Below are 56,531 nucleotides of genomic sequence, written 5' to 3' on the forward strand. Positions count from 1 at the left end.
GCTCATGATTTGCGCTCCACGCTTCCTTCCCACACTCGGTCGCCCTCATGCGGTTGCGCTTCGCTTCGCTCGTCTTGGTCAACTTGCGGCGGGACTTGCACCCGCAGGAGTGCGCCCATGCTGGGCGCACAAAAAAAACCCACTGCGTTTCCACAGTGGGTTTTGCTCTTGAACCTTCAACTGGCTTGCGCCAGCGTCAGATCAGAAGTTGTGCTGCAGGCCGATTTCGAAACCGGTCTTGTCCACAGTAGCTTTGCTGTTGCGTGCGTAGCTGGTGTACACATCGGTGCGCTTGCTCAGTGCGTAGCGAGCACCCAGACCCAACTGGGACACGGTCTTGACGTTGCCCACTTCCAACGTGGCATATGAAGCCTTCAGGGTGACTGCACCCATTGGAACAACCAGACCCAAGGTCATACCGTCAATGTCAGCACCGGCAACGTTCTCGCCTTTGCTGATCAGCAAGTTGGCTTTGGCCATGCCGAAATCGTACGCAGCACCGAAAGCCGAGTAGTCGGTGTTGTTGTGGTTTTTGCTGGCAGCAACGCTGGCGCTCAGAGGACCTGCGGCATAAGCCAGGCGCACAGACGTAGCGTTCTTCACACCGGCTGCTGCGGTTTCTTTGAAGGCATAAGAACCTTGTGCCATGAAACCGCCCATGGTGGGGCTAGAGTAGGAAATCACATTGGCAAGACGCGTGGGGTTCGTGCCGGCATTGGTGGACGCAGCGTTGTTGGCAACACCGTCGTAGCCGAACACGTCAGCGCCCAGCGCGGTCCAGAAGGCGGCCGAGTAGTCACGGCCAAAGTCCACTTTACCGAAACCACCGCTCAGGCCAACGATCGAACGGCCTTGCCAGAAGACAGCTGCGTTGGTTTGCGCGCCGGAATCAGGCTGAAAGCGGTGCTCCAGAATGAAGTTGGCTTTCAGACCACCACCCAGGTCTTCGGTACCACGGAAGCCCAGACGGCTGCCAGCAGCTTCATTCAAACCGGTTTCGGCTTTGGTTGCACCGCCGATGGCGTTGGAAATACCGATGTCAACCTTGCCGTACACGGTCACGGAAGATTGTGCGAAAGCAGCGCTGGTGGCAGCGACGGCGGCCAGGGCAATCAGGGTCTTTTTCATTGAGAGTTTCTCCAAGGTTGTAAAAAGAGAGGCCGTGGGTCTGCTGCCCTCGAACCAACCTCCGTTTCGGAAGCTGATGTGATTGCAACAGAATGCGACCAGCCGTACCACGCAAAGCCGTGCCGGCAAGGTTCCGTCCGGGGTAAACCCTAGCTTTTTTGTTGCAATAGAGCTACAAACCAGGCACACCACCGAGCAAACCGCACGGCGAAGGGGCTCGGCAGTGAAAGGGCGCCCCCCAGGCGGGTTGTCCACCCTCCGACTCGCCAGACGCGGCTCGCGTGGCACCATCGGTCACATGGCTTGTCGTGGGTGACGGGCCCCTGCGGTGCCTGCCTGGACAAGTCTTCTTACCAACACGATCAACGGAGCCCCCCATGCGTCTAGACCCCCTGCTGACCGCGGCCGATGCCGCACTGAGAACGCTGTTCGTGCCGGCACGCGCTTCGCGCGACTGCCCCACCCTGCCCGAACAGCCCAACGAACCGCTGAGCGATGCCGATCGCCAGTTGTCTGGCGCGCTGATGCGGGTCAACCATGTGGGTGAGGTGTGCGCGCAGGCGCTTTACACCGCACAAGCGTTGGCAGCACGCAGCCCGAGGGGAGGCAGGGCGCCCAACCCAGCGCTGGCCGCGCAGCTGGATGCAGCGGGCCGGGAAGAAACCGATCATCTGGCTTGGACCAAAGCCCGGCTGGACGAACTGGGTGCGCGGCCTTCGCTGCTGAACCCCCTGTGGTACGCCGGGGCTTTTGGGCTGGGCCTGCTGGCCGGGCGCATGGGGCCAGGGGTGAGCCTGGGCTTTGTGGTGGAAACCGAACGGCAGGTGGAAGCACACCTGGCCAGCCACATGGACCGCCTGCCGCCTGGCGATCAGGCTTCGCGCGCCATCGTGGCTCAGATGAAGGATGACGAAGCACGCCACGCGCGGGAGGCCCAGCATGCAGGTGCGGCGGAGCTGCCGATGCCGGTGCGAGGTCTGATGCGGGCCGCCGCCAAGGTCATGACGACGGTGGCGCACCGGGTGTGAACCGCGACGGCCAACCTACCGGGGCTTCAAGCCTTCGGAGGGCTCAGGCCGAGAGGACGCGGGGCAAAGCCCTGGTGTCAGGCTTCGATCAACTCAAAGCCCGTGGTGATGTCAGCGGTTTTGCCCAGCATGATGCTGGCCGAGCAGTATTTGTCGTGGCTCATGGCGATGGCGCGCTCCACCGCCGTGGCGGGAATGCCCTTGCCGGTGACGGTGAAGTGCATGTGGATTTTGGTGAACACTTTGGGGTCTACCTCGGCGCGTTCGGTGGTGAGTTTGACGCTGCAGCCACGCACGTCGTGCCGGCCGCGCTTCAAGATCAGCACCACGTCGTAGGCGGTGCAGCCGCCGGTGCCGGCGAGCACGGTTTCCATGGGACGGGGGGCCATGTTGGCACCGCCATTTTCAGGTTTGGCAGCGTCGGGCGCGCCGTCCATGGTGAGCACATGGCCGCTGCCGGTTTCGGCCACAAAGCCCATATGTGAACGGGTGCCGGCGGCGCCGGTCCAGGTGACGGTGCATTCCATGAGGAGGTCCAAGTGTGAAATAAATGGCGAACCAGGTGGCAAACTTTGGGGCAGCTCTCTAAAAGATAGCAAAAATCCCGTTGAAACACACTTGCATGTTGCATTGCAGCATGCAAGCGGTATACTGGCGCCATTGTATTTAAGGTTGTCTCCTCTACCCTCCACGGGTGGATTTAAGCCCGGACCGGTTCTGCCAGTCCGGGTTTTTTTTGTCTTTTTGGCCTCGATATGATCAGGGCTGAGGAAACACCATGCCCGCTCGACCCAAAAAACTTGCCCCTGACGCCCTTTTGGCGCCCTTGTCACCCGTCACGGCGCTGAGCCCGGCCGACTATCTGAAGAAAATTTTGACCGCCCGGGTGTACGACGTGGCGGTGGAATCGACGCTGGAGCCGGCCAAGAACCTGAGTCGGCGGCTGAACAACACGGTGCTGCTCAAGCGCGAAGACCAGCAGCCCGTGTTCAGCTTCAAGCTGCGCGGGGCTTACAACAAGATGGCGCACCTGACGCCGCAGCAGCTGAAAAAAGGCGTCATTTGTGCCTCGGCTGGCAACCACGCGCAAGGCGTGGCACTGGGCGCCAGCAAACTGGGCACGCGGGCGGTGATTGTGATGCCGACCACCACGCCGCAGGTGAAGGTGGACGCGGTGCTGGCGTTGGGCGGTGATGTGGTGCTGCACGGTGACAGCTATTCGGACGCCTACACCCACGCGGTGGCGCTGCAGAAAAAGCAGGGCCTGACCTTTGTGCACCCGTTTGACGACCCGGACGTGATTGCGGGCCAGGGCACGATTGCCATGGAAATCTTGCGCCAACTGCAAAGCCTGGGCTCGGACCACCTGGACGCGGTGTTTGTGGCCATTGGCGGGGGCGGGCTGATTTCGGGCGTGGCCAACTACATCAAGGCGGTGCGCCCGGAGATCAAGGTGATTGGGGTGCAAACCACGGATTCGGATGCAATGCTGCAGTCGGTGCGCGCGGGCGAGCGGGTGACACTGCCCGACGTGGGCCTGTTTGCCGACGGCACGGCGGTGAAGCTGGTGGGCGAAGAAACCTTTCGCATTGCCAGCGGCCTGGTGGACGACTACGTGGTGGTGGACACCGATGCGGTGTGCGCGGCCATCAAAGACATTTTTGTGGATACGCGCAGCATTGTGGAGCCCTCGGGGGCGCTGGCGGTGGCCGCCATCAAACAGTATGTGGCCGAGCACAAAACCACGGGACAAACCTATGCCGCCATTTTGTGTGGTGCCAACATGAATTTTGACCGGCTGCGCTTTGTGGCCGAGCGCGCCGAAGTGGGCGAAGAGCGCGAGGCGCTGTTGGCGGTGACGATTCCCGAAGAGCGCGGCAGTTTTCGGCGCTTTTGTGAATTGATTGGCACCCTGCCGGGCACACCCCGCAACGTGACCGAGTTCAATTACCGGGTGCACGACGCGGCCAAAGCCCACGTGTTTGTGGGCCTGACGACGCAAGGCAAGGGCGAATCGAGTGAGATTGCCAGCCACCTCGGGCAGCACGGGTTTGATGCGCTGGACCTGACGCACGATGATCTGGCGCAAGAGCATATTCGCCACATGGTGGGCGGGCATTCGCCACTGGCACACGACGAACGCCTGCTGCGTTTTGTGTTTCCGGAGCGCCCCGGTGCGCTGCTGAAGTTTTTGAGCCTGATGCGCCCGGGCTGGAACATCAGCCTGTTTCACTACCGAAACCAGGGCGCTGACTACGGCCGCATTTTGGTGGGCCTGCAGGTGCCACCCAAAGACGACAAGGCTTTTGCCAAGTTTCTCGATACGCTGGGCTATCCCTATGTAGAAGAAACGCAGAACCCGGTGTACCGCCTGTTTCTGAAAAGCTGAATCAACTCGGCGCGCCTGTCGTCTGGGGCAAAGACAGTTCTACCGTGGTCGGCCCTTGCAGCGCAGGGCCCAGACGCGCACTGCTGCGGCTGACGGACTGCAACACCAAACCACCGTCCAGCACAGCCCCCACACGGTAAGGACGGGGGGGTTGGCCGTCCACGCCGATCAAGGCCGCCCCTTGCGCGGCACCCACCGCCGCCACGCCCAACAGGACGTAACGGCTCGGCGTGGCCACAGGTACATGGGCCTCGCTGGTGGGCACCACGGCAGGCAACACGCCCAGCGCACGGGCCACCAACGCAGCGTCCACCACCGGCAAGGCCATGGGCGCAGCGGCCACCGGGGTGACCGGCGTGCGCCCCACAGCCAGCAGCACCCAGTAACCCGCGCTCAGACCTGCGGCAAGCCACAGCACGCCGGCGGCCACAGAGGGCCATGCGCGGCGCAAAGCCGACGAGCCGACCGGACCGTCGCCAGGGTAGATGGAAGGGCTTGAAACTGCCTTGTTCATATGGGGGCATTATGATGGAGAGCGATGTCCAAGCCATGGCTGCCAGCGGGCTTGTTGAGCACACACAACGCCCGAAGGCTTGTCGGACTTGAAAATCGCTGACAGCCCATGGGCCGCACGCGCCAAGTCCAACAGATGTCCTGTTCCAGAGAAACTGTGATGAACCGACCCGATACCCACGCCCCCGGCCCTTTTCGCATTCCGTCCCATGTGGGGCAAGCACTGCAGCGGGGTTTCACCCTGATCGAGCTCATGGTGGTGTTGGTCATCATCGGCGTGCTGGCGGCTTTGATCGTGCCCAACGTGCTCGACCGCGCCGACGACGCCCGCGTGACCGCGGCCAAAACCGATGTCAACAACCTGATGCAGGCGCTCAAGCTCTACCGGCTGGACAACCAACGCTACCCCACCAGCGAGCAAGGCCTGAACGCGCTGGTGACCAAACCCTCGGCCAGCCCGGTGCCGCCCAACTGGCGCCCTTACCTGGAAAAACTGCCCGCCGATCCCTGGAGCCGCCCTTACCAGTATCTGAACCCGGGTGTGCACGGCGAAGTGGACGTGCTCTCGCTGGGTGCCGATGGTCAGCCTGGCGGTGAGGGACGCGACGCCGATGTGGGCAGCTGGCAATAAACCCCGCCGCTGCCCGTGACCGACCTTGTGGGCATGCCCAAGCGGGCGCGTGGCTTCACCCTGCTGGAACTGATGGTGGTGGTGGCCGTTGTGGCGCTGGCCACCGCCGGGGCCACGCTGGCACTGCGCGACAGCAGCGCCACCCGGCTGGAGCGCGAAGGCCTGCGCCTGTCGGCCTTGCTGGAGTCGGCCCGCGCCCAGTCGCGCACCAGTGGCGTGCCGGTGGTATGGCGCCAGCGGACGGACGGCTTTGAGTTTGTGGGTGTGAAACCCAAGCGCGATGCACACAGTTCGCTGGCCGAACCCCGCACCTGGCTCGACCCCGAAACCCGCGCCCAAGTGACCCAGCCCACCGGCGCCCAGGTGCTGGTGCTTGGCCCTGAGCCACTGATTGCGGCGCAACGGCTGGTGCTGCACCAGGGCGAGCGGCAGCTGACGCTGGCTACAGATGGCATCTCGCCTTTTGCCGTGGTGCCCACGCCATGAAGCCAACGGATCAGCGCGGCTTCACGCTGGTGGAGATTCTGGTGGCGTTGGCGGTGGTGGCCATCACGCTGTCGGCCGGCTTGCAGGCCACGGGCGCACTCACCCGCGCCGCCACCCGCCAGAGCGACCAGTGGCTGGCCCAGTTGTGCGCTGAAAACGAGCTGACCCGGTTGCGGCTTTCGCGCCAGTTGCCGGGTGTGGGCGACAGCACCGCCGACTGTGAACAGGCCGGGCAGACGCTGCAGGTGCGGCTGTCGGTGCTGCCCACGCCCAACCCGAATTTTCGGCGCATCGACGCGGTGGTGACGGCACCGGTGGATGGCGCTGCCGTGCAACTGCTCACACTGTCCACGGTACTGGGGCGGTATTGATGGAACACCCCCGCAGCCCCACGGCAACTTCGCTCGGCTTCACCCTGATTGAGCTGCTGGTGGCCATCACGATCATGTCGATGCTGGCGCTGCTGAGCTGGCGCTCGCTCGACGGCATGACGCGCACCCAGACCCTGACCCAGCAGCGCGCCGATGAGCTGCTGCGCCTGCAAGCGGCGCTGGGCCAGTGGGGCGCCGATCTGGACGCGGTGGTGGAAACCGGCGAGGTGACTGCGCTGGAATTCAACGGCCAGGTGCTGCGCATGACGCGCCGTGACAGCACCGAAGCGGGCCTGCAAAGCCCCGGCGTGCGGGTGGTGGCTTGGGCGCGGCACACCGGCGCGCAGCGGTCCGACCCGGCCGCGCTCAGCACAACCGGATCCACCAACGCAGGCTCCGCGCAATGGGTGCGCTGGCAATCGCCCCCGCTGGTGCGGCGCGACGAACTGGCGCGGGCCTGGCAGCGTGCAGCCGAATGGGGCAGCGGCGCCCGGCTGGCCACCACCGACAACCCTGGCGGTGGCAATGACAGCGCGGTTGCGCTGTTTGGCATTGACCAGTGGCAATTGTTCTACCACCGGGGTGAAACCTGGAGCAACCCGCAATCGTCGGTGGGCACGGAAGCCGCTGACGGTGAAGCGGCGAACACCACGGCGGCCACCGAGCTGCCCAATGGTGTGCGGCTGGTGTTGACGCTGTCCACCGGGCAAAGCCTGTCGGGCGCGCTGGTGCGCGACTGGGTGCGCCCCACGTTGCAGGCGGGCCGGTCGTGAGGGGCATGCCACGCCAACGCGGCGCGGCGCTGCTGCTGGCCATGTTGGTGGTCACCCTGGTGGCCACGCTGGCATCGGCCGCTTTGTGGCAACAGTGGCGGGCGACCGAAGTGGAAACCGCCGAGCGCCAGCGCTTGCAGGCGGGCTGGATTCTCACCGGCGCCCTGGACTGGGCGCGCCTGATCCTGCGCGAAGACGCGCGCGGCAACCAGAACAGCGGCAACGCCGACCACCTGGGCGAACCCTGGGCCATGCCGCTGGAAGAGGCGCGCCTGTCCAGCTTTTTGGCGGCCGACCGCGAGAACAGTGCCGACGACGTGCTGGAAGCTTTTCTGTCGGGCGAGGTGATCGACATGCAGTCGCGTCTCAACTTCATGAACCTGGTGAAGCTGAGCGGCACCGGCAGCACAGCGAAAGCCGAGATCTCCGAGACCGACATGGCCGCATTCACCCGGCTCTATGAGCAGTTGGACCTGCCCCTGGCCGAGCTGAACGCGGCGGTGAACGAGCTGCGCAGCACCACCGAACTGGCCGCCAACGATCCCATGCCTTCGCGCACCGCGCTCAAGCCACGCAAGCTGGCGCACCTGGGCTGGCTGGGCATTGGTCCGGGCAGCCTGGCCGCGCTGGAGCCCCACGTGGCGGTGTTGCCCGAGCGCACCACCCTCAACATCAACACCGCCAGCCCGCAGGCCATCGTGGCCAGCACGCCCCGGCTGGACTTGGCACAAGCGCAGCGGCTGGTGGCCGAGCGCGAGCGCAATCCGTTCAAGACCCTGGCCGATGCCAGCCGCCTGCTGCCCGCACTGGAAGGCCAGTTGACGGAAACCCAGCACGGCACCCGCAGCCGCTATTTCGAGGTGCGTGGCCGCTTGCGTCTGGACGACGCAGTGGTTGAAGAACGCTCGCTGGTGGTGCGCAACAACCTGGACGTGCGGGTGAGTTGGCGCGAGCGCATCGCCGGGCGCTGAACAACGCCGTCCGCTGCAGCACCTCAACCAACCGCCTTGCAGGCTCTCTAGAATGGCACCCACCCGTTTTCCCCTCCACCAACGCCCCACCCCGTGCTGATCCTCACCCCATCCGACTTCTCCGTCGCGCCCGCCAGCGGGCCCACGGCCCTGCTCGACTGGGCAACGTCCACCGACGGCCAGCAGGTGCTGGACCACGGGCTCTGCGCCGCGTCGCTGCTGCCGCGCGACGACGATGTGGTGCTGGTGCTGCCCCCACGGGCTGTTTCGTGGCACCGCCTGGCGCTGCCCAAGGTGGCCAGCGCCAAGCTGCGGGCGGTGCTCGACGGCTTGCTGGAAGACCGCGTGCTCAGCGACACCACCGAGCTGCACTACGCCCTGGAGCCCGGGGGCAAGTCTGGGCAAACGGTGTGGGTGGCCGCCTGCCACAAGGCCTGGTTGCAAAGCTGGCTGCAGGCCTTGGAAGCAGCAGGCCGCCCGGTCTCGCGCATCGCACCTGCGGTCTGGCCGTTGCCCGCATCGGCACACACCACACCCGACAACCCCACCGCACCCAGCCTGCATTGGGCGCACGACGAAGGCGGCCAGGCCTGGCTGGCCAGCGCCAACCCCTTGGGCGTGAGCTGCACGCCCTTGCGCGACAGTGGCCCCAACAGCCTGGGCGAATCGGTTTCGGGCACCCTGTTGCCACCCAGCACCAGCACCCCCACCGAGGCCACACGCTGGCTCGCCGACCCGGCCGTGGCCTCGTTGGCCGAACGCGCGCTCGACCAACGCTTTGAACTGGTGCCCCGCCCGCAGTGGCTGCTGCAGTGCGCCCAGTCCGACTGGAACCTGGCCCAATTCGACCTGAGCCTGTCTTCGGGTGCTCGCCGTGGTCAGCGTTTCAAACAACAGCTGCGCCGCTGGCGCAGCGCGCCCGCCTGGCGGCCGGCCCGCTGGGGCCTGGCCGCGCTGGTGGCGGTGCAACTGGTGGGCCTGAATGGGGCGGCCTGGTCCGAACGCAGCAGCCTCGACGCCAAACAACAAGCCCTGCGCCAAGCGCTGCAACAAGGCTTTCCGCAGGTGTCGCTGGTCTTGGACGCGCCGCTGCAAATGCGCCGCGAACTCACCCGCCTGCAGCAAGCCAGCGGCACCCTCTCCGCTGGCGACCTGGAAACCATGCTCGGCGCGCTCGCCCAGGCCGGCCCGGGCGACCTGCCCGTGCCCACCACCCTGGGCTACACCCCGGGTGAAGGCCGCTTCAGCGGCTGGCGCGCCAGCGAAGACCAGGTGCGCACCCTGCAGCAACGTCTGGAGCAAAACGGCTGGCGAGCCCGCTTCGACGGCAAGGAACTGACGCTGCAACCCACCGAGCGCTGAACCATGGCCAAGACCCTCAACACCGCCCCCGTTGCCCGTTGGATCGCACCGCTCCAAGCCACCTTTGCCCGCCTGGCACCGCGCGAACAGCGCGCCGTCACCCTGGCGGCCTGGGTGGTGGGCCTGGGCCTGCTGTGGTGGCTGGCCGTGGCGCCAGCGCTGCAAACCCTGCGCCAAGCGCCCGAACGCCACGCCCGCCTGGACGTGCAGCTCAGCCAGATGCGCAGCATGGCCGCCACCGCCGAGAGCCTGCGGGCGCAAAACGCCGCCAAGCCGTTGAGCCGAGACGGTGCACTGCGTGCGCTGGAGCAAGCCACCACGGGTTTGGCCGGCACGGCCCAGCTCTCGGTGCTGGGCGACCGCGCCACCCTGACGCTGAAAAACACCCCGCCCGATGCGCTGGCGCAATGGCTGTCGCAGGTGCGTGTGAACGCCCGGCTGATGCCGCTGGAAGCCCAACTCAGCCGCGCCACCGAGCCCGCCGCCTGGAGCGGCACGCTGGTACTCGGCGGCCCCGGTTTGAGTGGGAACTGACGGCATGGCCAGCAACGGGCCCCAACGCGCCAGCTGGCTCGGCGCACTGACCGGCCTGGCCCTGGCGCTGCTGCTGTTTGCGCCCGCGCGCTGGCTGGCGCAGGCGCTCAACAGCGCCACCGGTGGCCAGCTGCAACTGGTCAACGCCAGCGGCACCGTGTGGCAAGGCCAGGCCGACCTGCTGCTCACCGGCGGTGCAGGCAGCCGCAGCGCGTCGGCCCTGCCCCAGGGGGTGCGCTGGCGCCTGCGCCCTCAACTGGCCTCGGGCATGCCGGCGGTGGGTTTGCACATCAACGCCCCCTGCTGCACGCCGCAACCCATCGCCCTGGTGCTGCGCCCGCACTGGGGCGGCGCGGCGTTGCACGTGGCCGCCTCCAGGAGCCAGTGGCCCGCCGACCTGCTGGTGGGCCTGGGCACGCCCTGGAACACCTTGTACCTGGAAAGCCAGTTGGCGCTGCAAACCGAAGGCCTCACGCTGCGATGGGACCAGGGCCGCGCCACCCTGCAAGGCGGGCTGGTGGTCGATGCACAAGACATGGCTTCGCGCCTGTCTCGCCTGCGCCCGCTGGGCAGCTACCGTTTTGAATTGAAGGCCGCCGCCGACGGCCACACCGCCACGCTGAACCTGAGCACCCTGCGCGGCGACCTGCTGCTGCAAGGCAGTGGCCAGTGGGTGGGTGGGCGCCTGCGCTTCCAGGGCGAGGCCCAGGCCGCTGCTGGCCGCGAAGAAGCCCTGACCAACCTGCTCAACATCATGGGCCGGCGCCAGGGGCCTCGCTCGGTATTCAACATTGGCTGACTCACCCACCCACAAGACCCTGACAACATGACCGTGCGCGTCCTGCATCACCCACACGCCCTCCTGCACGGGCAAGTTCAGCCCCAGCACGGCCGGCACAACGGCGTTCCCGATAGGATCAAGACATGAAGAAAAAAGACATTTGTGGTGGCGCAACACGCCCAGCATCGGCCCAGAATGCCCCACACGGCGCCACCTGGACCGCCGTGGCCCTGAGTGCCTGTCTGGCGTTGAGCCTGGGCTTTGCCCCCCCCAGCGTGCAGGCGCAAAGCCGCGCCAGCGAGCCGGTGGTGCTCAATTTTGTGGGCGCTGAAATCGAGGCTGTGGCCCGCACCATGGCCACCATCACCGGGCGCAACGTGGTGGTGGACCCGCGGGTGAAAGGCACCATCAACCTGGCCACCGAACGCGCCGTCACACCGTCTGCTGCGCTCAACCAGTTTGCGGCCGTGCTGCGCCTGCAAGGTTTTTCGCTGGTGGACACGGGGGGGCTCTACAAGATCGTGCCCGAGTCCGACGCCAAGCTGCAGGGCACGGTGGTCAACGCCGGCGCGGTGGGTTCGCTGCCCACCTCCAACCAGGTCGTGACGCAAATCTTCCGACTCAACCACGAATCGGCCAACAATCTGGTGCCGGTGCTGCGCCCGCTGATCGGGCCCAACAACACCATCAACGTCAACCCGGGCAACAACTCGCTGGTCATCACCGATTACGCCGACAACCTGCAGCGCATGGGCCGCATCATTGCGGCGCTGGACGTGGCCGGTGCCACCGACGTGGAAATCATCCCGCTGCAACACGCCGTGGCGGTGGACATGGTGGCCCTGGTGAACCGCCTGATTGATCCCGGCGCGGCGGGCGGGGCTGCCGGGCAGGCCGACACCTCGTACAAAACCACGCTGGTGGCCGAGCCACGCAGCAACAGCCTGGTGCTGCGCGCGGCCAACCCGGCGCGGCTGGCGTTGGTGCGCTCGCTGGTGGCGCGGCTGGATCAGCCCACCTCGCAAAGCATGAGCGGCAACATCCACGTGGTCTACCTCAAGAACGCCAACGCCGTGTCGCTGGCCGCCACGCTGCGCGCCGCCATGGCCGGTGAATCCGGCGCTTCGGGCGGGGGATCGACAACCGCCGCCACCCGCCCGGCCGCAACCGCCAACACAGGCAACACCCCCGTGGCCGCCAGCGCAGCGCCCTCCACCGGTGGCCAGATCCAGGCCGACCCGGCCACCAACGCGCTCATCATCACCGCCCCCGAACCCCAATACCGCCAGCTGCGCGCCGTGATCGACCAGCTTGACACCCGCCGCGCCCAGGTTTACGTGGAGAGCCTGATCGCCGAAGTCAACGCCGACAAGGCGGCCGAATTCGGTATCCAGTGGCAAGGCCCGATCGGCAAGGCGGGCGACGGCCTGATTGGCCTGATCGGCACCAACTTCGGCACCGGCAGCAGCAATATTTTCAACCTGGCCCAAGGCACCACCACACCGTCAGCCGGCCTGAACCTGGGCGCCGTGACCCGGGCCAACGGGGTCTATGTGCTGGGCTTTCTGGCGCGCTTTCTGCAGCAAAACGGCGAGGGCAACATCCTGTCCACCCCCAACCTGCTGACGCTGGACAACGAAGAGGCCAAGATCGTGATCGGCCAAAACGTGCCGTTCGTGACCGGTCAGTTCACCAACACGGGGGGGACCGATGGTTCGGTCAACCCGTTCCAGACCATTGAGCGCAAAGACGTGGGCCTCACGCTGCGCGTGAAGCCGCAGATCAGCGAAAACGGCACCATCAAGATGACGCTGTTCCAAGAGGTCAGCAGCGTGCAAGCCTCGTCGATCAACTCGGCCACGGGTCTGATCACCAACAAGCGCACCATCGAATCGACCGTGCTGGTGGACGACGGCGCCATTGTGGTGCTGGGGGGCCTGTTGCAAGACGAATACGCAGGCAACGAAGACAAGGTGCCCGGCCTGGGCGATGTGCCGCTGTTTGGCAACCTGTTCAAGAGCGAAAAACGTTCGCGCAAGAAAACCAACCTGATGGTGTTTTTGCGCCCCGTGGTGCTGCGCGACGCCCGCGAAACCAGCAACCTCACCCTGGACCGCTACGAGCTGATGCGCTCGATCCAGAAAGACAGCCAGCCCACCGCCAGCCGTGTGCTGGGCGTGAACGAAGCACCGGTGATGCCGCCGGAGCGGGCGCCCGCCACGCTGCTGCCCGGCGCAGCCACGCAGCAGGTGCCAGCCACGGCGGCAACGCCCCAGCAGTAAAGCCCCGGCCGTGAAGTACCCCCTGCCCTACGCCTTTGCGCGCGAACACCACTGGCTGCTGGAAGACGACGGCCAAGCCCTGACCCTGTTGGGCAGCCACTCGCCAGCGGCCGACGCCGCCGCACAAACCCGCCGTCTCTCGGCGTTGTCTGAAATTTTGCGCCGCCACGACGTGCGCGACATCCAGTGGGAAAGCGGCGACACGCTCAAGCAACGCATCAGCGCGGCCTACGCGCAGGGCGAGTCCAGCGCGGCAGCGGTGGTCAGCGAAGTGCAGAGCGATGTGGACCTGAGCCGCATGATGCAAGACCTGCCCGCCATTGAGGACCTGCTGGAAGCCGCCGACGACGCGCCCATCATCCGCATGCTCAACGCGCTGCTGACGCAGGCCGCCCGCGACGGCGCCAGCGACATCCACATCGAACCCTATGAGCGCCATTCCAGCGTGCGCTTTCGGGTGGACGGCACGCTGCGCGAGGTGGTGCAGCCCAACCGCGCCCTGCACGCCGCGCTCATCAGCCGCCTGAAGATCATGGCCGAGCTGGACATTTCAGAAAAACGCCTGCCGCAAGATGGCCGCATTTCGCTGCGCATCGGCACCCGTGCGGTGGATGTGCGCGTGTCCACCCTGCCCAGCGCCCACGGCGAGCGCGCCGTGCTGCGCCTGCTGGACAAAAGCGAAAGCAAGCTCAGCCTGGAAGCGGTGGGCATGCAGGGCGATGTGCTGGCGCGCTTTGGCCACCTCATCACCCAGCCGCACGGCATTATTTTGGTCACCGGCCCCACCGGTTCGGGCAAAACCACCACGCTGTACGCCGCGCTGCAGCGCCTGGACGCCAGTGCGCAAAACATCATGACGGTGGAAGACCCGATTGAATACGAGCTGGGCGGCGTGGGCCAAACCCAGGTCAACGCCAAGATCGACCTGACCTTTGCCAAGGCCTGGCGCGCCAGCCTGCGGCAAGACCCCGACGTGATCATGATCGGCGAAATCCGCGATTTTGAAACCGCGCAAATCGCCATCCAGGCCTCGCTCACCGGCCACCTGGTGCTGGCCACGCTGCACACCAACGACGCCGCCAGCGCCGTGACCCGCCTGGCCGACATGGGCATTGAGCCGTTTTTGCTCTCCAGCTCGCTGCTGGGTGTGATGGCGCAGCGCCTGGTGCGCAAGCTGTGCACCCACTGCCGCCGCCAAGACGAACACGGCCGCTGGCACCCGGTGGGCTGCGCCCACTGCGGCCACACCGGCTACAAAGGCCGCACCGGTATTTATGAACTGCTGGTGGTGGACGACGCGATCCGCCCGCTGGTGCACAACCGCGCCGCCGAAAGTCAGATTTTTGCCGCAGCCCAGGCCGGCGGCCTGCGCTCGATGCGCGAAGACGGCCAGCACCTGATCGACGCGGGCATCACCTCGCTGGAAGAGGTCATGAGTGTGACAAGGGATTGACACCCCGCGCCGCCTGCGGCGTCCCCCCCCAGCATCACTTCACACCCCACGCTTGTCACATGCCCGCCTACACCTTCGAAGCCCTGGACGCCCAGGGTGCCACGCAAAAGGGTCTGATCGACGCCGACACCGCCAAGGCCGCGCGCGGTCTGTTGCGTGCACGCTCGCTGGTGCCCATTGCGGTAGAGCCCGCCACCTCGGCCGGTGATGAGCAAAAAGCCCAGGGGCTCAACATCACGCTCTGGGGCGGCGGCGTGTTCAACGCCACCACGCTGGCGGTGTGGACGCGCCAGCTCGCTGGCCTGGTGGCTGCGGGCCTGCCGCTGGAACGCGCCCTGGCCGCCCTCACCGAAGAGGCCGAAGACGACAAACAGCGCAACCTCATGGCCGACCTGCGCTCCGAGGTCAACGGCGGCGCCCCGTTTGCGCGGGCGCTGGCGCGGCACCCCAAAGAGTTTGCCAACATCTACACCGCCGTCATTGCCGCGGGCGAGCAGAGCGGCCAGCTCGGCACGGTGCTGGAGCGCCTGGCCGACGACCTCGAAACCCGTGAAGCGCTGAAAAACAAACTCATCGCCGCTTCGCTCTACCCGGCCATCGTCACCGTGGTGGCCATCGTCATCGTGGTGTTTCTGGTGGCCTATGTGGTGCCACAGGTGGCCGGTGTGTTTGCGGGCAGCAAGCGCGCCCTGCCGTTTTTAACGGTGGTCATGCTCAACCTGAGCGACTTTGTGCGCAGCCACGGCTGGCTGATGCTGGGTGCGCTGGCGCTGGGCAGCGGCGCGCTCACCATGGCGCGGCGCAACGAAGGCCTGCGCATGCGCATGGACGCCGCCTGGCTGCGCCTGCCGCTGGTGGGCAAACTCGCCCGGGGTTACAACGCCGCCCGCTTTGCGGGCACGCTGGCCATGCTGGCGGCGGCGGGTGTGCCCATCTTGCGCGCCCTGCAAACCGCCGCCGAAACCCTGAGCAACCAGGCCATGCGCGCCGACGCGCTGGACGCGCTGGTGCTGGTGCGCGAGGGCGCGCCGCTGGCCTCGGCGCTGGGCAGCAAAAAACGCTTCCCACCGCTGGTGGCCATGTTTGCCCGCCTGGGCGAACAAACCGGCCAACTGCCCGCCATGCTGGGCCGTGCCGCCGACCAACTCAGCGCCGAAGTGCAGCGCCGCGCCATGCACCTCACCACCCTGCTGGAGCCGCTGCTGATCGTGGGCATGGGCCTGGTGGTGATGCTGATCGTGTTGGCGGTGCTGATGCCCATCATCCAGCTCAACCAATTGGTGGGGTGACCCCCCGCACCGCGCCTAAGGGCGCGTCACCCCCCGGGGGGCGATGCGAGTGGACTGGCAAAGCCAGATCCACCGCATCCTGGAGGATGCATCTCGCGCCGGTGAGGTACTGGGTTGACTGGCTTACCAACGCCGGCTGAGCCAACGCCATTTGGGCTACGCTTCAGACTTTCTTTTACTAGCAAAGGCGCTTCCCCATGCCTGTCACATTGGAGGGTCAACTGGTCGTGGCGATTTCTTCGCGGGCCTTGTTCGACTTTGAAGAAGAAAACCGCCTGTTTGAAACCGGCGACGACCGGGCTTACATGAAGCTGCAGCTGGACCGGCTGGAGCAACCCGCCCTGCCGGGTGTGGCGTTTTCGCTGGTGAAGAAGCTGCTGGCCTTCAACGGCACCGACGCACAGCGGGTCGAGGTGGTGATCCTGTCGCGCAACGACCCGGTCTCGGGCATGCGGGTGTTCCGCTCGGCGCAGCATTACGGCCTGCCCATCCAGCGCGGCAGCTTCACGCGCGGGCAGCCGCCCTGGCGCTACCTGCGCCCGCTGCGGGCCAACCTGTTTTTAAGCACCCACCTGGCCGATGTGCGCGCCGCGCTCGACGCCGGGGTGCCCGCCGCGCAGGTGTACCCGCAGTCGGTGCATGCCAGCGACGCGCACCCGCACGAGGTGCGCATTGCCTTTGACGGCGACGCGGTGCTGTTTTCTGACGAAGCCGAGCGCGTCTACCAGGCCGAGGGCTTGTCGGCCTTTCAGGCCCACGAAGCCAGCCATGCCGGGCAACCGCTGGCCGGTGGACCGTTCAAGCCCCTGCTCGAAGCGCTGCACCGCCTGCAAACCGAAGGCACGCGCAGCATGCGCGTGCGCACCGCGCTGGTGACGGCGCGCAGCGCCCCGGCGCACGAACGCGCCATTCGCACGCTGATGAACTGGGGCATTGAGGTGGACGAGGCCATGTTTTTGGGCGGCCTGCCCAAAGGGCCGTTTTTGCGCGAATTCGAGCCCGACTTTTTCTTTGACGACCAGACCGGCCACATCGAATCGGCCTCGCTGCACGTGCCTTCGGGGCATGTGGCGGCGGGGATTTCGAATGTGTGAGCTTCCGTTTGAAGACACAGCGCTCCCTCTGTTGAGAAGCCTTCCATGACCCAACCCCTGTCCAAATTCCAACGCTTTCGCCACTTCGCAGGCCAAGTGCGCCGACTCGCCACGCCCTACTTCAACTCGGAAGAAAAGTGGCGCGCGCGCGGCCTGCTGGCGGCCATCGTGGCGTTGAACTTGGCGGCGGTGTACATGCTGGTGCTGCTCAACGAATGGAACCGGGTGTTTTACGACGCGCTGCAAAACAAGGACGCGCCGGTGTTCTGGCGCGAACTGGGCCGCTTCACCTACCTGGCGTTTGGCTTCATCGTCATTGCGGTGTACCGCTTTTATTTGACGCAGCTGCTGGAAATGCGCTGGCGTGCCTGGATGACGGTGCACTACGTCAACCGCTGGCTGGCCAACCAGGCCTTCTACCACCTGGAACTGGCCCGCTTCACCGGCCACAGCGACAAGACGCCCGACAACCCGGACCAGCGCATCGCCGAAGACATGAACCTCTTCACCAGCTACTCGGTGAGCCTGTCCATGGGCCTGCTCAACGCGGTGGTCACGCTGCTGAGCTTTGTGGGTATTTTGTGGTCGCTCTCGGGCAGTTTTGCCTTCAACTTCAACGGCGAAGAAGTGGTGATTCCCGGCTTCATGGTGTGGATGGCGGTGGTGTATTGCGTGGTGGGCAGCGTCATCACCCATTACATTGGCCGCCCGCTGATTGGCCTGAACTTTCGCCAGCAACGCGCCGAGGCCGACTACCGGCACCACCTGGTGCGGGTGCGCGAATACAGCGAATCCATTGCGCTGGACCGGGGTGAGGCGGTGGAGCGCGGCCAACTCAGCAGCCGTTTTGGTGTGGTGCTGAGCAACTACCTGCAACTCATCAAAGCGCAAAAGCGGCTCACCTGGTTCACCGTGGGCTTTGGGCAGGCGGCGGTGGTGTTTCCGTTCATCGTGGCCGCGCCACGCTTTTTCAGCGGTGCCATCCAGCTCGGGGAACTGATGCAAATTGCGTCTGCCTTTGGCCGTGTGCAAGACGCGCTCTCATGGTTTGTGGACAACTACGACCGCCTGGCCAGCTGGCGCGCCACCACCGACCGCATCACCAGCTTTGAAGCCAGCTTCCAGGCGCTGCAGGCCAGCACCCAGGCCCAGACTGTGACGACGACCCACACCGAAGACGCCCTGGCGCTGGACGACCTGCACCTGAGCCTGCCCGGCGGCACCGCGCTGCTCGCGGTCAACGGTTTGCAGCTCCACCCGGGCGACACGGTGCTGGTCAAAGGCCCGTCGGGCAGCGGCAAGTCCACCCTGTTTCGCGCGCTGGCAGGCATCTGGCCCTGGTCCGTGAGCCGGCTGCGCGCCCCGGCCGACTTTGACGCCCGGGTCATGTTTCTGCCGCAGCGCCCCTACTTCCCCAACGGCGCCCTGCGCCACGCCCTGGCCTACCCGGCCACGCCCGAGCGCTACTCCGACGCCGAACTGCAGCAAGCCCTGACCGACGCCCTGCTGCCCCACCTGGCCAACCAGCTCGACACCGAAGACACCTGGGGCCAAAAGCTATCAGGTGGTGAACAGCAGCGCCTGGCCATGGCCCGCGCCTTCCTGAAAAAACCGCGCTGGCTGTTTGTGGACGAAGCGACCAGCGCCCTGGACGAATCCACCGAAGCCACGCTGTACGACCGCCTGAAAGCCATGGTGCTGCGCGAAAATGGTGCCTTGGTATCGATTGCCCACCGGCCCACGGTGGCGGCGTTTCACCACCGGCAATGGACACTGGAGCCCAACGAGGCGGGCGGTACGAGCTACCGGTTGGTGGATGCGGTGTAGGCACTGCCCCACACAACGCACTTGCGCTCGGGCACAAGCCGCTGACCTCGCCTAGGCCGAGCGCCGCGCTCCGCGTTGTCAGGGTGTCGCCGGGCGCGGCGGGGTGGCGTCCGTGCCGACATGGACACGGTTGCGCCCCATGCGTTTGGCCTGGTACATGGCGGTGTCGGCCTGATGCTGCACCTCTTCGGGGTCGGACGTGCCGTCCAGCAGCGCCATACCGATGCTGGCCGTGCACACATGCACCACGGGCTCACCACCGTGGGCATCCAGCAGCCGATAGGGCTCCGCCAGCGACAGCAGCACTTTGCCGGCCACCACCTGGGCCTGCGCGAGAGACTGTTCGGCATCCGCGTCGATGGCATCCAGCAGCACCACAAACTCGTCGCCCCCCAGGCGGGCCACCGTGTCCACCTCTCGCACGCAACCGCGCAAACGCTCGGCGACGGTTTTGAGTAGCGAATCGCCCAGCGCATGGCCGTGGGTGTCGTTGAGGGTTTTGAAGTTGTCCAGGTCCAGAAACAGCAGTGCGCCGTGGCGCTCTTCGCGCTTGAGCCGTGCGATGGCCTGAACCAGCCGGTCTTGCAACATGCGCCGGTTGGGCAGATCGGTGAGCGCATCAAAAAATGCCAGGTGGCGAACGCGGTCTTCTGCCCGCAGCGTCTCGGCCAGCGCCCGCGCCAAACGGCGGTTGAGGTGCAGGATGTACAGCGCCACGGCGCTGACGACCAGCAACAAGGTCAGAGCCACATACAGCGGCTTGCGGTCAGGGGGAACGATGGATGCGTACAAAAAACCGTTCAGGGTCTGGTTGCGCGGCAACAGCCCCAGATCGGCGTAGGTGTCGGCAATGTGTTGCCAGCGCCCCCGGGTCATGTAGCCCACCTCGATCAAATCGGTGCGCAGCAGGGGCTCCATGCGGCGGGCCTCGAACAGGAAAAAATCCCGCCCATGCGACCTGGCGTACTGGGTGGCAATCAGGTCCGCCATTTCCTCCTGGTGAGCCATGGCGTATGCCCAGCCGCGCAGACTGGCCTCTCTGAAGTTCTGCACCCGCTGGGGGTTGGCTTTCAACTCGTTTTCGGTGGTGAACAGGTTGTCGCCGTAAAAGTCGATGCCCGCTGAGCGGGGGGTGTAGGTGTCGTAGCGGATACCGGCCTGGTCCAGCAGGTAGGGCTCGTTGGTGATGTAGGCGCTCATGGCATCCACAGTGCCGTCGATCAGGTCTTGCGGATTGAAGGTATGGGGAAGCCTCATCAGCTGGTCGGAGCGCACACCGGCCTGGTTCAGATAGGCCAGCAATTCGTCGGCATGGGGCTCCACCATCACCCGTTTGCCCAACAGGTCTTGAATGCCTTGCGTGCCTTGCACGCGGTCTGGCTGGCGTACCAGCAGCACCTGGGGCGAATGCTGGAACACCACCGCCAGCACCACCATCGGATACCCGGCTGCGCGGTCCAGCAGCAAGCTGCTGGTGCCCACGCCGTATTGCGCACGCCCCTGGCTCACCGATGCCAGCACGCTGGCACCCGGTGGGGCTTCCAGCAGGGTCACGTCGAGTCCCACATCGCGGTAAAACCCTTTTTCAACGGCGGCGTAGTACCCGGCAAACTGAAACGCGTGGCTCCATTTGAGTTGTAGGGTCACGGCGTCCAGGGCATGCACAGGCCCCACGGCCCACCAGCCGACCCAGGCCCACAGCACCGCACGCGGCCAGCGGCGCACCCTGCACATCCAGCAAGCCATCGGCAACACCACAGCTTCACCTCTGTTCATTCCGTTGCACACACATCCTGCGAGAGCCGCTGGCCCATTATGCGTTTCAGGATCGTGACCACGGGCGGCCTCGGCATGCTGTTGCGGTGGTTAACCCGCCACCTGGTACCCCGCCCACCCCCGCGCCCGCAGCTCACAAGCCGGGCAGTTGCCGCAGCCATAACCCCAGGCGTGCCGGTGCTCGCGGTCGCCCAGGTAGCAGGTGTGGGTGTGTTCCACGATCAGGTCCACCAGCGCAGGCCCGCCGCCAAGCACGCCAGAAGCTTCACCCAGTTCGTGGGCCATGCGCCAGGTGTCGGCTTTGTCGATCCACATCAGCGGGGTGTCGATGAGGAAGCGGTGGTCCATGCCAAGGGACAGGGCCACTTGCAGCGCTTTCATGGTGTCGTCGCGGCAGTCGGGGTAGCCTGAAAAGTCGGTTTCGCAAACGCCGGTGACGATGACCTGGATGCCCCGGCGGTAGGCGAGTGCGGCGGCCAGCGTCAAAAACAGCAGGTTGCGCCCAGGCACAAACGTGTTGGGCAGGCCACTCTCTTCCATGCGAAAGGCCATGTCGCGGGTGAGCGAGGTTTCGCTTACTTTGCCGAGCACGGCCAAGTCAAGCACATGGTCTTCGCCCAGGCGCTCGGCCCAGGCGGGAAATTGCTCACGCAGCTGGCGCAGCACCACCAGGCGGGCTTGCAGTTCGACGCTGTGGCGCTGGCCATAGTCGAAGCCGATGGTTTCGACGCGGGGGTAACGCGCCAGGGCGTGGGCCAGGCAGGTGGTGGAGTCTTGCCCGCCTGAGAACAGGACGAGGGCGCTGGTGTGGTGGGGCTTTGGGCTCATGGGCGCGATTCTGGCCCAAAAGAACCGCGCGCCACGGCACCGGGCTTTCAGCCCGCCGTGAACTCGCGCTCGTGCATCCAGGCCGCGTGCTTGGGTGCGCGCTTGGTCTGGCTCCACTCTTCAAGCATGTCCCACTTCACGTCGTCGAGCTTTTGCATCATCTCGGGCGTGCCGGTGTTGGCGGCGAGTTCCAGGCGGTGGCCGTTGGGATCGAAGAAGTAAATGGACTTGAAGATGGTGTGGTCGGTGATGCCGATCACCGGCACGCCCGCGGCTTCCAGGCGGACCTTGGTGGCTTCGAGTTCGGCCACGGTGTCCACCTCCAGCGCAATGTGCTGCACCCACTCGGGGGTGTTGGTGTCGCGGCCCATTTCGGGGGCGTTGGGCAGCTCAAAAAACGCCAAAATATTGCCGCCACCCGCGTCCATGAAGAGGTGCATATAGGGGTCGGGCGCGTGGGTGGACGGCACCTGGTCTTCGGCAATGGCGAGCACAAAGTTCATGCCCAGGTGCTTCTGGTACCACAGCACGGTTTCTTTGGCGTCTTTGCAGCGGTAGGCGACGTGGTGGATTTTGCGGATGTTCATGGGGTGCTCCTGGGGGTCAATGGGGTTGCTGGTGGGCGGTGCCAATCAAACGCCTTCGCGCGCCAGGCGCAGGGCATCTTTGAGCACCGCGATGTCGCCCACCTGGTTGGCCAGCAACAAGATGAGTTTGGCGTTGAGCAACTGGCTTTGCTCGTCGCTCAGGTCGCGGTGGGTGTCGATCAGGGCTTCGTAGAAGTCGTCACCCGGCGTGAAGTCGCGGAAGTAGCGCTGGCCGGGTTCGCTCAGGTTGGGTTGCAGCTGAAGGGGCATGGTGTGTTCCTCGGATTCAGGCGGTAGCGGTGGCGGGTTCGTTGACGGGCTGCGCCGTCGCGCGGTGCAAGGCGGCCTGCACCGCCGTGGCATCAAAACGGCGCCAGCGGGCGGCCACATGCTGGTCGGGGCGCACCAGGTAGCAGGTGCCGGGGCGGGCATCCAGGCGCTGGGCCAGCAGGCCGTCGCGGTCGTGCAAGGTGGCCAGCCCGGCGGGCGCGGTGCCGGCGTGGGCCGTCACCAGCAAGGTCTGCACCGGCAACGCCGCAGCCGCCAGCGCAGCGGCCTGCGCCCGCAGGCCGGGCAAGGCGGTGTCCATGGCGTCGGCGCTGTCGGCAAAGGCCAGCAGCACAAAGTGGTGGCCCAACTGGTCGAGCAGCCAGGCGTCGGCGCCGGCCCGGCGCACCGGGGCGTCGTCCAGCGGCGCACCAGGCACCATATCGCCGTCAAACTTGTCGGTATCGGGCGTGTTCAGGGCCGAATGCACCAGGAAAGCCGGCACGCTCAGGCGACCCGAATTCACCAGCTTGCGGGCAAACGGCTGGCTGCGGGCCAGCTCCAGCGCGGCGTTGCGAAACAGCTTGCTGACCGCGCTTTTGGGCGTGATGAAATCGGTGGAGCGGGTGGAGTTGCGGATGTTCTCGTCGGCGGCGTAGACCCGGTCTGTGTCGTAGGTGTCCAGCAGCGCCTCGGGCGCTTGGCCTTTGATCACCAGCGCCAGCTTCCACAGCAAATCGTCCGTGTCCTGAAAACCCGAGTTGGCACCGCGTGCGCCAAACGGCGACACCTGGTGCGCCGCGTCGCCCACAAACAGCAGATGCCCGTGGCGAAAGTTCGTCATGCGACGGCACTGGAAGGTGTAAATGCTGGCCCATTCCAGCGTGCACTCGCGGTCGTCGCCCAGCATGGCTTTCACGCGCGGCATGATGTTTTCGGGCTTCTTTTCCTCTTCCGGGTCGGCGTCCCAGCCGAGCTGGAAATCGATGCGCCAGACGTTGTCGCTCTGCTTGTGCAGCAGCACGCTCTGGTTGGGGTGAAACGGCGGGTCGAACCAGAACCAGCGCTCAGCCGGGTAGTCGGCTTTCATCACCACGTCGGCAATCAGGAAGCGGTCTTTGAACACATGGCCTTCAATGTCCAGCCCCAACTGGCGGCGCACGTTGGAGCGCGCACCGTCGGCCACGATCAGCCAGTCTGCCTCGATGTCAAAGTTGCCATCAGGGGTCTCGATGCTGACACGGGCGCCATCGGCCAGAGGCTCCACGCCCACCACCTTGTATTTCCAGCGCAGGTCGGCGCCCAGCTCGGCGGCGCGTTTCACCAGCGCTTCTTCCAGGTGGTACTGCTGCAGGTTGATCATGCCGGGGCGCTTGTGGCCGGCGTCGGGCACCAGGTTGAAGCGGTAGACCTCTTCTTCCTTCATGAAGGTGCGGCCCACGTTCCAGCTCACGCCTTTGTCCACCACCGCATCGCCCACGCCCAGGCGGTCCAGAATTTCCAGCGCGCGCTTGGCGTAACACACCGCCCGCGAGCCAAACGACACGCTGTCGTCTTCGTCGAACAGCAGCACGTCCAGCCCCTGCAGACGCGCGTCAATGGCTGCCGCCAGCCCCACCGGGCCCGCGCCGATGATCACCAGCGGTTTGCGCTGTGGCGCGCCTGACATCAGGTCGTGCGGCGCCTGGTAGGGAAAGGTGGGGTAGGTGTAGGTGGCCATGCCTGCGGTGCTCCTGTGGGTGTGGCCCGCCGAGAAAGGTCGTGCGGCGGTGCTGGGTCCGCACTATAGCCAATAATTCACCATTGGTAAATACGTTTCTCTAAACGTAATAACAAATCACCCCTGAACCCCTGCCCACGGGACGGGATGTCCGTCGCTTTCCGCCAGCAAAGCACGCACCGAACACCCAACGACAAAGCCCACGGGCCGGGGCCGGTGGGCTTTGTGCGGGGACGCGCCAGGCGCGGGTTGTGGGTTCAGGCGCCTTGCACGTCTGGCGCCTGAGCGTCCGGACCCTCGGCCTCTTCGGGTTCCACCTCGACGGTGTCCACGGCTTTGACCACCGTCACGGGCACAGGCGAGCTGTGCAACAGTTCGTGAGACACGGACCCCATCAGCGCCGAGCGCAGGCTGCCCATGCCGCGCGCGCTCAAGATGATGGCGTCGCAGCCGTGGCGCTCCACCATCTCCACCAGCATCTGGGCGGCGTCGCCGGTGGCCACGTCTTGCTCCACCGCCTGGCCGGCCGCCTCCAGCAAGGCCACGGCTGGGCGCATGAGATCAAGCCCGGCCTCTTCGTTCACCGATTGCAGCACGTCGGGGTCGTGCGCCACCACCAGCTCGTACAGGGTGGCGGTTTCCTGCACGTTGGCCACCACAAAGCGGGCTTGAAGCCCGTGGCCCACCAGCGCCAGCGCGTGGTGCACAGCCAGCAAAGAGGACTCGGAACCGTCGGTTGGGATCAAAATTTTCAGCATGGTTTTTCCTTGTTGTCGGCACCAGAACGGCCGCTCGTTGAACGCGCCAGGTGTTCGCCCACATCCGCACAGGCGTTCACACCCAGATCGTAGGCGATCGGGCGGCTGCGGTCCGACATCAAGGCCGCAGAAATTCTGCCGCCGAGGTGACCCACCTTGACGCAAATCAACGCGCCCTCGGGGCCGATGAACAGAGCGTGCTGGCTCCAGCGGGGGTGGCTCGGCTCACGGTGCGTTGGGTGGAATCGCCGTTGAGGTTCATGGGGCTGCTGTCACACCGGTCTGCAATGGACACGATTCGACCATCGGCGCCACAACCCCGTCAACACCCGCAGCATGGGTGCCATAGCGCACACACCCAGCGGGTAAAAACTGCGACACTGCCATGGTGAAACCGCAAAACCCGACCGCCGCAGCCCTTGCGGCACCCACCACCCCACCCCAGCCCACCCGCACACCGGTGGACCCGTTGTTTCTGGCCGCGCCCCGTGTGTCCACCTACCTCGGCACGCACGCGCTCACCAACGCCAGTGGCTTCTTTTTTGAGCGCGACAACCGCCTTTATTTGGTGACCAGCCGGCACGTGGTGATTGACGAAGCCAGCCAGCACCTGCCCGACCGGCTGGAAATTGAGCTGCATCTGGACGCCGCCAACCTGACCCGCTCCACCGGCTTTTCCATGCTGCTGTACGCGCAAGGCCAATCGGTCTGGCGCCAGGGCCGTGACGGTGGCAGCGAAATCGACGTGGCGGTGCTGGAGGTGGACCGCAGCCAGCTGCCGGCGGGTGCCATCATCCGGGCCTTCACACCGGCCCACCTGCACACCGCCTTTGACGCCATGCCGGTGGACGCCTCGCTGCTGGTGGTGGGTTTCCCGCTGGGTTTTCACGACGCGCTGCACCACCTGCCCGTGGTGCGCCACGCGGTCATGGCGTCGCCCTACGGCATCCGCTTTCAGGGCCAGGGCTATTTTCTGACCGACGCCCGCACCCACCGCGGCACCAGCGGCGCCGCCGTGGTGACGCGCGACACGGCTCCCACCGCCGCCACCGCCGCCCTGCCCTGGAAGCTGCTGGGCGTGCATTCATCGCGCATGGACATGGGCAACCGCGACCTGGTGCTCGACGAGTCGCTGGGCCTGAACTGCGCCTGGTACGCCGACATTCTGATGACGCTCACCGGCCGGGATGCCCTGACCTACCCAGCCTGAGGCCAGCAGACACCGGCCAAGTCGACGCGACACCGCCACAACGGTTTTGCACAAGTGCTGTCTGGTAACCACATGCAACAAATGGTTAAATAGAACCAACGGATGCTTTTGTACACACCCTCGGAGGGTTGCGGCACCAGCAATCCCCCGCACACCCGATGGAGATGGATTTATGGCTCGCCGCATCATGCTGATCGACGACTACGAGAGCGACTTGCTGTTCACGCGCCTGATGCTGGAGCGCTGCGACCAGCACTACGAGGTGGTGGAATACGACTCGGCCCCAGAGGCGCTGCAGTACCTGCAAAGCCATCCTGCACACGGCATTTCGGTGATCCTGCTGGACATCAACATGCCGGGGATGAACGGCTTTGAGTTTCTGGAAACCTATGAAACGTTGGCGGCCACCAAGCAAGCCGAGGCGGTGGTGGTCATGCTCACCTCGTCACCCGACCCACGCGACCGCGACCGCGCCGCGTCTTTTGCATCGGTGCGGGGTTACATCACCAAGCCGATCGACAAGGCCACCGCCAGCAGCTTGATGAACCTCATCGACCCGAACTGAGCAGACCAGCGGCCATGGCAGCGGCCTTCCCTCTGCGAAGCACAACGGTGCGAATCGCGCTCGGCTGGTGCCTGCTGAGCAGCAACGCCTGGACGGCCGATCCCGTCAGCGCCGTGCCCCAGGACGCACCCGCGCTGCGGCTGGCGGTGGAGCGCGACTACCCACCATTTGTCTTTGTGGGCCCCAACCTGCAGGCCCAGGGTCTGTCCATCGACATGCTTCGGCTGGTGCAAGAAGCCACAGGCTTGCGCGTGGTGGAGCAGCCCCCGGCCCCATTGCACACCCTGTTGTCCGACCTGCGCCAAGGCAAGGCCGACCTCATCACGTCGCTGCGCCCCACACCCGAACGCGCCGCGTTCCTGGAGTTCACGCGGCCGTACATCCAAGTGCCTGCCATTTTGGTGATGCGCACCGACCACGCACCGCTGGCCACCTCCGACGCATGGAACGCCTTGCAAGGACGCCCCGTGGCGGTGGGCCACGGTTACGCAGTGGAAGCCGCCATGCGCACGACCTACCCGCGCGTGGACTGGCACTCGGTGAGCAACGACTCGGAAGCCCTGCAAGGCGTGGCCGATGGACGCTTTGAAGCCGCTGTGGCAGACGCCGCGAGCGTGGCCTACAACGTCGAGGCCCACGGCTTGAAAGGGCTGCGCAGTGCGGGCCGGGTGGGTTTTGACTACGAGCTCAGCTTTGGCATTCGCCAAGGGCAACCGGGCTTGCGCGCGCGCATGGACGCCGCCATATTGACCATTCCACGCCATCAACGGCAGGCCGTGATCGACCGCTGGCTGCGCCCCCTGAACACCCAAGCGATGGGACGGGGCCGCATCTGGCCCGCCGTGCTGGGCGCAGGCTTGCTGGGCAGTGGCTTGCTGCTGCTGGGCTGGAAAGCGTGGCGTCCCACTGCGAAGCAGCCGCATGCCTGACCCAGTCAAACCGGTCCAGGGACCCCATGAAGCCCGCCCAAGGCACTCCGGTTGGCTCGGGGTACTGGCGCTGGGCGCGTGCTACACGCTGAGCTCCGTGGTCTCGCTGTACATGGCCCTCCAACCCGGCAGCATGGCCACCATTTGGTACGCCAACGCCGTGGCCATTGCCTGGGTCGCGTTCAGCCCTTGGCGCCTGGCTCCGCTGTTGGTGTTGTTCATGGCCGTGGGCAACGCCCTGGCCAATCTGGTCGTTGGAGCCGACCCGCTTGAAATCCTGCTGTTTGTCCCGGCCAATGCCGCCGAGGTGCTGCTGGGCGGCTGGCTGTTGCACCGGGCGGGACTGACCGCCACCGGCATCAGCACCCCCAAACGCCTGCTCGCCCTGCTGACCTACGGTGGTCTGGTGCCGTTGCTGGCGGGCGCCACCCTGGGCGCGGTGCTCCTGTCGTCTGCGGGCATGGGCACGCTGGGAGATGTCTGGCTGGTCTGGTTCGAGGGCTCGGTGATCGGCTCGGTGTCCATGCTGCCCCTGGCCTTCGTCTTGCTGGGCGCTTGGACCCAAGGGCGATCGATCCAGTTGTGGCAGGCACCGTTGTTCGCGCTGTTGATGGTCACCGTGGGCGTCACGGTGCTCAGCATGGCCTACCTCCCGTTCCCCTTTGTCTACGTCGTCATGCCTTTGCTGATGGCAGCGCTGCTGCTGCCGCTGGAGGGTGCGCTGCTGGTGACGCTGGCGGCCTCCATCACCATCGCCACCATGCAGGCGCTGGGCATTCTGGTGCCACCGCCCGTCACGTACACCTGGCAACAAGGGTTTTTCTACATGGCCTACGCAGCGGCCCTGGTGCCCGCCCAAGTGCTGGCCGCAGCGCTGGCCGAACTGCGCGACAGCCACGCCCAGCTGGAACAGAAAACCATCGAATTGAAGCAGGCCAACGAAGGGCTGGAGCAATTCGTGCGCATCGCCTCGCACGATCTGCGCGAGCCGCTCAACACCGTGGTGCAGTTTGCGGACCTGCTGGCGTCAGACCACGGCCCGGCGCTGCCCCCCAGCGGCCAACGCTACCTGAAACTGGTGCACCAGGCCGGCATGCGCATGCGCACCCTGCTCGACGACGTGCTGCGCTTTGCCCGGCTCAAAGTGGGCGAAACCGAGGCGCCGATGCCGGTTTCACTGGAGCAAACCATGGACGAACTGCGCGATGCAATGGCCGCACGCCTGCAAGCCACCCAGGCGGAACTGACCATCGGGCCCCTGCCGGTGGTGCTGGGCCACGCCAGCCTGCTGTCACTGCTGTTTCAGAACCTGATGGGCAACGCACTGAAGTTCGTGCCACCCGGTCGCGCGCCGCGCATCACCGTCACCGCTCAGACGGCCGATGGGTTTGTCTGGGTGACAGTGGCCGACAACGGTATCGGCATGGAGGCCCAGGAAATCGGCAAGCTGTTTCAACCGTTTCAGCGCCTGCACCTGCGGCGGGAATACGAAGGCAACGGACTCGGCCTCTCGCTCTGCCAGCACATTGCACAGACCCACGGCGGCAGCATCAGCGTCCGTTCGGTCTTGGGTGAAGGATCGCGGTTTGTGGTGAAACTGCCGCTGGCTTGAACGAGCGCGGCCGCCCATACAAAGGATGGCACACAGCTTGCATAAGCAGCCGCATGCAGATCCGTGTTGGACGGCTGCTGTGCCTGCGTTGTTGAACATGGCATGGGGTCGGTGAGGCCCGGCCAGCGGTCGCCCCGCTCGCCAACCGCCTCCCATGCCGTGCGCTGTAAACAGGTGCGACATCTTTTAAAAGTGCTCTTTTTTACTCTGAAGAAACCGGAACCTCACCATGAAAAAATCTGCTCTGACACGCCATCTCACCCTGGTCTCGGCCCTGTGCCTGACCGCGCTGAGCGCGCAGGCCCAGTCCACCGTCACCGCCTACGGCCTGCTGGACCTGAGCGTGGGGTCCACCAAAGCCCCCGGCGGCACCTCCACCACGGCGGTGGACAGCGGCAAGATGACCACCAGCTTCATCGGCTTTGGCGGCAGCGAAGATTTGGGTGGCGGCTTGTCGGCCGTGTTCAAGATGGAAGGTTTCCTGCGCGTCGACACGGGCGATCAAGGCCGCTTCACGGGTGACACCACCTGGGCACGCACCGCTTCGGTGGGCCTGTCACACAAGCAATACGGCACCCTGACCGCCGGCCGCAACACGACGGCACTGTTCGTGTCCACCCTGCTGTTCAACGCCTTTGGCGATTCGTTCGGCTACTCCCCCAGCATTCGCCATTACTTCACCAGCGGCACCGTGACCGGTGACACCGGCTGGAGCGATTCCCTGGCCTACTCCAGCCCAACCATCAGCGGCTTCCGCTTTGGCGCGGCCATGGCCACCAAAGAAACCAGCAACGGCGGTAACTGGAGCATGAACCTGGGCTACGGCAGCGGCCCCTTGTCCGCCTCGGTGGTGGTGCAAGACGTGAAGAAAGACGGCGCTGCAGCCGTGCCCGACACCCGCACCGTGCAACTGGGCGGGGCCTACGATTTCGGCGTGGCCAAGGGTTTCCTGCAATACGGTGAGGTGAAGAACAACACCACCGGCAACAGCTACGACATCACCGGCATCGGTGCACGCGTGCCCGTGGGCACAGGCGCTGTGCTGGTGCAGTGGGGACAAATAGCACCGAAAACGGGCGCGGATCGCCAAACCCTGTCGGTGGGTTACAGCCATGCGCTGTCCAAGCGCACCGACGCGTACGTGGCCACCATGTACGACAAGGTGGACAACCTCAGCAGCGGCGGCGGTTACTCGGTGGGCCTGCGCCACCGCTTCTGAAGTTGGCACAGCGGCAAGACCCGACCGCGTGGGTCTTGCCGCTGCAACAGGTCGCCTGCAACCCATTGGCTGGCGGCATGCGACCGGCAAACCGCAGCACCGTTACAGCGCCCGCTCGGTCAGCAGGCCCGGTCGGCTTGAATAGCGCACCCGGCTGTCTTGGGCTTCCACCTCCACGCGGGCGCTGCGCCGGCCGTACACCGCAGCCTTGAGCCATTCCAGCTCGGCCTCCAGCAACTCGGGCGTGGCCCGCGTACAGGCCCACACGCGGGCGTCGGCGTCCCAGCGGTAGCCGCGCTCTTTCAGCAGATCTTTGGACTCAAACGGCGAACCCGTGGCGCGCAGCTTGAAGCTGGGCGATGCCGCAGCCGCCCACAACAGCGCCAGTCCGGTGCGGGCGTCGCTGCCCACCGGGCGGGTCAACACCTGCAGCAGGGCGTGGCAGTCCACCTGCGCGCGGTGCGCGTCGTAAAACCAGCCCCGGTCCTGGGCCAGTAAACCGAGCTTGGACGAACCTGCACCGGCGGCTTTCCAATCGATATCGGCAAACGAGCAAGCCCATGCCTTGTCGGCAAAACCGGGAAACCGCGCTTCCACAAACGGCCGGTCAAAACCCGCGTTGTGCGCAATCACCAGGTCGGCACGGGCCACCAGGGCGGTCACCTGCGCATCGTCCAGACGCTGGCCTGTCACCATGGCATCGGTGATTCCGGTCACCTGCTGCGCCACCTCGGGAATGGGCATGCCCGGGTCTTCAAAGCCTTCAAACACCTCGACCGGGCCAAACGGCAAGCCAGTCGTGGTGTCCACCTGAACCAGCAGCATGGCCAGTTCGATGATCTTGTCGCTGTGGTGCTGCAAGCCGGTGGTTTCGGTGTCCAGCACCAACACCCGCTGCACGCCCGCGTCCCCTTCAGCCGCGGGGCGGGGGCCAAAATCCATGATCGGCACCAGGCGGCGCAACACCCGGAAATCGGGGTGCACCTCCAGGGTGCGCGCCAGGGCTTCAAAGTCCACCTCCGTGGCAGGTACGCTCACGGCAGGGGCTGCCGAGGCGGCATCGACGTCGTCCTCGAGCGGAGCGTCGAAATTAAAACTGGCCTGTGTCATTCGACGGTTGCTTTCTTGGCGAGATAGGGGAGCGGGTGAAACGGAGCGAACGGGCAGGGCGGGCAGGGGCATCGCCCAGGGATCGCGCACGGCGCTGAAACACCCACCCAGGGCCGGTGGGATTCTACGGAGATGCACAGGCTCACGACCCAGACCAAGGCACCAGGCCAACACCTCAATCAAAATCCGACCCTATGGGTCAACTACGGCCCACGACCTCACCCCCTCACCCCCTCATCCCCGCACCAGCCAGCCCCACAACCGCCACCGACAAGCACAAGGGATCCGCTCGCGGGTGCTGGCCGAGGCGCTGGGCATGCCGGTGGCCTTTTTTGACGTGGTGAGCCTGCACGCACCCGAACCGCCTGCCATGCAAGGGATGATCAGCGCCGTTCAGATCGCGCACATGAAACCCAGTCATCAACGCCTCGCGCGGCACCGTGACGCAACGGGTCGCGCTGGCCAGCCAAACTTTGACCTGGGGGAAGGCTGTGCGTGGCGTGGTTGCCGACGGCGCAACGAAGCCCAGCTCGGCGGGAACGGCCTTGTTAAACGGGACAGAACACCGGTGTGCTGTTTCGCGCCTGGAGCTCCCGTTGGCGCGAGACACCCCCGCAGGGGGTGCCAAAGCTTTCAAGCCGGGTTCGGTGCTTTTTGCGCGGGGCTGAACGCCTATGCAACGAGTTCAATACGGCCTGTTTCGAGGGCGTAGAGGCCACCGACGACCTTCACCTTGCCGGCCTGCACCGCCTTGCTCAAGATGGGTGTGGCTTCTTGCAAGCGCTGAACGTTCTGTCTGATGTTTTGAAGGGTCGCCGCCTGGAGCAAGGTGCCCTTGTGGGGTTCGGCAGCAGCGGCGCGCACGGCTGGCATCAGCGCCGAGACGATGTTTTGAATATGACCGGGAAAGTCGGCCTGCTTCTCAAGCGCGCTGACCGTCGCGCTCACGGCGCCACAACGGGTGTGTCCCAGCACCATGATGAGCGGAACGTTCAGAACCGCGACGCCATATTCCAGGCTGGCCAGAATATCGTTGGTGACGTAATTGCCCGCCACCCGCGTCACAAAAAGGTCGCCCCGTTCTTCGTCAAAACACAGTTCGGGACTGACGCGCGAGTCGGCGCAGCTCAATATCGACGCGTAGGGATTTTGCCCACCGACCAATGCTTCGCGCGTCTTGGCAAAACTCCGGTTCTGGGTCTGACCCGATGTGTAACGTTCGTTGCCGTCCATCAAGCGCTTGAGCGCCTGATCGGGTGAAAGCACGTTGTCCGGTTTGGGCGGCGTTTTTGCGTGAGCGATGCCAGCCACCGCAGACATTCCGAGCAATGAAAGCGCACCCATTGTGCCCAGCACCGAGCGTCGGGAGGGTGATGTCGACGTTTTGTTCTGCGGGTCACTGGTGGTACAAAATTTGCACATTCGTTCTCTCCGTGTTCAAAAATCTGGCCGCAGCTTACACCTCGATTCCCCATGCTGCAATGGATTCCTGTCACAGGACGGCTGTCCCGCAGGCCTTGCCGTCAGGGACCATTTCTTTCTGGCCGCACCGAACTTCCCGGCCTCTCCGGTCTTCAGTAGCCCAGCGCAGTTCGCGCCTGACGGGCAGTCTCGTAGAGCATCTCGCCTTCGCTCATGAGGTCGTCGGCATCGAGCAATGTCGCGAACACGACCACGGTCACGTCGCTCACCGTGTCGTGGCGCGCCGTGGTGAGGTAACCCGTGATCCCGCCGTTGTGCCCAGCGCCAAGCTCGATGGGATCGCATGCGAGGCCGAGGCCATAGGAGACATGGATCTCGTGGGTGGTCTCACACCCGCGCATGCGGGCAATCGTCTGCGCGTTCAACCCGGCCTCGCCCTTGAGCAGCCGACGGAACCACCGTGCCAGATCCGATGGGGTCGTGACCACGTTGCCCTCGCCAACGCCCCAGGAAACGTTGCGGTGGGTGGTGGGATAAAGCGTGCCGCCGACCCGCGTCGTTCCCTCAAGGAACGGCGCCGGGAGATGTTGGGTCTGGCCGTCGTCGGGAAAGCTCGTCTCGTTGAGACCGTTGGGCACGAGGAATTCGTCATGCACGAACTGCGCGAACGTTTTTCCAGAAACCTGCTCGACGATCTTCGCCAGCAGTGAGTAGCCGGTGTTCGAATAGCGAAAGGCCTCGCCGGGCAGCCCGCCCACGAGTTGGTTGCTGGCGACAACGCCGACCAGTTCGTCCAGCGTGAAGGTGTGCAGCTCACCCTGGGTGTCCTCGACCCAGTCGACGTACCTCAGGCCAGCGTAGGGCGCGTTGGCCGTCGCGGGAACGTTTTTGTTGCCAACGTCAAACACGCCACCGCGATGGCGCAGGAGCTGTTGGATCGTGATCTGGTCTTTGTAAGGAATCGCGAAGCCGGGCGTGGCAGGCAGGTAGGGACGCGCCGTCCCGGGCATGTTCGCGCTCAACACATGGTCGATGTCGAGCTGTCCGCGTTGCTGGAGCAGCATGATCGCCGCCGCCGTGAACGTCTTGGTGGTGCTGGCGCCGCGAAAGTGGGAGCTGGCCGTTGCGCCGTTGAGGGTGCTCGCGAAAAATTCGCCCTCCGGGGTGATGACCGTGATCGACAGGCCACCAGGAAGCTTGGGGGCAAACTGGTGCCACTGGCTCGAGACCACACGCGTGAGCGCTGCCTCGGGAGCCACCGGTGGATGGCTGCCGCCACAAGCCGCGAGCATGCTTGTGCACGCGATGGCTGCAACCAGGAGGAGAAATGAGCGTGGCTTTCTGACGTGCTTCATGCGTTGATGCCTTCCAAGGTGTTGGTGTATCAGGGCAGTTGGCCAACCGGTTGCTGCGTCAGCAGCTTTGACCCAGTGAGCTGAGCTGCTGGGCGTTGCACGCATGGACTACCCGGTTGCGGTCAAGTCTATCGGGTCTTCTTTTTTCAGCGACTTTCTGCGCCTTGCGGAATTGAGTCGATGGCACCCTGCCAGGGCCTTGCCCGCAGAGCGGGGCATTCATGGCGTCGTCAACAACCAGGCCAGGCAATGAGTTCCCCGCCCGGTCCGAGGACGATGGCGTCCGGAATGACCACCACCGTCAATTCCTACTATATTAGTCAACTATGAACGCTGCCACCACCATCCCCACCCAACCCGCCCAGACCGGACCCAGAACCTCGATCGACAAGCACAAGATCCGCTTCCTGCTGCTGGAGGGCATCCACCCCTCGGCCATCGAGGTGCTGCGTGCAGCGGGCTACAGCCAGATCGAGAGCCTGCCCGGCGCCCTGCCCGACGATCAGCTCAAGGCCAAGCTCGCCGAAGCGCATTTCGTCGGCATCCGCTCGCGCACCCAGCTCAGCGCCGAGGTGCTGAGCCACGCCACCCGCCTCGCCGCCGTGGGCTGCTTCTGCATTGGCACCAACCAAGTGGACCTGGCCGCGGCACGCGAGCGCGGCGTGGCGGTGTTCAACGCACCGTTTTCCAACACCCGCTCGGTGGCCGAGCTGGTGCTGGCCGAGGCCATCTTGCTGATGCGCGGCATCCCCGAAAAGAACGCCGTGGCGCACCGAGGTGGCTGGCTGAAATCGGCCAGCAATTCATTCGAAATCCGCGGCAAGACGCTGGGTATCGTGGGTTACGGCGCCATCGGCACGCAGCTCTCGGTCCTGGCCGAAGCCCTGGGCATGAAAGTGGTGTTTTTCGACACCGCCACCAAGCTGCCGCTGGGCAACGCGCGGCCGCTCACCAGCCTCGACGAGCTCATGGCCAGCGCCGACGTGGTGAGCCTGCACGTGCCCGAAACGCCCGCCACGCAGTGGATGATCGGCGCGGCGCAACTCGCGCGCATGAAACCCAGCGCCGTGCTCATCAACGCCTCGCGCGGCACCGTGGTGCAGGTGGACGCGCTGGCCAGCGCGCTGCAAAACCAGGCCCTGCTCGGCGCCGCGATCGACGTGTTCCCGGAAGAACCGCACAGCAACAAGGACATGTTCGAGTCGCCGCTGCGCGGCCTGGACAACGTGATCCTCACGCCGCACATCGGCGGCTCCACACTGGAGGCGCAGGAAAACATCGGCATCGAGGTGGCAGAAAAGCTGGTCAAGTACAGCGACAACGGCACCACCACCTCGGCCGTCAACTTCCCCGAAGTGGCCCTGCCCGCGCACCCCGGCAAACACCGCCTGCTGCACATCCACCGCAACGTGCCCGGTGTGCTCTCCAGCATCAACCGCATTTTTTCCGACCACCAGATCAACATCTCGGCGCAGTACCTGCAGACGCGCGAAGACGTGGGCTATGTGGTGATGGACCTCGACGCCGCGCACTCCGAGCGGGCGCTGGCCGAACTGGCGCGCGTGCCCGGCACCCTGCGCAGCCGCGTGCTGTTTTAAGCGCACCGATCTCAGAGTCTGAGCGTTTCTCGGGCGTGTCCGAGCAACGCCTCAAAACGTGCCTGCCAGCCATTCCCAACCCACCGAGGTTGACCGAGCGCCAAGCATTCTTGACCCAGCGATCAGCGTCATGCATTTACACGCTATATTCGCGAAAAAAGACGCACAGACGTCGTGCCGGGTCGCTCTGCCAGCAAGCGGCCAAACGGCACAGAAACGCTGGTAAACGCTCGACAGGGGGAAACTGTGCATGCATGCTTGAAACCGCTCTGGGCGGGGCGGCGTTGGTTTGCTGGGCTGCTGCTGTTCGTTGCTGCGACCGCGCATGCGGAGCCTGCCGTCCTGCGCGTCGTGACCGACAACAATTACCCACCTTATGTCATTACGCGATCGGACGGACTGGCTGAGGGTTATATCGTCGATCTCTGGAAACTCTGGGAACGCAAAACCGGGGTCTTGGTTGAGCTAAAGGCCATGCAGTGGTCAGAGGCCCAGAGCGCCTTGCGCGATCACCAGGCAGACGTGATCGACATGATCTTTCGAACGCCGGCTCGCGAGCAACTGTACGACTACTCCAAGCCCTACGCCACGCTGCCGGTCAGTATCTACGTCGACAGCTCCATCCATGGTGTTCAAGGCATACGCTCGCTCAGCGGATTTGCGATCGGCGTGCAGCGGGGTGACGCCTGCGTGGACATGCTGACCAACCAAGGCGTCTCCCGTCTGGTGGCCTATCCGAATTACGAAGAAATTCTGGCCGCAGGCAAAGCGGGCGAGATCAAGATGTTCTGCATGGACGACGATCCGGCCAACTACTACCTCTACCTGCACCGGGATCAGGTGCGCTTCGCTCGTGCCTTCAAGCTGTACGAAGGGCAGTTTCATTGGGCCGTTAACCGAGGCGATACGGCGACATTCGACCTCGTGAACCGGGGCATGAGCCTGATCACCGCCGAGGAGCGTGAAGCGCTTCGCGAAAAATGGTTCAACCATCCCTTCGCGTTCCGACCCTACCTGCGCATCGTTCTGATGATCTTGCTGGCCGCACTGAGCGTGGTCTCTGCGGCCGGTTTCTGGATCTGGATGCTGCGCCGCTCCGTCAGAAGCAGAACGGCAGAGATCCAACACAAGCACCAGCAACTTGAGGCCGCCGCCCGCGAGCTGGGTGTGGAGCAAGCATTGCTGCGCGCCATCGTCGAAAGCAGTCCCGATGCCATGTTCCTCAAGAGTCCAGAGGGGGTCTATCTGGATTGCAATGCCGGTGCGCTCGCCCTGCTGAATATGACGCGAGAGCAAATTCTGGGAAAAACCGACAACGAACTCTTTCCTGACGGAAATTTTGTACACGCCATTCGATGCAACGACCTTGAGGTTCTTCGCAGCGGAAAACCGTTGCGATACGAGAGCAGCGTGGCCGCGCCGAACGGCTCGGTGCGCGATCTCGATGTGATACAGGTGCTGGTCAACGCTGTTCACGGCGCACCCGCTGGCGTTCTGACGATCATCCGAGACATCACCGAACGCCAACTCGCCGAGCGCGAGCTGCGAATCGCCTCGGTGGCCTTCGAGAGCCACGACGGCATGATCATTGCCGATGCCCAAGGCATCATTGAGCGCGTCAACTCGGCCTTTACCCGCATCAGCGGCTACCTGCCGCAAGAAGCGGTTGGCAAGTCGCACAAGTTTCTTCAGTCCGGATTGCATTCACGGCAGTTCTACCAGGAGCAGTGGCAAGCCCTCAGCCGCGATGGCTATTGGCACGGTGAAATCGTGAATCAGCACCGCGATGGCCGCCTTTACACGGCGCGGCTGTCGATCACCAAGGTCACCGATGCCGAGGGCCAGACCATGCGTTACATCGGTCATATACAGGACATCACATCGGAGAAGGAGGCGCACGCCCTGGTCGAACACCTGCGGTTGTTCGACCCGCTGACGGACCTGCCCAACCGACAGTTGATCGCAGCCCGGATGACCCACGCACTGACCAAAAGCCGGGAATTGCATGCATTGGGTGCCGTGATGATGATCGACCTCGACTTTTTCCAGAAGGTCAACGACACCCTCGGTCATGGCATCGGAGACCGTTTGCTCATCGAAGTGGCGCAACGCATCCACTCGGTCACCCGCGAAGGTGACACGCTGGGGCGATTCAGTGGTGACAGCTTTGTCCTGATTGCCGAGAACATCGGCGCTGACCCCACCGAGGCGACCCGCCTGTCGCAGGAACTCGCCGAGGTCGTCCGGCAGACGATCAATACGCCGCTCGTACTGGAGGGCCACCGGCTCATCTGCAGCGCCTCGATCGGCGTCACACTGCTGAGCGGCCACCAGGTGAGTTCCGATGTGATCCTGCGGCAGGCAGAACTGGCGATGTACCGGTGCAAGGCGGAAGGGCGCAACACCGTGCGCTTCTTCGAGGATTCAATGCAGGCCGAGATCGACCTTCGCAGCCAGCTTGAGAGCGACTTGCGAGAAGCCATCGATCGCCAACAATTCGCGCTGCATTACCAGCTGCAGGTTGACGTGCACGGCCAGCCGATCGGGGCCGAGGCCTTGTTGCGCTGGAACCATCCCGGCCGGGGTACCGTGCCACCGGCGGATTTCATCCCGCTGGCCGAGGAAACCGGCCTGATCGAGCCGATTGGTCGCTGGGTGTTGGCCGCGGCCTGCCGCCAGTTGGCGCTGTGGGCATGCCAGCCCGAGACATGCCAGCTGACCATGGCAGTGAACATCAGTCCCAGGCAATTCAAGTCGGCGCACTTCGTTGAAGACATCGTCGCAGAAGTGCAACGTTCAGGCGCATCGCCCAACAAGCTGAAACTTGAGGTCACCGAAAGTCTGGCCATCGACGACTTCGCCGACTCGATCTTCAAGCTGCAGGCACTCAAGGCAAGCGGCTTCAAAATCTCGCTCGACGACTTCGGAACCGGCAACTCCTCGCTCAATTACCTGACGAAGCTGCCGCTGACGCAGCTGAAGATCGACAAATCCTTCGTCGACGATCTGCCCGCCAGCGATCGCGACGCGATGGTGGCCCAGACCATCATCGCCATGGGCCGGGGTTTGGTGCTCGATGTCATTGCAGAAGGCGTGGAAAGCGAAGCCCAGTACCGCTCTTTGGTGGACCTGGGATGCCAGGCCTTTCAAGGCTATTTCTTCGGGCGACCTCAACCCGTGGAGGCGTTTGAGGCCAGCCTCAAGGCGATACAAACGCATGAGGCTCCGCCGTGATGCAGATTGCCACGTGCCTGAGGCGCATCTTCATCGCGACAGCGTGCGCGATGTTGCCGCTCGCGGCATCGGCCGTCACGCGGGTTGTCGCGACGGTGCACAACGGGCGTGCTGCAAATGCAGTCGATGAGCCACGGGTTTGAGCGCACACACCCAGGCATCAAGGTCCGCGGGGTCACGCGGAGCGAGGCGCAGTTGCGCAGGTCGGTCAGCCGCACATCGTGACACAGGGTCGACATGGCGCGGTTCGAGGCTCACCTGCACGACCCACAGGACCAAGTCAACGGCATCTGTCTGCGCGGTAAAGACGGTCGCGGTGAGACCATGCCGCTGGTAACGGCCATGGTGAACACCTTTGGGGTGCCGCCGAAAAAAATCCGCTGGCCCATAGTCTGGCGAGACAGCCGCAGAAGTTGCGGTGCCCAGACACCACCCCATGGCCCGCACGGCCGATTCGGGCAACGCACCAGCACCCAAGGCCCCACCTCTATGATCAGAGGAACAGCCTCAAGAAGATTCCCATGCAAGTTTCAGAACAACCCGTCCTGCGCGACCTGGTGCTCGTCGGCGGTGGTCACAGCCATGTGGTGGTGCTGCGGATGCTGGCCATGCAACCCGAGCCCGGCCTGCGCACCACCCTCATTTGCACCGACGTGGACACGCCGTACTCCGGCATGCTGCCCGGCTACATCTCGGGACATTACAGCTTTGACGATGTGCACATCGACCTGGGCCGACTGGCCGCGTTTGCCAAGGCGCGCTTCATCCGCGCTGAAGTCACCGGGCTGGACCGCGCCAACCAGCGCGTGATGCTGCGGGGCCGACCCTCGGTGCCCTACGACCTGCTGTCCATCAACACCGGGTCCACGCCCAATGTGCGCCAGGTCGAGGGCGCCCAGGCCCACAGCGTGCCGGTGAAGCCCATTGCGCAATTCAACCAGCGCTGGCTGAACCTGCTCGCCCGGGTGCGCGAACTGCAGACACCGCTCACGGTGGCCGTGGTGGGCGGTGGCGCGGGCGGGGTGGAACTGGTGCTGTCCATGCAATACCGGCTGCGCCACGAGCTGCAGGCGCTGGGCCGTAGCCCCGACCTGCTGCGCTTTGTGTTGCTCACGGCCGGCGACACGATCTTGCCCACCCACAACCCCGGCGTGCGGGCGCGTTTTGCCCGCGTGTTGCATGACCGGGGCGTGGCGGTGCACACGCATGCCGAGGTGACGAAGGTCACCCCGGGCTGCCTGCACACGCAAGATGGCCGCCGCTTTGACACCGATGAAACGCTGTGGGTGACCCAGGCAGGCGGCCCCGCCTGGCTGCCAAGCACCGGCCTGGCACTGGACGCCCACGGGTTCATCCACATCAACGAACACCTGCAAACCCTCACCGACCCCAACATCTTTGCCGCCGGCGACGTGGCCTCGTTCACCGCACGCCCGCTGGAGAAAGCCGGAGTCTTCGCCGTGCGCATGGGCCCCCCGCTGGCGCGCAACCTGCGCCAGGCCCTGCGCGGCCAGCCGCTGGTGGCCTACACACCGCAGCGCCGCTGGCTGGCGCTCATCTCCACCGGCGACCGCTTCGCCGTCGCCTCGCGCGGGCGCCTGGGTTTCGCCGGCGCCTGGGTCTGGCGCTGGAAAGACCGTATCGACCGCCGCTTCATGCGCCAATTCACCGAGCTGCCCGCCATGGCCCCCGCTCGCCCCGGCGCAGCGCCCCCCAGCCGCCTGGCGCTCAGCGCCGACGAATCGCGCCAGGCCATATCCGCCATTGCCATGCGCTGCGGTGGCTGCGGCGCCAAGGTCGGCGCCAGCATCTTGACCCGGGCGCTGGGCAGCCTGCAGCCGGTGCAGCGCGACGACGTGCTGATTGGCCTGCACGCGCCCGACGACGCCGCTGTCGTGCGCGTGCCGCCGGGCCAGGCCATGGTGCACACGGTGGACTTCTTCCGCAGTTTCATCGACGACCCCTACCTCTTTGGCCAGGTCGCCGCCAACCACGCCCTGGGCGACATCTTCGCCATGGGCGCACAAGCCCAAAGCGCCACCGCCATCGCCACCGTGCCCCCGGGCCTGGAGGCCCAGGTGGAAGACCTGCTGCTGCAGATGATGACCGGCGCCGTCGAGGTGCTCAACGCCGCCGGCTGCGCCCTCGTCGGCGGCCACACCGGCGAGGGCCGCGAGCTGGCGCTGGGCTTCGCGGTGAACGGGCACATCGACGAGGACATGCACGGCGTGCAGCGCAACGGCGGCACGCGCCCCGGCGACGTGCTGCTGCTCACCAAGCCCATCGGCACCGGCACCCTCTTTGCCGCCCACGCACAGCACGCCGCCAAAGGCCGTTGGATCGACGCCGCCCTGCGCTCCATGGTGCTGTCCAATCAGGCCGGCGCCCGTGTCTTGCGCGAACACGGCGCCACCGCCTGCACCGACCTCACCGGCTTCGGCCTGCTCGGGCATCTGGTGGAAATGACCCGCCCCTCGGGCGTGGACGCCGTACTGCACTTGAGCGCCTTGCCGGTGCTCGACGGCGCGGTGGAATGCGTGCAGGCCGGCATTGTGAGCTCGCTGCAACCGGCGAATGTGCGCCTGCGTCGCGCGCTGCGCAACGCCGAAGCCTTTGTGCAAGACCCGCGCTACCCGCTGCTGTTCGACCCGCAAACGGCTGGCGGCCTGCTGGCCAGCGTGCCCGCCGACCAGGCCAACGCCTGCGTGCAGGCCCTGCACGCGGCGGGCTACCCGCACACCGCCATCATCGGGCGCATCAGCGGCGCCACAGACGCGCTGGAGCCGGTGGTGCTGAGCGGCTGACAAGGCGTGCACGCCCTCCAAACATCGCCCTCGCACCGACAAGCATGGACCGTGGTGCGCTACAAAACCAGGTCGTCCACCGTCAGTCCGTAACGGCGCATCACGGCGTTGATCTCATCGATGATTTCCTGCCGACGCTGTTCGGTGGATTTTTCGGCCGATGTGAAGAACGCACTGGCACTCTTGAGCAAGTCTTGGTAACGCTGATCGGACAGGGACTGCGCTGGTCTCCTGCCCGCATCTGGCGGATTGACGGCGTTGTGTTTTCGAAATGGCTTCATGGTTGATGGAACTCTAACAAAGTCTCGGCCCAACCTGCCCCACCGGGCCTTCTCCCCACCGCTTTGTGCCCCACAGCGGTGCGTAGCGGCTTGGTCTTTTCGGACACGAAGCAACGGCAGGACCAGACTCAACCCGGCACCCGCCGCCACACCATGCACCTTCGCGATGGCGGGCGCACCCATGCCGGCGAGCAACAGCGTTGCCTCGTTCATATGCTCGATCAATGCCGAAGCGCTTCCCACCGGATCGGCGCGCAGGGTGTGAAAGTCAACTCCTGCCATGAAGACGTGCATGGTTGACCACAAAACCGGGCAAGCCTTTCACCGTGACGGTCGAAATGGGCATCACACCCGCTCAACGATCGCGGCAATGCCTTGACCACCTCCGATGCACATCGTGGCCAGCGCATGCCGGCCGCCCGGGCGATGCAGTTCGTAGATCGCCTTGGTGGTGATGGCGCCGGTGGAGCCTACCGGGTGGCCCAGCGAAATGCCCGAGCCATTCGGGTTGACCTTGACCGGGTCCAGCCCCAGGAGTTGGGTGGCGGCACAGGCCTGCGCGGCAAAGGCTTCGTTGGACTCGATCACGTCTGGGGTCTTGGTGTCAGATCAGCGTGCGAGGCGCGCGGGATGTTCGTGCGATGCTCAGCGCCAGGTCATGAAGCCCAGACCGATGCCGGTGCCGGCGGGCGTGCGGTAGACCGGGATGTACTCGACGAAGTCCGTGCTCAGGTGCGAGACCATGCCCGCCACGGTGATCCAGTTGCGCACCTCGGAAGAGCCCGAGGTCATGGCCGCCTGTGGCACGGTCGTCAAGGTGTCGATGTGGTTCTTCACCAGCGCATCGACCAGTTCCCGGTCGAACGCTTCCTCGCACAGGAAATGGCTCAGGCCGCCAGAGGCGATCACGGCCACACGCGCGGGCGACGCAGACCCCGCCAGCGCCGCCTGGATCTTCTGGCCGATCTCGTAGCAGCGCGCTGCGGTTGGCACGTTGGGGGGGAAGTAGGTGTTGAGCAGGACCGGCAGCATCGGAATGCTCAGGTCCTTCATCAGGCGCTGGATCACGAAGCCGAAGGCGTGGCCGAAGCCGCGCACCGCCGGGTCGGCCACCCGGTCTGAAGACGACACGTCCACCCCTTGCCGGATCAGGCCATGCACCAGGTCCAGGCCCAGCTCGGGCGCGGCCGGGTAACGGTGCGGCAGGTCCATGCGGTAGCCCGCCCAGAACGCCTGGTTGGCCCAGGGCGGCATGCCGCTCAGGTGCTCGAACGGCTTCATGACCAGTTCGGGCCCGTGGAACACGGAAATCGCGGGCTGGTTGTCGGGGCCGAACAGTTCGCCCTGGTCGTCACCCACGACCAGCACCACGTCGGGCCGGGCCTCTTTGAGCGCCACCGCCAGGCGGTCGAGCGCCGCCTCGGCACGCGCCGCCAGGGCAGGAAACCCGGCCGGGTCGGCTTCGCGCCCGTAAGGCTCACCGCGCTCGGCGACCAGCTCGTCGTAGGAAAGCTTGCGACCATCCAGGGTGTTGAGGGACTTGTTGCGCCGGTCGTCCTGCGAGCGGTATTCCCACTCGGAGCCACCGAGCACCAGCAAGGGGCTGTGGGAGGTGCCGATGCCCAATACGATTTTGGCCATGCCGCCGCCTCTTACATGCCTATGCCCTGGCGGGCGTTGGCGGCCGAGAGGTACTTGCCGGCATCGGCAACGGACGCTGGCGCACCACCCTTGGCCTTCAGGCCCGGGAACAGGCGGCGGGCGTTGTTCTCGTAGATGTTGGCGAGGTCCAGCTCGGTCAGACCCTCGACCTGTTCGAGCAGGAACTTGATGTCGTCGAACGAGCGGCCGGTCTCGGGGTTGAGCGCCGTGCCCGAGCCCGGGTTCTCGGTGCCGAACACCACGCGGTCGCTGCCCACGAGCTTGATCAGGAGGGCCAACGAGTCCTTGGAGTGAATGACGGTGTCGTAGTAGAGGCGGCGCAGGCTTTCGTCGAAGCTCTCGTTGAGCGCCACGTTCTTGGCGATCACCGGGTGCAGGCGCTCAGCGCGCCAGCGGCCCACCTGGTAGGGCACCGACCCGCCACCGTGCGAGACGATGATCTTGAGCTTGGGGAAGTCGAGGAACACGCGCGAGTTCACCAGCGACAGGATGGCCAGGCTTTCTTCGTCGATGAAGTGCGTGCTGTAGCTGCCCCGGCCGTGCTGGTTGCCGGTGGAATGCACGTGGGCGGGCACGTCCAGCTCGCACAGCTTCTCGTACAGCGGGTACCAGTACTCGTCGCCCAGCGCCGGGGTCTGGTTGTCGCCCTCGCCCGGGTCCGGGTCGAGCAGGCAGCCCACGAAGCCGTATTCCTTGATGCAGCGCTCCAGCTCGGGCAGCGAGGTGGCGATGGGTTCGCCCGCCGGTTGCGGCAGGCCGCAGATGCCGGCAAAGCGGTCGGGCAGCACGCGGCACAGCTGGGCGATGTAGGCGTTGACGCCTTCGTTCCAGCGGTGCGCCACGCGGCCGGGCTTCTCGGCGTGGAACATGGTGAAGGGCCGGGGCGAGATCAGCTGCACGTCGGTGCCGGCGGCGTCGATGGCCTCCAGGTTGCGGCGCGTCTCGGGCAGCGACAGCAATTCGTCGTCGGAGAACGGCGGGGGCGGCGTGCCGTAGGTGGCGCGGCTGGCCAGCAGCAAGGTGAACCAGGCGTACAGCTTGGGGGAAGCGCACAGGTGGCCGTGGACGTCGATGATCATGAAGATTCCTTTGAGAAAGTTGAATCGGGACGCAATGCGTTCAGAAGTTGTAGACCTCCAGGGTGCGTTCACCCTGGCGAAGCCGATCAAGAACCAATGCCTCCTTCTGCTCCCGCTGCACGGCGGCATCGACCACCTGGCGGGCGCGCGAAGAAGGGATGGCCACCACGCCGTCGGTGTCGCCGACGATGAGGTCGCCCGGGTTCACCACCAGGTCGTCGAACAGCGTGGGGAAGTTGATCCAGCCGCGTGCGCCGTAGTCCTTGCCGGTGCCACGGATGCACAGGCCGCGCGCAAACACTGGCAGGCCGAAGTCGGCCAGGATGGCGCCGTCGCGCACGCAGCCGTCGATCACCAGGCCGCCCAGGCCCTGCACTTTCGCGGCCAGCGACATGATCTCGCCCCAGTAGCCGAAGTCGTGGAAGCCCCTCACATGGACCACCAGCACGTCGCCCGGCTCCGCGACATACAGAGCGCGGTGCAGCCAGAGGTTGTCGCCCCCGGGCGAATCCACCGTCACGGCCGTGCCGCAGACTCTCATGCCCGGCGCCACCGGCTTGATGGCCGATGGCATGACGCCAATGCGGCCACCGGCCTCGTGCAGCGTGGCGGTGGGCAGGGCTCTGGCCGTCTCGACCACGGCGGCTTCGGGGCGGTTCACCACGGAGCCGATGGTGGGACCCACCGGCTTTTCGAGGGACGTGCCGCTCATGCGCGGCTCCTGCGGGTCTGCAGCTGGTGGTAGCGGTGCTTCTCGCGCGCCTCGCGCAACGACATGCCTTCGCGCACCGAGGCGCGGATCGCGTCTTCGGCCGCCTGGATCTCCTCGGCCGCGTCCAGCACCGCGTCTTCGTGCTCCTTCGGGATCACCACCACGCCGTCGGCGTCACCGCGCATGAGGTCGCCCGGGCAGACACGGGCATCGCCAATGTTCACCGGCACCTGGGTCGCCTCGACCTGCACGCGGTCCTTGCCGGTGCGCATCCAGTTCTCGCGGCTGTAGATGGGATAGCCCAGTTCCAGGCACAGCGACACGTCGCGGTTGATGCCGTCGATCACGGTACCGGCGATGCCCTTCTTGTGCGCCACCTCGGTGAGGATGTCGCCCCAGACGGTGACGTTGTCGCGCCCGCCGTTGTCGAGCACGATCACGCTGCCGGGTGCCACGTCGTCGATGTAGTCGCCCACGGTGCCGGCGGGCGAACCGGCCGGCCCGTACAGCAGCGTCCAGGCGCGGCCCGCCATGCGGAAGTCACTGGAGCGCGGCTTGATCTTGTAGCACTGGCCATTGAGGCCCAGGCGGTCCAGGGCGTCGCTCAGCGTGGCGGTGTCCAGGCGGCTCGCGCGATCCACGTTCTTGTCGGTCATGTCGGTGTTTCCTTTGTCTGTTCAGCGCAGCATGTGTTCGTAGTCGGCGCCCATCACCTCAGGGAGGGGCTTCCCGGCCAGCAAGGCCTTGGCCATCGCGGCCTCGCGGCCGGCGATCATTTCCGCGGCCTCGATCACCCGCTGGGCATCGGCCGCCGGGATGAAGGCCACGCCGCTGGCGTCAGCAATCACGTAGTCGCCTGCCTGCACGCTGACCGGGCCGATGGTCACCGTGCCATTGGTCTCCAGCTCGGCGACGCGGCCGCGTGCCGTGCGCGCGGTCAGCGCGCGGCAGTAGACCGGGAAGTCGTAGGCGCGGGCTTCGTCGATGTCGCGCACCGGGCCGTCCACCACCACCCCGGCCACGCCCTTGACCTTGGCGCCCAGGGTCAGGATGCCGCCCCAGCTACCGGCGTCGATGCCGGTCTTCTGCTCCACCACGATCACCTCGCCCGGCTGGGCCAGGTCGACCGCCGTGGTGCCCAGGTGGCGAGGCGGCTGGGCCGGGTCGGCCGGCGGTGCTTCGGCGGCGGGCACCAGGCGGTAGGTGACCACCCGGCCCGCGATGCGGCGCGTGGTGGCGCGCTGCTCCAGGCCGCTGGCCACGCGGTCGCGCAAGCCCAGTTTGTCCATCGCGTCCGACACGGCGCAGCAGTCCAGCCGCAGCAGTCGCTGGGTCCATTCGTTCATCTGTGGTTTCCTTGGTTCTGTTGGCCTGGCCCGCTCAGGCCGGCGCAAAGCGCACGCGCAGATCGCGCTTGACCACCTTGCCGCTGGGGTTCTTGGGCAGGGCGTCGATGAAGACCACCCGCTTGGGCGTCTTGAAGTGAGCCAGGTGCCCGTCGCAGGCCTTGAAGACCTCGGCCTCGGTGAGCGTTTGCCCGGCCTTGAGCACGATCACCGCCGTGACCGCTTCGATCCATTTCGGATCGGGCAGCCCGATCACGGCGACCTCGGAGACCTGGGGAATCCGGTAGAGGAATTCCTCGACCTCGCGGCTGGCCACGTTTTCACCGCCGGTCTTGATCATGTCTTTCTTGCGGTCGACCACGGTGAGGTAACCCTCGTCGTCGAGCACCCCCAGGTCGCCGCTGTGGAACCAGCCGCCCGCGAAGGCCGCTTCCGTTTTCTCCGGGTCGTTGTAATAGCAGCTGAGCAACTGGGGCGAGCGGTGCACGATTTCGCCGACCTCGCCGGGCTGGACGTCGTTCATGTCGTCGTCCACCACGCGGGTTTCCACGTTGATCGCCGGGCGGCCGGCGGAGCCCGCCTTGCGCAGCTGGTCTTCGGGCTTGAGCACGGTGGCAATCGGCGCCATCTCGGTCTGGCCGTAGAGGTTCCACAGGCGCACCGCTGGCAGGCGCTGCTGGATTTCCTTGAGCACCGCCACCGGCATGATGGAAGCGCCGTAGTAACCCTTGCGCAATTGGCTCAGGTCGGTGCGGTCGAAGTCTGGCGAGCGCAGCAGCGCGATCCAGACCGTGGGCGGCGCGAAGAAGGACGAGACCCGATTGGCCGCTGCGAGTTTGAGGATGTTGTCGGCCGTGGGCGCGCCGGTGATCACGTTGCTGGCGCCCGCGTAGACCGCCGGACCAAGGAAGCAGTCGAGCTGCGCGCAGTGGTAGAGCGGCAGCGCGTGCAGCAAGGTGTCGCCGGCGGCGATCTCGGTGTCCACCAGGGACGTGACGTACTCGGCGATCACCGCCTCGTGCGACAGCGAGGCGCCCTTGGGCCGCGACTCGGTGCCACTGGTGTAGATCAGCTGGGCGGGCAAACGGCCGTCGAGCTCGCGCTCGGGCGCCGGCCCGGGCTGGCACAGCGCATCGAAGGTCAACATGCCCGCGACGGGCTCGGTGGGCGCCTCGCTGGGCATCCAGATGAAGGTCGCCACCTTCGTGCCCTTGGCGGCTTCGCGGCCTTTGTCGGCATGGCCGCTGTCGACACACAGCACGGTGGCACCCGAGTGCTGCAGCACATAGTTCGCCTCTTCGGCGCTGAGCATGAAGTTGATGGGCACCAGCACCGCGCCCAGCCGGGCGACGGCAAAGCGCAACGCGGCAAAGGCGTGGGAGTTGCGCGAGATGATCGCGACCCGGTCACCGACTTCAACGCCCTGCGCTGCCAGGCCGCGCGCGAAGGCGTTGCTCACGTCGTCGAACTGGGCGTAGGTCCAGTCGGTGCTGCCACAACGGATGGCCAGCTTGTGCGGATAGCGCTGGCGCGAGCGGCGCAGCAGGTCGCCGAGGGTCTGGCGTGAGATTGGAGAACTCATGTGGGGGGTCCTTCGGTTCAGGGGGTGGCGTTTCGCTGATCGGCTTTCACATAGGCGATCACTTCGAGCTGCAGCCACATGCCGTGCTGCAGGTCGTACACCAGGGTGTGGCGTGCGGGGCGGTCGTGGGGGTCCGGGAAACACGCCAGCCACTCGGCATTCAGTGGCTCGCGTGCCTGGTTGTCCTTGATGTAGACCGTGAGCTTGGCGACGTCGGCCAGGGTGGCGCCGCCTGCGGCCAGCACCGCCCTGAGGTTGGCGAAGGCGTGGCGGGCCTGTTCGGCGGCGCTGGATGGCAGCTGCCCGGTGGCCGGGTCCACCCCGGGGATGCCGGAAGAGCACAGCAGCGGCCCCACGCGCGCGCCCATGGGAATGGGTGCACCCCCGTGCGAGACGCCTGGGATCTCCAGAGACCGTTTGAATGTGTCGCTCATGGATTTCTTCCTGAAGAGGGGGTCTTGTCGGCCATGCACGTCATGGGTACTGCGCAGCGCCCGTGTCTCACAGATCGAGCGTCAACGTGGCACTCCTGGCCCGGGACACGCAGACGATGATCCGGTCGTTGGCCTCGGCGTCGGCGCCGAAGAGCACCGAGTCGCGGTGGTCTGGAATGCCGTCCAGCACGGTGGTCTCACAGGTGCCGCACACGCCGTCGCAGCAGGAGTGCGGCACGTTCCCGCCCGCCTCCAGGATCGCGTCCAGCATGCTTTTTCCCGCCGGAACGGTGATCTCGATGCCCTGCCGGGCCAGCTTCACCGTGAAGGCGCGATCACCGTGGTCGGCGGGCTGTGCGGGCGCCCTCGGCTTGAACCACTCCACATGCACCCGGTTGGCGGAAACGCCTTGTGCGGCGGCCTCGAAGGCCTCCATCAACGAGCCGGGGCCGCAGCAGTAGAAGTGGGTGTCGTCCGGCGCGTCGCCAAAGACCGATGCGAAGTCGATGGGGTGACCGCCCGGCACACCGTCGAAGACGGGCATCACCCGCCCGCCCGGCAGTGCCTGAAGCTCCGGCAGGTAGGCCGCCCGTTCGGGTGTGCGCGCGCACAGGAACAGTTCCCAGGGCCGGCCCAGCGCAGACAGTCGGCGTGCCATGGCCACCAGCGGCGTCACGCCGATGCCACCCGCCACGAGCCGGCTCAGGCCGGCCCCCTCGTTCAGCGGGAAGTGGTTGCGCGGCGCGCCGATGCGCAGTGCATCGCCTTCCCGCAGGGCCTGGTGCAGGTACGCCGATCCGCCCCGGGACAACGCGTCCAGGCCGACACCGATCAGGTAACGGCTGCGGTCTGCGGGGTCGCCGGCCAGCGAGTACTGGCGCACCAGACCCGCCCCACCGGGTGCGGGAATCTCCACGTCGATGTGGGCACCCGCCGTGAACGCCGGCAGGCGGTCGCCATCGGTGGCGCGAAGCTCGATCTCCCTGATGCCTTCGGCCAGGGTGCGGATGCGGTGGACGCGAACGCTCAAGGCGCCCTGCTGATCCATGGCGGGTGCGGTGGTCATGCGGCTGGGGCGAGATGCATGGGGGGCAGACCGGCCGATCCATGCGTGGTCACTCGCACCGGCATCGACCGCAGCCCGCGGAACACCGGCGAGTGCATGCGCACCACCTGGTCGCGAACGATGGAAAACGACTGGACCCGCGCGAACCACTCTTCCAAGAAGATGCGGCTCACCGCCTTGGCCAGCTGCGATCCCAGACAGAAGTGCACGCCGTTGCCGAAGCCCAGGTGGCGCGACGGGGGGCGGGTGATGTCGAACCGGTCGGGGTCCTTGAACTTGGTCTCGTCGCGGTTGCCCGAACCGTACATGACCAGCACGCTCTGACCGGACTGGATGACCTTGCCATGCATCTCGATGTCCTGCGTGGCCGTGCGGTGGAATCGCTGCGTCGGCGTGTCGTAGCGCAGCATCTCCTCGATCGCCTGGGGCGCCATGCCCAGGTTCGCTGCCAGCAGCTGCGCCTGGTCGGGGTGCTCGTGCAGGGCGAGCATGGCGTTGCCGATGAAGCTGGAGGAGCTCTCGATGCCCGCGCCCAGCAGGGTGGCGACGGTGTGCATCAGGTCTTCGGGGGACAGCTTGTGGCCCTCGACCTCGGCCTGGATCAGCGCGCTGATGAGGTCGTCTTCGGGCTTTTCACGGCGCTGTGCGATGGTGTTCTGCGCGTAGGCAATCATGGCCCGGCGCGCTTCGTGCCCCGATTCCGGCAACTGGCGTGTCACCGGATCGCGGTAGACCAAGCCGTCCACCCACTGCTTCAGTTGCAGGTGGTCGGCGCGGTCGAAGCCCAGGATGCCGCAGATGGTCGAGGCGCTGATGCGGGCCGACAGCGCCTGGATCAGGTCACCACCACCCGCTTGCACGAACGCATCCAGATACTCTTGCGCGTACTGACGGATCTGCGCTTCGCGCTCCAGCACCCGCCCCCGCATGAACGCCGCATTGACCAGCGCACGCAGCTGGTCGTGCTTGGGCGCATCGCTGGTTCCCAGCGTGCGCCCCATGCGCGCCGGATCGTCGTCCAGCACATTGCCCCTGGCGGACGAAAAGCGCACACCATCGCTGCAGGCCATGGCGATGTCGTCGAACCGCGAGAGCGCCCAGCACCGGCCGGCCTCAGACCAGTACAAGGGATGTTCGCGTCGCAGCACCGCATAGAACGGATACGGGTCCTCCTGCACGGCCATGCTGTAGGGATCGAACACAAATTGGGGGGTGCTGGCCATGTCTGCTCCTGGATGCCGAAGAACTGACGCCAACCCGTCCCGCAGCGGCGTCTTGATATTGAATATCTTATTGAATTCAATATTGAAAACAATAAGGGTTAACACGGATGGATACACTCCAAATCTGAGTCCTACTAGGAAGCCTCATGCTTCACCTGCGCACCATGAAACCCACCAGCGACCTCCAAACCTCTTTGCCCAAGGCCAAGTCCATGGAACGAGCGCTTCAGTTCCTGCGAAAGAAGATCGCCAGCGGAGAGCTCAATCCTGGGGAACAGATCCGGCAGCAGGAGATGGCCGAGGAACTGGGCATCAGCCGGGTGCCGCTGCGCGAAGCCCTGAACGTGCTGGCCGACCAGGGCATGCTCCTGCACCGCCCCAACCAGGGCTATTTCGTGACCAAGCGCGCGCCCAACGAGCTGGCCCAGATTTCCCGCATGCTGCAGTTGCTGGAAGACGAATTGCTGCGGTCCATTCAGTGGCCCGACGAAGACGGTCTGAAGCGCCTGAGAACCCTCAATGAGGAGATGCGCAGAGTGTCCTTCGCAGACGACTGGGCGCCACTGGTGCGCCTGAACCGGGAGTTCCACCTGCAGATATTCGACATGTCGCCCCACAAAGTCATCCTTGATGAGGTGCGAAGGCTGTGGGCACTGGCCGACCTGTTCATTGCCACCAAGTTTTCGGAACGCGCTGCGCGCCTGAAAACCTGTGCGGAACACGACGCCATCATTGAAAGCCTGCTCACCAAAGACCACCAGATCTGTGTACAGGTCATGCGCGAACACCGGACCAGCACCGCCGCGGGCCTGAAGCCCATTGAGTCCAAGACGGCCACCCCGGAAGCCGACTCCCTGAATTTCTTTCAGACGTCTTGACATGTACCGCCCGGCCCTCTGCCCGGACCTTCGACCCTCAAGCCGCAGACCGATGGTCCAGTCGCCAAAGAAAAGGGCGAACGAACCCTGAAATCCGTCCGCCCTGCAGGCGCCCAGTGCGCCGGATGGTTCTATTTGGCGTGCTTCTCGATCAAGGCACGCGCATCGTCCACCAACTTTTTGCCGTCGATGCCCTTCTTGGCCACGTCGACGATCCACTCCTTCTCCACGCTTTCGGTCGCTTTCATCCAGCGCTGCGTTTCGGCAGCATCCAGGTGAATCAGCCGGTTGCCGGCCTTCTCGGTCAGCCCTCGACCACCCTTGTCACCGGTGTCCATGGCACTGCCGAACAGGGCGGAGGTCTCCAGCCCGGTGTTGTCGTCAATGACTTTCTTCAGATCCGCAGGCAGCTTGTCGTAGCTGGCCTTGTTCATGAACATCGCGTTCACCCCGTTGTACAGGCTCCGACCGCCCACAAAGTCGGTGTGGTTCTTGACCAGATCTTGCAGACGCAGCGGTGGCACCAGCTCCCAGGGGCTCAGTGTGGCATCCAGCACGCCCTTGGAGAGCCCCTCGGGAATGGACGTGAACGGCATGCCCACCGGGCTGGCACCCAGTTTGCTCAGCATGTTGTTGACGATGCGCGAACCGCCCCGGATCTTCTTGCCCCGCATGTCCTCCATCTTGGTGATCGCCTCGCGGGAATGCACCAGCCCAGGGCCGGCAGAGAAGATGGCGAGCAGGCGCACCTCCTTCAGCTCGTCCATGGCGTTCTTTGCTGTGTATTCCCAGAGCGCCCGCGACGTCTTCTGCGCAGCACCCTCTCCCGCCAGGGTCATGAAGGGCAATTCGAAAACTTCCGTCCGGGTAAAGCGCCCAGGCGTGTAGCCCAGCACCGTGGCGGAGATATCCACCTGACCGTCCCGGACCTGATCAAACAACTGCGCGGGTGTGCCACCCAGGCTCATTGAATAAAAGCTTTGGATCTTGATGCGCCCGGCCGATTGGGTCTCGACCTTCTTGGCCCATTCCTGAAGCCCGAACCGGGCAATGGGCGCCTGCTCGGGCGTCGCCCAGTGCACACGCAACATGACCTCTTGCGCAGAAGCCGGGCCAGCCAGCGCTGCCAAGCCCAGCAAGCCACCCAAGACCTTCAACAACCGACGTTTTTTCATCTGTGTCTCCTTCTATTGATGCCATTTCAAGGCAAGGTAGTGCCACTGGAGGCCGTCAAGGTCCATCCAATCGCAATATGAATCCTATATTGAATTCATTTTTGAAGTATTGGTGTTTATCCCATGTCGGGCCTGCGGCCCACCGCTGGCCCCTTTCAGCTGGACATAGCGGCTGAGCGTTTTTCGGGCGTGTCCGAACAACGCCTCCCAGCAAGGTCGTGAACAGCGCGGTGGATTCCTGGATCAGGGCTTGCAAGGTCTTGTGCGGATTCAGCGGAGGGGGAGGTTTTGAGCACACCCACGAAGAAGACCGCCCCCTCCGCTGAACCCGCGCCTCGATGCGGACACGCGCTGAGCGTCTTCTGGCTATGCCTGTTCGTCTGCTACGCGCAGACGCATCGCCTACTTGCGCAACACCTTCTCATGCCTGTCCGGGTTCTTGTCTGTAGGGGGCGGCGACGGATGGGTCTCATCCCTCAACACACGGATTCCATCCAGCAAGCGTTGAAACGCCCTGGGACTCAGCCGGGAGAAGAACTTCTGCTCGGCCTCCACCACGATCTGATCGGCGCTCGACAGCGCCCGGTGCCCAGAAGCAGTCAGAAGCAGCGAGATCGAACGCTTGTTGTTGGGTATCGGTGCGCGCGTGATCAAGCCCCGAGATTCCAACGCCTTGACGGTTTCCCCCGTGGACTGCGTCGTGATCCCCAGCTTCCTGGAGAGTTCGGCGGGGCTCACGGGCTCGTGGTACCGGACCAGGCTCAAGGCCGTGTACTGAGGGGGCGTCAGGTCCTGATGAGCCAGTGCCGCTTCAAGCGTTGCATACACCCGTTGGTGCAGCTTCAACACTTGAAAAAAAGCTCTGGGCGATGCGACTGGGGTGATGGACGACGAAGACATGGGTAAATGTTGGCGTGGCCGCAAACCGTTTCGAAAAACACGTGGTGTTGACCTGCTGAGTATGTCAAGATGAAACGCAGCACCAACGAAGACTGAAATGGCAATGTGGCAAACCACCCCGGGAATTGTGGACGTCGCTTGGTTTGCGTCAGCCCTCCACCGTGGAGACCTGACGGCGTGTTGCCAATAGCAGTTGGCCTCCGCTTCTGCCGACGGAATGTACCCGATGGGTTCGAGCCGTCGGTGGACGGTTGAACCAGGACACCCCTTGCAGCGTGGCCAACTCCACCGATTCACGGATTGGCCACGACCAGCCGGGCGCTTCATCAAGCGCTCGACGGTGCAGCAGGTTTGCCAGTGGCGCATCATCGTACTGGGTCTGACGACAATCTGGGCAGCCATCTTGCGCGAGCTCCAGTGCGTGGCCGCCACTGGGGTACTCGGAGTGACCTGTTCCTCCAGCCTTGGAACAGCGGCACACCGCCCCCCCAGGCCGCTCCTTCATGGCGCAAGGATAGCTTTCCTAAGCTATCCTTGCGGACCATGAAGCTCTATAACTACTTCCGTTCATCTGCCTCGTTTCGCGTGCGCATTGCGCTGGCGCTCAAGGGGCTGGCCTACGAATACGTGCCGGTGCATCTTGCCAAGGGCGAGCACAGGCTGGCGGATTACGCCGACATTGCAGCCGACCAACTGGTGCCTGCACTGGAGTTGGACGACGGCACGCGGCTGTCGCAATCCATGGCCATCATGGAGTACCTGGACGAGACATACCCCACGCCCGCCCTGGTGCCGGCCAATGCGCTGGATCGAGCGCGCGTGCGTGCGCTGGCGCAGTCCATTGCCTGCGAGATCCACCCCATCAACAATCTGCGGGTGTTGAAGTACCTGAGCAAAGAGCTGAAAGTGGACGAAGAAACAAAGAACACCTGGTACCGCCACTGGGTGCGCACTGGGCTGGAATCGTTTGAGCGGCAGCTGGCGCAGCAGCCGCCATCGCCTTATTGTTTTGGTGACACGCCTACCCTGGCCGACTGCTGCCTGGTGCCGCAGATCTTCAATGGTCAACGCTTCAACACCAACTTGGATGGCTTGCCGCGCACCATGGCAGCGTTTGAAGCCTGCATGGCGTTGCCAGCGTTCCAGCAAGCGCAGCCTTCGGCCTGCCCGGACGCCGAAGCCTGATGGCGTTTACGGCAGACTGGATCGTCCCTGATTGGGCTGCGCCGGCTTCGGTGCGCGCCGTGTTCACCAGCCGTTCGGGCGGTGTGTCGGTGGCACCATTCGACAGCTTCAACTTGGGCAACCATGTGCGCGATGCGCCCGCCGCTGTTGCCCGCAACCGGGAACAGCTTGCTCATGCCTTGGGGCGGCGGCCGGTTTTTTTAGAGCAGGTGCATGGCGCCGCAGTGCTGCCACTGGACGCAGACACGCTTGACGGCACGGCGGCTGATGCGTGCCTGAGCACCACGCCCGGCTTGGCCTGCACGATCATGGTGGCCGATTGTTTACCGGTGCTTTTTGCCCATACATCGGGTGCCGTGGTGGCTGCTGCCCATGCGGGCTGGCGGGGACTGGCGCAAGGTGTTCTGGAGAGCACTCTGTCGGCCTTGGTGGTGGCTGTGCAGCGGACCGACCCAGCAGCCACGCCCGCCAGCGTGGCCCAAGAAACGTTGACCTGGCTGGGCCCTTGCATTGGACCTACCGCTTTTGAAGTCGGCGCTGAGGTGCGCGAGGCGTTTGTGGCGCGGCGGCCTGAAGCGCAAAAAGCGTTTGAAGCAAGCAGTGGGGGCAAGTTTCTGGCCAATCTGCCGGCGCTGGCACTCGGGCAACTGGGTGCTATGGGAATCACGCAGGTGACCGGCAACGATGGAACAGCACCTTGGTGTACGTTCACACAATCTTCACGTTTTTTTTCGCACCGCCGCGACGCCGCCGACCTCGGCAGCACTGGGCGCATGGCCGCCTGCATCTGGCTGGTTTAAGGGCGTTTCCATAAATATCCGTTCACCCTGAGTTTGTCGAAGAGCCTCGTTGTCGCGCAGCTCATGCCGAAACTCTTCAATAAGCGTGTTTATAAACAGACGGAACTTGACAGGTACAGAAAAGCCCAAACCCCCAGGCACGGTGAGGTACGAGGGGGTTTGGGGGGCTGGTAAGAGCCTGACGATGACCTACTTTCACACGGGAATCCGCACTATCATCGGCGCGAAGTCGTTTCACTGTCCTGTTCGGGATGGGAAGGAGTGGGACCAACTTGCTATGGTCGTCAGGCATAAAGGGTTGC

50 protein-coding genes, 1 rRNA gene and 1 pseudogene are annotated in these 56,531 nt (G+C 65.1%); 26 read left to right on the plus strand and 26 right to left on the minus strand.

Annotation, left to right across the window (positions count from 1 at the left end):
- Window positions 1–201: 201 nt before the first annotated feature.
- Window positions 202–1,383: a porin gene (locus Q7J58_RS03155; RefSeq protein WP_304823300.1), complete on the minus strand. Its 1,182-nt coding sequence runs from the start codon at window positions 1,381–1,383 to the stop codon at window positions 202–204.
- A gap of 122 nt (window positions 1,384–1,505) precedes the next feature.
- Here Q7J58_RS03155 and coq7 point away from each other — a divergent pair, with 122 nt between their 5' ends.
- Complete coding sequence (gene coq7, locus Q7J58_RS03160; RefSeq protein ID WP_304823304.1) at window positions 1,506–2,156, plus strand: 2-polyprenyl-3-methyl-6-methoxy-1,4-benzoquinone monooxygenase; 651 nt, start codon at window positions 1,506–1,508, stop codon at window positions 2,154–2,156.
- Between the two features lie 77 nt (window positions 2,157–2,233).
- Here coq7 and Q7J58_RS03165 read toward each other — a convergent pair whose 3' ends face one another.
- Window positions 2,234–2,683 (minus strand): OsmC family protein, encoded by a 450-nt coding sequence (locus Q7J58_RS03165; protein WP_304823307.1) that lies wholly within the window; start codon window positions 2,681–2,683, stop codon window positions 2,234–2,236.
- Between the two features lie 251 nt (window positions 2,684–2,934).
- Here Q7J58_RS03165 and ilvA point away from each other — a divergent pair, with 251 nt between their 5' ends.
- Window positions 2,935–4,545 carry a threonine ammonia-lyase, biosynthetic gene (gene ilvA, locus Q7J58_RS03170; RefSeq protein WP_304823310.1) on the plus strand — a complete coding sequence of 537 codons (1,611 nt, stop codon included), beginning with the start codon at window positions 2,935–2,937 and terminating at the stop codon, window positions 4,543–4,545.
- A gap of 1 nt (window position 4,546) precedes the next feature.
- On the opposite strand, the gene Q7J58_RS03175 is transcribed toward ilvA, so the two are convergent.
- Window positions 4,547–5,059: a type II secretion system protein N gene (locus tag Q7J58_RS03175; RefSeq protein WP_304823312.1), complete on the minus strand. Its 513-nt coding sequence runs from the start codon at window positions 5,057–5,059 to the stop codon at window positions 4,547–4,549.
- Between the two features lie 159 nt (window positions 5,060–5,218).
- Here Q7J58_RS03175 and gspG point away from each other — a divergent pair, with 159 nt between their 5' ends.
- The 13 genes from gspG to Q7J58_RS03240 all read left to right on the plus strand — a co-directional run bounded on the left by gspG (window position 5,219) and on the right by Q7J58_RS03240 (window position 18,912).
- The gene (gene gspG, locus Q7J58_RS03180) at window positions 5,219–5,689 is read left to right on the plus strand and encodes a type II secretion system major pseudopilin GspG (protein WP_304823314.1); all 471 of its coding nucleotides are present in this window, start codon (window positions 5,219–5,221) and stop codon (window positions 5,687–5,689) included.
- Window positions 5,690–5,704: 15 nt separating this feature from the next.
- Complete coding sequence (locus tag Q7J58_RS03185) at window positions 5,705–6,175, plus strand: prepilin-type N-terminal cleavage/methylation domain-containing protein (RefSeq protein ID WP_336623469.1); 471 nt, start codon at window positions 5,705–5,707, stop codon at window positions 6,173–6,175.
- Window positions 6,172–6,546 (plus strand): type II secretion system minor pseudopilin GspI, encoded by a 375-nt coding sequence (gspI, locus tag Q7J58_RS03190; protein WP_304823317.1) that lies wholly within the window; start codon window positions 6,172–6,174, stop codon window positions 6,544–6,546. The genes Q7J58_RS03185 and gspI overlap by 4 nt, the downstream gene beginning before the upstream one ends.
- Window positions 6,546–7,319 (plus strand): prepilin-type N-terminal cleavage/methylation domain-containing protein, encoded by a 774-nt coding sequence (locus Q7J58_RS03195; protein ID WP_304823319.1) that lies wholly within the window; start codon window positions 6,546–6,548, stop codon window positions 7,317–7,319. Before gspI ends, Q7J58_RS03195 begins: the two co-directional genes overlap by 1 nt.
- Before the next feature lie 5 nt (window positions 7,320–7,324).
- Window positions 7,325–8,290, plus strand: a complete 966-nt coding sequence (gspK, locus tag Q7J58_RS03200; protein WP_304823324.1) for a type II secretion system minor pseudopilin GspK — start codon at window positions 7,325–7,327, stop codon at window positions 8,288–8,290.
- Between the two features lie 93 nt (window positions 8,291–8,383).
- Window positions 8,384–9,652 (plus strand): type II secretion system protein GspL, encoded by a 1,269-nt coding sequence (gene gspL, locus Q7J58_RS03205; protein ID WP_304823327.1) that lies wholly within the window; start codon window positions 8,384–8,386, stop codon window positions 9,650–9,652.
- A gap of 3 nt (window positions 9,653–9,655) precedes the next feature.
- Entirely contained in the window at window positions 9,656–10,186 is a 531-nt protein-coding gene (gspM, locus tag Q7J58_RS03210) for a type II secretion system protein GspM (protein WP_304823330.1), read from the plus strand.
- Window positions 10,187–10,190: 4 nt separating this feature from the next.
- The gene (gene gspN / locus Q7J58_RS03215; protein WP_304823333.1) at window positions 10,191–10,985 is read left to right on the plus strand and encodes a type II secretion system protein N; all 795 of its coding nucleotides are present in this window, start codon (window positions 10,191–10,193) and stop codon (window positions 10,983–10,985) included.
- A gap of 125 nt (window positions 10,986–11,110) precedes the next feature.
- Window positions 11,111–13,249, plus strand: a complete 2,139-nt coding sequence (gene gspD, locus Q7J58_RS03220) for a type II secretion system secretin GspD (protein ID WP_304823336.1) — start codon at window positions 11,111–11,113, stop codon at window positions 13,247–13,249.
- 10 nt (window positions 13,250–13,259) lie between these two features.
- Window positions 13,260–14,702: a type II secretion system ATPase GspE gene (gene gspE / locus Q7J58_RS03225; RefSeq protein ID WP_304823339.1), complete on the plus strand. Its 1,443-nt coding sequence runs from the start codon at window positions 13,260–13,262 to the stop codon at window positions 14,700–14,702.
- 59 nt (window positions 14,703–14,761) lie between these two features.
- Complete coding sequence (gene gspF / locus Q7J58_RS03230; protein ID WP_304823341.1) at window positions 14,762–15,991, plus strand: type II secretion system inner membrane protein GspF; 1,230 nt, start codon at window positions 14,762–14,764, stop codon at window positions 15,989–15,991.
- 197 nt (window positions 15,992–16,188) lie between these two features.
- Complete coding sequence (locus Q7J58_RS03235; protein ID WP_304823344.1) at window positions 16,189–17,085, plus strand: 5'-nucleotidase; 897 nt, start codon at window positions 16,189–16,191, stop codon at window positions 17,083–17,085.
- Window positions 17,086–17,130: 45 nt separating this feature from the next.
- Window positions 17,131–18,912: an ABC transporter ATP-binding protein/permease gene (locus Q7J58_RS03240; RefSeq protein ID WP_304823347.1), complete on the plus strand. Its 1,782-nt coding sequence runs from the start codon at window positions 17,131–17,133 to the stop codon at window positions 18,910–18,912.
- A gap of 78 nt (window positions 18,913–18,990) precedes the next feature.
- On the opposite strand, the gene Q7J58_RS03245 is transcribed toward Q7J58_RS03240, so the two are convergent.
- The 6 genes from Q7J58_RS03245 to Q7J58_RS03270 form a co-directional block, all read right to left on the minus strand.
- Window positions 18,991–20,688, minus strand: coding sequence for a GGDEF domain-containing protein (locus tag Q7J58_RS03245; RefSeq protein ID WP_304823350.1), 1,698 nt, complete (start codon window positions 20,686–20,688; stop codon window positions 18,991–18,993).
- Between the two features lie 90 nt (window positions 20,689–20,778).
- The gene (gene queC, locus Q7J58_RS03250; RefSeq protein WP_304823353.1) at window positions 20,779–21,516 is read right to left on the minus strand and encodes a 7-cyano-7-deazaguanine synthase QueC; all 738 of its coding nucleotides are present in this window, start codon (window positions 21,514–21,516) and stop codon (window positions 20,779–20,781) included.
- A gap of 47 nt (window positions 21,517–21,563) precedes the next feature.
- Window positions 21,564–22,103: a VOC family protein gene (locus tag Q7J58_RS03255; protein WP_304823356.1), complete on the minus strand. Its 540-nt coding sequence runs from the start codon at window positions 22,101–22,103 to the stop codon at window positions 21,564–21,566.
- 45 nt (window positions 22,104–22,148) lie between these two features.
- Window positions 22,149–22,373: a DUF2783 domain-containing protein gene (locus Q7J58_RS03260; protein WP_304823359.1), complete on the minus strand. Its 225-nt coding sequence runs from the start codon at window positions 22,371–22,373 to the stop codon at window positions 22,149–22,151.
- A 16-nt stretch (window positions 22,374–22,389) separates the two neighbouring features.
- A complete protein-coding gene (locus tag Q7J58_RS03265) occupies window positions 22,390–24,090 on the minus strand; it encodes an FAD-dependent oxidoreductase (protein ID WP_304823362.1) in 1,701 nt (566 codons plus the stop codon).
- Window positions 24,091–24,347: 257 nt separating this feature from the next.
- Window positions 24,348–24,848 carry a universal stress protein gene (locus Q7J58_RS03270; RefSeq protein WP_304823365.1) on the minus strand — a complete coding sequence of 167 codons (501 nt, stop codon included), beginning with the start codon at window positions 24,846–24,848 and terminating at the stop codon, window positions 24,348–24,350.
- Between the two features lie 385 nt (window positions 24,849–25,233).
- Between Q7J58_RS03270 and Q7J58_RS03275 the strand changes: the two genes are divergently transcribed.
- The 5 genes from Q7J58_RS03275 (at window position 25,234) to Q7J58_RS03295 (ending at window position 30,383) form a co-directional block, all read left to right on the plus strand.
- Window positions 25,234–26,058, plus strand: coding sequence for a serine protease (locus Q7J58_RS03275; RefSeq protein WP_304823367.1), 825 nt, complete (start codon window positions 25,234–25,236; stop codon window positions 26,056–26,058).
- Window positions 26,059–26,230: 172 nt separating this feature from the next.
- Window positions 26,231–26,623: a response regulator gene (locus Q7J58_RS03280; protein WP_304823370.1), complete on the plus strand. Its 393-nt coding sequence runs from the start codon at window positions 26,231–26,233 to the stop codon at window positions 26,621–26,623.
- Window positions 26,624–26,670: 47 nt separating this feature from the next.
- The gene (locus Q7J58_RS03285) at window positions 26,671–27,552 is read left to right on the plus strand and encodes a transporter substrate-binding domain-containing protein (protein ID WP_304823373.1); all 882 of its coding nucleotides are present in this window, start codon (window positions 26,671–26,673) and stop codon (window positions 27,550–27,552) included.
- A complete protein-coding gene (locus Q7J58_RS03290; protein ID WP_304823376.1) occupies window positions 27,545–29,164 on the plus strand; it encodes an ATP-binding protein in 1,620 nt (539 codons plus the stop codon). Before Q7J58_RS03285 ends, Q7J58_RS03290 begins: the two co-directional genes overlap by 8 nt.
- 229 nt (window positions 29,165–29,393) lie before the next feature.
- Window positions 29,394–30,383 carry a porin gene (locus Q7J58_RS03295; RefSeq protein WP_304823379.1) on the plus strand — a complete coding sequence of 330 codons (990 nt, stop codon included), beginning with the start codon at window positions 29,394–29,396 and terminating at the stop codon, window positions 30,381–30,383.
- A gap of 102 nt (window positions 30,384–30,485) precedes the next feature.
- Here Q7J58_RS03295 and Q7J58_RS03300 read toward each other — a convergent pair whose 3' ends face one another.
- The 3 genes from Q7J58_RS03300 to Q7J58_RS03310 all read right to left on the minus strand — a co-directional run bounded on the left by Q7J58_RS03300 (window position 30,486) and on the right by Q7J58_RS03310 (window position 34,270).
- On the minus strand, window positions 30,486–31,421 hold the full coding sequence (locus Q7J58_RS03300; RefSeq protein WP_304823382.1) for a 3'-5' exonuclease: 936 nt from the start codon (window positions 31,419–31,421) through the stop codon (window positions 30,486–30,488).
- A 744-nt stretch (window positions 31,422–32,165) separates the two neighbouring features.
- Complete coding sequence (locus Q7J58_RS03305; RefSeq protein WP_304823384.1) at window positions 32,166–32,915, minus strand: carbonic anhydrase; 750 nt, start codon at window positions 32,913–32,915, stop codon at window positions 32,166–32,168.
- Between the two features lie 152 nt (window positions 32,916–33,067).
- Window positions 33,068–34,270, minus strand: coding sequence for a serine hydrolase domain-containing protein (locus Q7J58_RS03310; protein WP_304823387.1), 1,203 nt, complete (start codon window positions 34,268–34,270; stop codon window positions 33,068–33,070).
- 326 nt (window positions 34,271–34,596) lie between these two features.
- Here Q7J58_RS03310 and serA point away from each other — a divergent pair, with 326 nt between their 5' ends.
- The 3 genes from serA to selD all read left to right on the plus strand — a co-directional run bounded on the left by serA (window position 34,597) and on the right by selD (window position 41,906).
- Complete coding sequence (serA, locus tag Q7J58_RS03315) at window positions 34,597–35,868, plus strand: phosphoglycerate dehydrogenase (protein ID WP_304823389.1); 1,272 nt, start codon at window positions 34,597–34,599, stop codon at window positions 35,866–35,868.
- A 258-nt stretch (window positions 35,869–36,126) separates the two neighbouring features.
- A complete protein-coding gene (locus Q7J58_RS03320; protein WP_304823392.1) occupies window positions 36,127–39,102 on the plus strand; it encodes an EAL domain-containing protein in 2,976 nt (991 codons plus the stop codon).
- Between the two features lie 521 nt (window positions 39,103–39,623).
- Window positions 39,624–41,906 (plus strand): selenide, water dikinase SelD, encoded by a 2,283-nt coding sequence (gene selD / locus Q7J58_RS03325; protein WP_304823395.1) that lies wholly within the window; start codon window positions 39,624–39,626, stop codon window positions 41,904–41,906.
- Window positions 41,907–41,965: 59 nt separating this feature from the next.
- Here selD and Q7J58_RS03330 read toward each other — a convergent pair whose 3' ends face one another.
- From Q7J58_RS03330 to Q7J58_RS03380, 11 genes and pseudogenes are all read right to left on the minus strand, one after another.
- Window positions 41,966–42,481, minus strand: a complete 516-nt coding sequence (locus tag Q7J58_RS03330; protein ID WP_304823398.1) for a hypothetical protein — start codon at window positions 42,479–42,481, stop codon at window positions 41,966–41,968.
- A 51-nt stretch (window positions 42,482–42,532) separates the two neighbouring features.
- Window positions 42,533–42,778: pseudogene (locus tag Q7J58_RS03335) on the minus strand (acetyl-CoA C-acyltransferase); the annotation flags it as partial.
- A 54-nt stretch (window positions 42,779–42,832) separates the two neighbouring features.
- On the minus strand, window positions 42,833–43,828 hold the full coding sequence (locus tag Q7J58_RS03340) for a protocatechuate 3,4-dioxygenase (protein WP_304823400.1): 996 nt from the start codon (window positions 43,826–43,828) through the stop codon (window positions 42,833–42,835).
- An 11-nt stretch (window positions 43,829–43,839) separates the two neighbouring features.
- Window positions 43,840–44,928 (minus strand): amidohydrolase family protein, encoded by a 1,089-nt coding sequence (locus Q7J58_RS03345; protein ID WP_304823403.1) that lies wholly within the window; start codon window positions 44,926–44,928, stop codon window positions 43,840–43,842.
- Window positions 44,929–44,968: 40 nt separating this feature from the next.
- Entirely contained in the window at window positions 44,969–45,640 is a 672-nt protein-coding gene (locus tag Q7J58_RS03350) for a 4-hydroxy-4-methyl-2-oxoglutarate aldolase (RefSeq protein ID WP_304823406.1), read from the minus strand.
- Window positions 45,637–46,296 (minus strand): RraA family protein, encoded by a 660-nt coding sequence (locus tag Q7J58_RS03355; protein ID WP_304823409.1) that lies wholly within the window; start codon window positions 46,294–46,296, stop codon window positions 45,637–45,639. Before Q7J58_RS03355 ends, Q7J58_RS03350 begins: the two co-directional genes overlap by 4 nt.
- A 21-nt stretch (window positions 46,297–46,317) precedes the next feature.
- On the minus strand, window positions 46,318–46,986 hold the full coding sequence (locus Q7J58_RS03360) for an RraA family protein (RefSeq protein ID WP_304823412.1): 669 nt from the start codon (window positions 46,984–46,986) through the stop codon (window positions 46,318–46,320).
- A 34-nt stretch (window positions 46,987–47,020) separates the two neighbouring features.
- Window positions 47,021–48,568: an acyl-CoA synthetase gene (locus Q7J58_RS03365; protein ID WP_304823415.1), complete on the minus strand. Its 1,548-nt coding sequence runs from the start codon at window positions 48,566–48,568 to the stop codon at window positions 47,021–47,023.
- Window positions 48,569–48,585: 17 nt separating this feature from the next.
- Window positions 48,586–49,002 carry a RidA family protein gene (locus Q7J58_RS03370; RefSeq protein ID WP_304823418.1) on the minus strand — a complete coding sequence of 139 codons (417 nt, stop codon included), beginning with the start codon at window positions 49,000–49,002 and terminating at the stop codon, window positions 48,586–48,588.
- Window positions 49,003–49,069: 67 nt separating this feature from the next.
- Window positions 49,070–50,068 (minus strand): PDR/VanB family oxidoreductase, encoded by a 999-nt coding sequence (locus Q7J58_RS03375; protein ID WP_304823421.1) that lies wholly within the window; start codon window positions 50,066–50,068, stop codon window positions 49,070–49,072.
- Window positions 50,065–51,291, minus strand: coding sequence for a cytochrome P450 (locus Q7J58_RS03380; RefSeq protein WP_304823423.1), 1,227 nt, complete (start codon window positions 51,289–51,291; stop codon window positions 50,065–50,067). Before Q7J58_RS03380 ends, Q7J58_RS03375 begins: the two co-directional genes overlap by 4 nt.
- A gap of 146 nt (window positions 51,292–51,437) precedes the next feature.
- Between Q7J58_RS03380 and Q7J58_RS03385 the strand changes: the two genes are divergently transcribed.
- On the plus strand, window positions 51,438–52,169 hold the full coding sequence (locus Q7J58_RS03385; protein ID WP_304823426.1) for a GntR family transcriptional regulator: 732 nt from the start codon (window positions 51,438–51,440) through the stop codon (window positions 52,167–52,169).
- Window positions 52,170–52,300: 131 nt separating this feature from the next.
- On the opposite strand, the gene Q7J58_RS03390 is transcribed toward Q7J58_RS03385, so the two are convergent.
- On the minus strand, window positions 52,301–53,344 hold the full coding sequence (locus Q7J58_RS03390; protein ID WP_304823429.1) for a TRAP transporter substrate-binding protein: 1,044 nt from the start codon (window positions 53,342–53,344) through the stop codon (window positions 52,301–52,303).
- Window positions 53,345–53,746: 402 nt separating this feature from the next.
- The gene (locus tag Q7J58_RS03395; RefSeq protein ID WP_304823441.1) at window positions 53,747–54,244 is read right to left on the minus strand and encodes a MarR family transcriptional regulator; all 498 of its coding nucleotides are present in this window, start codon (window positions 54,242–54,244) and stop codon (window positions 53,747–53,749) included.
- A 543-nt stretch (window positions 54,245–54,787) separates the two neighbouring features.
- Here Q7J58_RS03395 and maiA point away from each other — a divergent pair.
- The gene (maiA, locus tag Q7J58_RS03400; RefSeq protein WP_304823432.1) at window positions 54,788–55,429 is read left to right on the plus strand and encodes a maleylacetoacetate isomerase; all 642 of its coding nucleotides are present in this window, start codon (window positions 54,788–54,790) and stop codon (window positions 55,427–55,429) included.
- A complete protein-coding gene (pgeF, locus tag Q7J58_RS03405) occupies window positions 55,429–56,229 on the plus strand; it encodes a peptidoglycan editing factor PgeF (RefSeq protein WP_304823435.1) in 801 nt (266 codons plus the stop codon). Before maiA ends, pgeF begins: the two co-directional genes overlap by 1 nt.
- 176 nt (window positions 56,230–56,405) lie before the next feature.
- On the opposite strand, the gene rrf is transcribed toward pgeF, so the two are convergent.
- Window positions 56,406–56,518, minus strand: a 5S ribosomal RNA gene (rrf, locus tag Q7J58_RS03410).
- Window positions 56,519–56,531 lie beyond the last annotated feature (13 nt).

The organism is Hydrogenophaga sp. (genome assembly GCF_030656115.1).
Classification (GTDB): domain Bacteria; phylum Pseudomonadota; class Gammaproteobacteria; order Burkholderiales; family Burkholderiaceae_C; genus Hydrogenophaga.

Bases quoted from the DNA above. Each gene is read 5' to 3' on its own strand.
- coq7 (WP_304823304.1), top strand. From the start codon at position 1,506: ATGCGTCTAGACCCCCTGCTGACCGCGGCCGATGCCGCACTGAGAACG.
- Q7J58_RS03165 (WP_304823307.1), bottom strand. From the start codon at position 2,683: ATGGAATGCACCGTCACCTGGACCGGCGCCGCCGGCACCCGTTCACAT.
- ilvA (WP_304823310.1), top strand. From the start codon at position 2,935: ATGCCCGCTCGACCCAAAAAACTTGCCCCTGACGCCCTTTTGGCGCCC.
- Q7J58_RS03175 (WP_304823312.1), bottom strand. From the start codon at position 5,059: ATGAACAAGGCAGTTTCAAGCCCTTCCATCTACCCTGGCGACGGTCCG.
- gspG (WP_304823314.1), top strand. From the start codon at position 5,219: ATGAACCGACCCGATACCCACGCCCCCGGCCCTTTTCGCATTCCGTCC.
- gspI (WP_304823317.1), top strand. From the start codon at position 6,172: ATGAAGCCAACGGATCAGCGCGGCTTCACGCTGGTGGAGATTCTGGTG.
- Q7J58_RS03195 (WP_304823319.1), top strand. From the start codon at position 6,546: ATGGAACACCCCCGCAGCCCCACGGCAACTTCGCTCGGCTTCACCCTG.
- gspK (WP_304823324.1), top strand. From the start codon at position 7,325: ATGCCACGCCAACGCGGCGCGGCGCTGCTGCTGGCCATGTTGGTGGTC.
- gspM (WP_304823330.1), top strand. From the start codon at position 9,656: ATGGCCAAGACCCTCAACACCGCCCCCGTTGCCCGTTGGATCGCACCG.
- gspN (WP_304823333.1), top strand. From the start codon at position 10,191: ATGGCCAGCAACGGGCCCCAACGCGCCAGCTGGCTCGGCGCACTGACC.
- gspD (WP_304823336.1), top strand. From the start codon at position 11,111: ATGAAGAAAAAAGACATTTGTGGTGGCGCAACACGCCCAGCATCGGCC.
- gspF (WP_304823341.1), top strand. From the start codon at position 14,762: ATGCCCGCCTACACCTTCGAAGCCCTGGACGCCCAGGGTGCCACGCAA.
- Q7J58_RS03235 (WP_304823344.1), top strand. From the start codon at position 16,189: ATGCCTGTCACATTGGAGGGTCAACTGGTCGTGGCGATTTCTTCGCGG.
- Q7J58_RS03240 (WP_304823347.1), top strand. From the start codon at position 17,131: ATGACCCAACCCCTGTCCAAATTCCAACGCTTTCGCCACTTCGCAGGC.
- Q7J58_RS03245 (WP_304823350.1), bottom strand. From the start codon at position 20,688: ATGAACAGAGGTGAAGCTGTGGTGTTGCCGATGGCTTGCTGGATGTGC.
- queC (WP_304823353.1), bottom strand. From the start codon at position 21,516: ATGAGCCCAAAGCCCCACCACACCAGCGCCCTCGTCCTGTTCTCAGGC.
- Q7J58_RS03255 (WP_304823356.1), bottom strand. From the start codon at position 22,103: ATGAACATCCGCAAAATCCACCACGTCGCCTACCGCTGCAAAGACGCC.
- Q7J58_RS03260 (WP_304823359.1), bottom strand. From the start codon at position 22,373: ATGCCCCTTCAGCTGCAACCCAACCTGAGCGAACCCGGCCAGCGCTAC.
- Q7J58_RS03265 (WP_304823362.1), bottom strand. From the start codon at position 24,090: ATGGCCACCTACACCTACCCCACCTTTCCCTACCAGGCGCCGCACGAC.
- Q7J58_RS03270 (WP_304823365.1), bottom strand. From the start codon at position 24,848: ATGCTGAAAATTTTGATCCCAACCGACGGTTCCGAGTCCTCTTTGCTG.
- Q7J58_RS03275 (WP_304823367.1), top strand. From the start codon at position 25,234: ATGGTGAAACCGCAAAACCCGACCGCCGCAGCCCTTGCGGCACCCACC.
- Q7J58_RS03280 (WP_304823370.1), top strand. From the start codon at position 26,231: ATGGCTCGCCGCATCATGCTGATCGACGACTACGAGAGCGACTTGCTG.
- Q7J58_RS03290 (WP_304823376.1), top strand. From the start codon at position 27,545: ATGCCTGACCCAGTCAAACCGGTCCAGGGACCCCATGAAGCCCGCCCA.
- Q7J58_RS03295 (WP_304823379.1), top strand. From the start codon at position 29,394: ATGAAAAAATCTGCTCTGACACGCCATCTCACCCTGGTCTCGGCCCTG.
- Q7J58_RS03305 (WP_304823384.1), bottom strand. From the start codon at position 32,915: ATGTGCAAATTTTGTACCACCAGTGACCCGCAGAACAAAACGTCGACA.
- Q7J58_RS03310 (WP_304823387.1), bottom strand. From the start codon at position 34,270: ATGAAGCACGTCAGAAAGCCACGCTCATTTCTCCTCCTGGTTGCAGCC.
- serA (WP_304823389.1), top strand. From the start codon at position 34,597: ATGAACGCTGCCACCACCATCCCCACCCAACCCGCCCAGACCGGACCC.
- selD (WP_304823395.1), top strand. From the start codon at position 39,624: ATGCAAGTTTCAGAACAACCCGTCCTGCGCGACCTGGTGCTCGTCGGC.
- Q7J58_RS03330 (WP_304823398.1), bottom strand. From the start codon at position 42,481: ATGCACGTCTTCATGGCAGGAGTTGACTTTCACACCCTGCGCGCCGAT.
- Q7J58_RS03340 (WP_304823400.1), bottom strand. From the start codon at position 43,828: ATGGCCAAAATCGTATTGGGCATCGGCACCTCCCACAGCCCCTTGCTG.
- Q7J58_RS03345 (WP_304823403.1), bottom strand. From the start codon at position 44,928: ATGATCATCGACGTCCACGGCCACCTGTGCGCTTCCCCCAAGCTGTAC.
- Q7J58_RS03350 (WP_304823406.1), bottom strand. From the start codon at position 45,640: ATGAGCGGCACGTCCCTCGAAAAGCCGGTGGGTCCCACCATCGGCTCC.
- Q7J58_RS03355 (WP_304823409.1), bottom strand. From the start codon at position 46,296: ATGACCGACAAGAACGTGGATCGCGCGAGCCGCCTGGACACCGCCACG.
- Q7J58_RS03360 (WP_304823412.1), bottom strand. From the start codon at position 46,986: ATGAACGAATGGACCCAGCGACTGCTGCGGCTGGACTGCTGCGCCGTG.
- Q7J58_RS03365 (WP_304823415.1), bottom strand. From the start codon at position 48,568: ATGAGTTCTCCAATCTCACGCCAGACCCTCGGCGACCTGCTGCGCCGC.
- Q7J58_RS03370 (WP_304823418.1), bottom strand. From the start codon at position 49,002: ATGAGCGACACATTCAAACGGTCTCTGGAGATCCCAGGCGTCTCGCAC.
- Q7J58_RS03375 (WP_304823421.1), bottom strand. From the start codon at position 50,068: ATGACCACCGCACCCGCCATGGATCAGCAGGGCGCCTTGAGCGTTCGC.
- Q7J58_RS03380 (WP_304823423.1), bottom strand. From the start codon at position 51,291: ATGGCCAGCACCCCCCAATTTGTGTTCGATCCCTACAGCATGGCCGTG.
- Q7J58_RS03385 (WP_304823426.1), top strand. From the start codon at position 51,438: ATGCTTCACCTGCGCACCATGAAACCCACCAGCGACCTCCAAACCTCT.
- Q7J58_RS03390 (WP_304823429.1), bottom strand. From the start codon at position 53,344: ATGAAAAAACGTCGGTTGTTGAAGGTCTTGGGTGGCTTGCTGGGCTTG.
- Q7J58_RS03395 (WP_304823441.1), bottom strand. From the start codon at position 54,244: ATGTCTTCGTCGTCCATCACCCCAGTCGCATCGCCCAGAGCTTTTTTT.
- maiA (WP_304823432.1), top strand. From the start codon at position 54,788: ATGAAGCTCTATAACTACTTCCGTTCATCTGCCTCGTTTCGCGTGCGC.
- pgeF (WP_304823435.1), top strand. From the start codon at position 55,429: ATGGCGTTTACGGCAGACTGGATCGTCCCTGATTGGGCTGCGCCGGCT.